47 protein-coding genes, 9 tRNA genes and 2 pseudogenes (1 of these 58 cut by a window edge) are annotated in these 56,383 nt (G+C 72.6%); 33 read left to right on the forward strand and 25 right to left on the reverse strand.

What is annotated here, in order from left to right; genetic code table 11:
* From ACWF9Z_RS31345 to ACWF9Z_RS31365, 5 genes and pseudogenes are all read left to right on the forward strand, one after another.
* A pseudogene (locus ACWF9Z_RS31345) lies at positions 1–698 on the forward strand (DNA polymerase III subunit gamma and tau); the annotation flags it as partial.
* Positions 699–758: 60 nt separating this feature from the next.
* Complete coding sequence (gene purD / locus ACWF9Z_RS31350) at positions 759–2,012, forward strand: phosphoribosylamine--glycine ligase (RefSeq protein WP_453607794.1); 1,254 nt, start codon at positions 759–761, stop codon at positions 2,010–2,012.
* Positions 2,013–2,321: 309 nt separating this feature from the next.
* Entirely contained in the window at positions 2,322–4,037 is a 1,716-nt protein-coding gene (locus ACWF9Z_RS31355) for a hypothetical protein (RefSeq protein WP_453607797.1), read from the forward strand.
* Positions 4,038–4,197: 160 nt separating this feature from the next.
* Positions 4,198–5,676 (forward strand): N,N-dimethylformamidase beta subunit family domain-containing protein, encoded by a 1,479-nt coding sequence (locus tag ACWF9Z_RS31360; protein WP_453607800.1) that lies wholly within the window; start codon positions 4,198–4,200, stop codon positions 5,674–5,676.
* A 145-nt stretch (positions 5,677–5,821) separates the two neighbouring features.
* Complete coding sequence (locus ACWF9Z_RS31365; protein WP_453607803.1) at positions 5,822–6,724, forward strand: phosphoribosylaminoimidazolesuccinocarboxamide synthase; 903 nt, start codon at positions 5,822–5,824, stop codon at positions 6,722–6,724.
* A gap of 175 nt (positions 6,725–6,899) precedes the next feature.
* Here the strand turns inward: ACWF9Z_RS31365 and ACWF9Z_RS31370 are convergent.
* The 6 genes from ACWF9Z_RS31370 to ACWF9Z_RS31395 all read right to left on the reverse strand — a co-directional run bounded on the left by ACWF9Z_RS31370 (position 6,900) and on the right by ACWF9Z_RS31395 (position 9,678).
* Positions 6,900–6,972, reverse strand: a tRNA-Gly gene (locus ACWF9Z_RS31370).
* Positions 6,973–6,994: 22 nt separating this feature from the next.
* Positions 6,995–7,606 carry a response regulator transcription factor gene (locus ACWF9Z_RS31375; protein WP_330297270.1) on the reverse strand — a complete coding sequence of 204 codons (612 nt, stop codon included), beginning with the start codon at positions 7,604–7,606 and terminating at the stop codon, positions 6,995–6,997.
* Positions 7,603–8,850 (reverse strand): sensor histidine kinase, encoded by a 1,248-nt coding sequence (locus tag ACWF9Z_RS31380; protein ID WP_453607805.1) that lies wholly within the window; start codon positions 8,848–8,850, stop codon positions 7,603–7,605. Before ACWF9Z_RS31380 ends, ACWF9Z_RS31375 begins: the two co-directional genes overlap by 4 nt.
* 201 nt (positions 8,851–9,051) lie before the next feature.
* Positions 9,052–9,124 (reverse strand) — tRNA-Gly (locus tag ACWF9Z_RS31385).
* A gap of 79 nt (positions 9,125–9,203) precedes the next feature.
* Positions 9,204–9,275: transfer RNA gene (locus ACWF9Z_RS31390), tRNA-Gly, on the reverse strand.
* 85 nt (positions 9,276–9,360) lie between these two features.
* Positions 9,361–9,678, reverse strand: coding sequence for a histone-like nucleoid-structuring protein Lsr2 (locus ACWF9Z_RS31395; RefSeq protein WP_453607808.1), 318 nt, complete (start codon positions 9,676–9,678; stop codon positions 9,361–9,363).
* 354 nt (positions 9,679–10,032) lie between these two features.
* On the opposite strand from ACWF9Z_RS31395, the gene purS reads away from it, so the two are divergent.
* The 6 genes from purS to ACWF9Z_RS31425 all read left to right on the forward strand — a co-directional run bounded on the left by purS (position 10,033) and on the right by ACWF9Z_RS31425 (position 15,589).
* Entirely contained in the window at positions 10,033–10,284 is a 252-nt protein-coding gene (purS, locus tag ACWF9Z_RS31400; RefSeq protein WP_008740952.1) for a phosphoribosylformylglycinamidine synthase subunit PurS, read from the forward strand.
* Positions 10,285–10,286: 2 nt separating this feature from the next.
* A complete protein-coding gene (gene purQ, locus ACWF9Z_RS31405) occupies positions 10,287–10,967 on the forward strand; it encodes a phosphoribosylformylglycinamidine synthase subunit PurQ (RefSeq protein ID WP_453607811.1) in 681 nt (226 codons plus the stop codon).
* Positions 10,964–13,213: a phosphoribosylformylglycinamidine synthase subunit PurL gene (gene purL, locus ACWF9Z_RS31410; protein ID WP_453607812.1), complete on the forward strand. Its 2,250-nt coding sequence runs from the start codon at positions 10,964–10,966 to the stop codon at positions 13,211–13,213. Before purQ ends, purL begins: the two co-directional genes overlap by 4 nt.
* A 122-nt stretch (positions 13,214–13,335) precedes the next feature.
* Positions 13,336–13,875, forward strand: coding sequence for a hypothetical protein (locus ACWF9Z_RS31415; RefSeq protein ID WP_453607813.1), 540 nt, complete (start codon positions 13,336–13,338; stop codon positions 13,873–13,875).
* Between the two features lie 43 nt (positions 13,876–13,918).
* Positions 13,919–14,710 (forward strand): sterol carrier family protein, encoded by a 792-nt coding sequence (locus ACWF9Z_RS31420; protein WP_453607816.1) that lies wholly within the window; start codon positions 13,919–13,921, stop codon positions 14,708–14,710.
* 48 nt (positions 14,711–14,758) lie between these two features.
* Entirely contained in the window at positions 14,759–15,589 is an 831-nt protein-coding gene (locus ACWF9Z_RS31425) for an META domain-containing protein (protein WP_453607817.1), read from the forward strand.
* 279 nt (positions 15,590–15,868) lie between these two features.
* On the opposite strand, the gene ACWF9Z_RS31430 is transcribed toward ACWF9Z_RS31425, so the two are convergent.
* Together ACWF9Z_RS31430 and ACWF9Z_RS31435 are read right to left on the reverse strand one after the other, a co-directional pair.
* Entirely contained in the window at positions 15,869–17,314 is a 1,446-nt protein-coding gene (locus ACWF9Z_RS31430) for a sulfatase-like hydrolase/transferase (protein WP_453607820.1), read from the reverse strand.
* A gap of 126 nt (positions 17,315–17,440) precedes the next feature.
* Positions 17,441–17,536, reverse strand: coding sequence for a putative leader peptide (locus ACWF9Z_RS31435; RefSeq protein ID WP_453607822.1), 96 nt, complete (start codon positions 17,534–17,536; stop codon positions 17,441–17,443).
* 159 nt (positions 17,537–17,695) lie between these two features.
* On the opposite strand from ACWF9Z_RS31435, the gene purF reads away from it, so the two are divergent.
* Entirely contained in the window at positions 17,696–19,213 is a 1,518-nt protein-coding gene (gene purF / locus ACWF9Z_RS31440; RefSeq protein ID WP_453607823.1) for an amidophosphoribosyltransferase, read from the forward strand.
* Positions 19,214–19,438: 225 nt separating this feature from the next.
* On the forward strand, positions 19,439–20,509 hold the full coding sequence (purM, locus tag ACWF9Z_RS31445) for a phosphoribosylformylglycinamidine cyclo-ligase (protein ID WP_453607826.1): 1,071 nt from the start codon (positions 19,439–19,441) through the stop codon (positions 20,507–20,509).
* A 101-nt stretch (positions 20,510–20,610) separates the two neighbouring features.
* On the opposite strand, the gene ACWF9Z_RS31450 is transcribed toward purM, so the two are convergent.
* Both ACWF9Z_RS31450 and ACWF9Z_RS31455 read right to left on the reverse strand, forming a co-directional pair.
* Positions 20,611–20,883 carry a DUF3073 domain-containing protein gene (locus tag ACWF9Z_RS31450; RefSeq protein WP_356651707.1) on the reverse strand — a complete coding sequence of 91 codons (273 nt, stop codon included), beginning with the start codon at positions 20,881–20,883 and terminating at the stop codon, positions 20,611–20,613.
* A gap of 299 nt (positions 20,884–21,182) precedes the next feature.
* Positions 21,183–22,292: a Leu/Phe/Val dehydrogenase gene (locus ACWF9Z_RS31455; RefSeq protein ID WP_453607829.1), complete on the reverse strand. Its 1,110-nt coding sequence runs from the start codon at positions 22,290–22,292 to the stop codon at positions 21,183–21,185.
* A gap of 206 nt (positions 22,293–22,498) precedes the next feature.
* On the opposite strand from ACWF9Z_RS31455, the gene ACWF9Z_RS31460 reads away from it, so the two are divergent.
* Both ACWF9Z_RS31460 and bldC read left to right on the forward strand, forming a co-directional pair.
* On the forward strand, positions 22,499–23,353 hold the full coding sequence (locus ACWF9Z_RS31460; protein ID WP_453607832.1) for a hypothetical protein: 855 nt from the start codon (positions 22,499–22,501) through the stop codon (positions 23,351–23,353).
* Positions 23,354–23,928: 575 nt separating this feature from the next.
* On the forward strand, positions 23,929–24,135 hold the full coding sequence (gene bldC, locus ACWF9Z_RS31465) for a developmental transcriptional regulator BldC (RefSeq protein WP_003949541.1): 207 nt from the start codon (positions 23,929–23,931) through the stop codon (positions 24,133–24,135).
* Between the two features lie 681 nt (positions 24,136–24,816).
* Here bldC and ACWF9Z_RS31470 read toward each other — a convergent pair.
* Positions 24,817–24,890, reverse strand: a tRNA-Asp gene (locus ACWF9Z_RS31470).
* A 69-nt stretch (positions 24,891–24,959) separates the two neighbouring features.
* Positions 24,960–28,910: an ATP-dependent RNA helicase HrpA gene (gene hrpA / locus ACWF9Z_RS31475; protein WP_453607835.1), complete on the reverse strand. Its 3,951-nt coding sequence runs from the start codon at positions 28,908–28,910 to the stop codon at positions 24,960–24,962.
* 131 nt (positions 28,911–29,041) lie between these two features.
* On the opposite strand from hrpA, the gene ACWF9Z_RS31480 reads away from it, so the two are divergent.
* The 3 genes from ACWF9Z_RS31480 to ACWF9Z_RS31490 all read left to right on the forward strand — a co-directional run bounded on the left by ACWF9Z_RS31480 (position 29,042) and on the right by ACWF9Z_RS31490 (position 31,150).
* Positions 29,042–29,509 carry a hypothetical protein gene (locus ACWF9Z_RS31480; protein ID WP_453607837.1) on the forward strand — a complete coding sequence of 156 codons (468 nt, stop codon included), beginning with the start codon at positions 29,042–29,044 and terminating at the stop codon, positions 29,507–29,509.
* A gap of 61 nt (positions 29,510–29,570) precedes the next feature.
* Entirely contained in the window at positions 29,571–30,311 is a 741-nt protein-coding gene (locus ACWF9Z_RS31485; protein ID WP_453607839.1) for a DsbA family protein, read from the forward strand.
* Complete coding sequence (locus tag ACWF9Z_RS31490; protein ID WP_453607842.1) at positions 30,308–31,150, forward strand: cytochrome c biogenesis CcdA family protein; 843 nt, start codon at positions 30,308–30,310, stop codon at positions 31,148–31,150. The genes ACWF9Z_RS31485 and ACWF9Z_RS31490 overlap by 4 nt, the downstream gene beginning before the upstream one ends.
* A 42-nt stretch (positions 31,151–31,192) precedes the next feature.
* On the opposite strand, the gene ACWF9Z_RS31495 is transcribed toward ACWF9Z_RS31490, so the two are convergent.
* The 4 genes from ACWF9Z_RS31495 to ACWF9Z_RS31510 all read right to left on the reverse strand — a co-directional run bounded on the left by ACWF9Z_RS31495 (position 31,193) and on the right by ACWF9Z_RS31510 (position 31,995).
* A tRNA-Phe gene (locus ACWF9Z_RS31495) sits at positions 31,193–31,266 on the reverse strand.
* Between the two features lie 22 nt (positions 31,267–31,288).
* A tRNA-Asp gene (locus ACWF9Z_RS31500) sits at positions 31,289–31,362 on the reverse strand.
* 39 nt (positions 31,363–31,401) lie between these two features.
* Positions 31,402–31,474: transfer RNA gene (locus ACWF9Z_RS31505), tRNA-Glu, on the reverse strand.
* A 170-nt stretch (positions 31,475–31,644) separates the two neighbouring features.
* Positions 31,645–31,995, reverse strand: coding sequence for a metallopeptidase family protein (locus ACWF9Z_RS31510; RefSeq protein ID WP_449482872.1), 351 nt, complete (start codon positions 31,993–31,995; stop codon positions 31,645–31,647).
* Between the two features lie 92 nt (positions 31,996–32,087).
* On the opposite strand from ACWF9Z_RS31510, the gene ACWF9Z_RS31515 reads away from it, so the two are divergent.
* From ACWF9Z_RS31515 to ACWF9Z_RS31535, 5 genes are all read left to right on the forward strand, one after another.
* The gene (locus ACWF9Z_RS31515) at positions 32,088–32,591 is read left to right on the forward strand and encodes a FluC/FEX family fluoride channel (RefSeq protein ID WP_453607894.1); all 504 of its coding nucleotides are present in this window, start codon (positions 32,088–32,090) and stop codon (positions 32,589–32,591) included.
* Entirely contained in the window at positions 32,588–32,962 is a 375-nt protein-coding gene (gene crcB / locus ACWF9Z_RS31520; protein WP_453607845.1) for a fluoride efflux transporter CrcB, read from the forward strand. Before ACWF9Z_RS31515 ends, crcB begins: the two co-directional genes overlap by 4 nt.
* A gap of 130 nt (positions 32,963–33,092) precedes the next feature.
* Positions 33,093–33,668 (forward strand): hypothetical protein, encoded by a 576-nt coding sequence (locus ACWF9Z_RS31525; RefSeq protein ID WP_453607848.1) that lies wholly within the window; start codon positions 33,093–33,095, stop codon positions 33,666–33,668.
* Positions 33,669–33,979: 311 nt separating this feature from the next.
* On the forward strand, positions 33,980–36,307 hold the full coding sequence (locus ACWF9Z_RS31530) for a DEAD/DEAH box helicase (protein WP_453607850.1): 2,328 nt from the start codon (positions 33,980–33,982) through the stop codon (positions 36,305–36,307).
* A 173-nt stretch (positions 36,308–36,480) separates the two neighbouring features.
* Positions 36,481–36,553: transfer RNA gene (locus ACWF9Z_RS31535), tRNA-Lys, on the forward strand.
* A 132-nt stretch (positions 36,554–36,685) separates the two neighbouring features.
* Here ACWF9Z_RS31535 and ACWF9Z_RS31540 read toward each other — a convergent pair.
* Positions 36,686–37,023 (reverse strand): annotated as a pseudogene (locus ACWF9Z_RS31540) (site-specific integrase); the annotation flags it as partial.
* Between the two features lie 333 nt (positions 37,024–37,356).
* Here ACWF9Z_RS31540 and ACWF9Z_RS31545 point away from each other — a divergent pair.
* On the forward strand, positions 37,357–37,557 hold the full coding sequence (locus tag ACWF9Z_RS31545; RefSeq protein ID WP_453607852.1) for a hypothetical protein: 201 nt from the start codon (positions 37,357–37,359) through the stop codon (positions 37,555–37,557).
* Positions 37,558–37,943: 386 nt separating this feature from the next.
* Here the strand turns inward: ACWF9Z_RS31545 and ACWF9Z_RS31550 are convergent, their stop codons facing one another.
* On the reverse strand, positions 37,944–38,462 hold the full coding sequence (locus tag ACWF9Z_RS31550) for a DUF5994 family protein (RefSeq protein WP_453607855.1): 519 nt from the start codon (positions 38,460–38,462) through the stop codon (positions 37,944–37,946).
* A 309-nt stretch (positions 38,463–38,771) separates the two neighbouring features.
* Between ACWF9Z_RS31550 and ACWF9Z_RS31555 the strand changes: the two genes are divergently transcribed.
* From ACWF9Z_RS31555 to ACWF9Z_RS31570, 4 genes are all read left to right on the forward strand, one after another.
* The gene (locus ACWF9Z_RS31555) at positions 38,772–39,347 is read left to right on the forward strand and encodes a DUF5994 family protein (protein ID WP_453607858.1); all 576 of its coding nucleotides are present in this window, start codon (positions 38,772–38,774) and stop codon (positions 39,345–39,347) included.
* A gap of 5 nt (positions 39,348–39,352) precedes the next feature.
* The gene (locus ACWF9Z_RS31560; RefSeq protein WP_453607860.1) at positions 39,353–39,541 is read left to right on the forward strand and encodes a hypothetical protein; all 189 of its coding nucleotides are present in this window, start codon (positions 39,353–39,355) and stop codon (positions 39,539–39,541) included.
* Between the two features lie 92 nt (positions 39,542–39,633).
* Complete coding sequence (locus ACWF9Z_RS31565; RefSeq protein WP_453607862.1) at positions 39,634–39,900, forward strand: hypothetical protein; 267 nt, start codon at positions 39,634–39,636, stop codon at positions 39,898–39,900.
* A 47-nt stretch (positions 39,901–39,947) separates the two neighbouring features.
* Positions 39,948–40,220, forward strand: a complete 273-nt coding sequence (locus ACWF9Z_RS31570; protein ID WP_453607865.1) for a hypothetical protein — start codon at positions 39,948–39,950, stop codon at positions 40,218–40,220.
* Between the two features lie 99 nt (positions 40,221–40,319).
* Here ACWF9Z_RS31570 and ACWF9Z_RS31575 read toward each other — a convergent pair whose 3' ends face one another.
* The gene (locus tag ACWF9Z_RS31575) at positions 40,320–41,102 is read right to left on the reverse strand and encodes a hypothetical protein (protein ID WP_453607868.1); all 783 of its coding nucleotides are present in this window, start codon (positions 41,100–41,102) and stop codon (positions 40,320–40,322) included.
* Between the two features lie 597 nt (positions 41,103–41,699).
* Here ACWF9Z_RS31575 and ACWF9Z_RS31580 point away from each other — a divergent pair.
* From ACWF9Z_RS31580 to ACWF9Z_RS31590, 3 genes are all read left to right on the forward strand, one after another.
* Positions 41,700–41,773, forward strand: a tRNA-Met gene (locus tag ACWF9Z_RS31580).
* A gap of 193 nt (positions 41,774–41,966) precedes the next feature.
* Positions 41,967–43,178, forward strand: a complete 1,212-nt coding sequence (locus ACWF9Z_RS31585) for a PP2C family protein-serine/threonine phosphatase (RefSeq protein WP_453607870.1) — start codon at positions 41,967–41,969, stop codon at positions 43,176–43,178.
* A 282-nt stretch (positions 43,179–43,460) separates the two neighbouring features.
* Positions 43,461–44,501 (forward strand): M23 family metallopeptidase, encoded by a 1,041-nt coding sequence (locus tag ACWF9Z_RS31590; protein WP_453607873.1) that lies wholly within the window; start codon positions 43,461–43,463, stop codon positions 44,499–44,501.
* Here the strand turns inward: ACWF9Z_RS31590 and ACWF9Z_RS31595 are convergent.
* From ACWF9Z_RS31595 to ACWF9Z_RS31610, 4 genes are all read right to left on the reverse strand, one after another.
* Positions 44,452–45,783: a PrsW family intramembrane metalloprotease gene (locus ACWF9Z_RS31595; protein WP_453607897.1), complete on the reverse strand. Its 1,332-nt coding sequence runs from the start codon at positions 45,781–45,783 to the stop codon at positions 44,452–44,454. The genes ACWF9Z_RS31590 and ACWF9Z_RS31595 overlap by 50 nt on opposite strands.
* Positions 45,784–45,880: 97 nt before the next feature.
* Positions 45,881–46,699, reverse strand: coding sequence for a tRNA (guanosine(46)-N7)-methyltransferase TrmB (gene trmB / locus ACWF9Z_RS31600; protein ID WP_453607875.1), 819 nt, complete (start codon positions 46,697–46,699; stop codon positions 45,881–45,883).
* 92 nt (positions 46,700–46,791) lie between these two features.
* Positions 46,792–47,991 (reverse strand): L-2-hydroxyglutarate oxidase, encoded by a 1,200-nt coding sequence (gene lhgO / locus ACWF9Z_RS31605; RefSeq protein ID WP_453607878.1) that lies wholly within the window; start codon positions 47,989–47,991, stop codon positions 46,792–46,794.
* A gap of 78 nt (positions 47,992–48,069) precedes the next feature.
* On the reverse strand, positions 48,070–49,779 hold the full coding sequence (locus tag ACWF9Z_RS31610; protein WP_453607881.1) for a sporulation protein: 1,710 nt from the start codon (positions 49,777–49,779) through the stop codon (positions 48,070–48,072).
* 645 nt (positions 49,780–50,424) lie between these two features.
* Here ACWF9Z_RS31610 and ACWF9Z_RS31615 point away from each other — a divergent pair.
* Positions 50,425–52,686 carry an asparagine synthase-related protein gene (locus ACWF9Z_RS31615; RefSeq protein WP_453607883.1) on the forward strand — a complete coding sequence of 754 codons (2,262 nt, stop codon included), beginning with the start codon at positions 50,425–50,427 and terminating at the stop codon, positions 52,684–52,686.
* Between the two features lie 118 nt (positions 52,687–52,804).
* Here ACWF9Z_RS31615 and ACWF9Z_RS31620 read toward each other — a convergent pair whose 3' ends face one another.
* Both ACWF9Z_RS31620 and ACWF9Z_RS31625 read right to left on the reverse strand, forming a co-directional pair.
* Positions 52,805–54,763, reverse strand: a complete 1,959-nt coding sequence (locus tag ACWF9Z_RS31620; protein ID WP_453607885.1) for a sigma-70 family RNA polymerase sigma factor — start codon at positions 54,761–54,763, stop codon at positions 52,805–52,807.
* A 286-nt stretch (positions 54,764–55,049) separates the two neighbouring features.
* Positions 55,050–55,832 (reverse strand): TetR/AcrR family transcriptional regulator, encoded by a 783-nt coding sequence (locus ACWF9Z_RS31625; protein ID WP_453607886.1) that lies wholly within the window; start codon positions 55,830–55,832, stop codon positions 55,050–55,052.
* A gap of 342 nt (positions 55,833–56,174) precedes the next feature.
* Between ACWF9Z_RS31625 and ACWF9Z_RS31630 the strand changes: the two genes are divergently transcribed.
* A protein-coding gene (locus ACWF9Z_RS31630; protein ID WP_453607888.1) for an NAD(P)/FAD-dependent oxidoreductase crosses the window boundary here: on the forward strand, positions 56,175–56,383 show its 5' portion. The gene runs 1,186 nt beyond the window's last position; only the first 209 of its 1,395 coding nucleotides appear in the window; its start codon is at positions 56,175–56,177; its stop codon lies off the right edge, out of view.

The following is a 56,383-nucleotide window of genomic DNA, read 5'->3' on the forward strand; positions in this document are numbered from 1 at the left end:
CACCTGCGGCCCCCGCCGCCGGCGCCTGGCCCAGCGCCGCCGCCCCCGGTTCCGCGGCGGCCGCCCCGGCGCCCCAGGCCCCCGCCCGCGCGGCGGCGCCCGCCCCGGCCGCCTCCGGCCCGACGCCCGGCATGGCCGCCGGCGCCGGGCAGATCCAGGCGATGTGGCCGTCCGTCCTGGAAGCCGTCAAGAACCGCCGCCGCTTCACCTGGATCCTGCTCAGCCAGAACGCCCAGGTCGCCGGCTTCGACGGCGCCACCCTCCAGCTCGGCTTCCCCAACGCCGGCGCCCGCGACAACTTCGCGAGCAGCGGCAGCGAGGACGTGCTCAAGGCGGTCCTCGCCGAGCAGTTCCAGGTCAACTGGAAGATCGAGGCCGTCGTCGGTGGCGGCGGCCAGCCCGTCGGACCGGTCTCCGCCGCGTCCTACGGGGCTCCGCCCGCGCCCGCCTACAACCCGCCGCCGGTCCAGCAGGCCCCGGCCGCCCCCCAGCAGGCGCAGCCCCCGCAGCAGCAGGCCGCGTACCAGCAGCCCGCGCCGCAGCAGCCCCCCGTGCGGCAGGGGCCCCCGCCCGTCGCGCCCGAGGACGACGTACCGGAGGACGACGACCCCGACCTCGTCGACTCCGCGCTGACCGGACACGACCTCATCGTGCGCGAGCTCGGAGCCACGGTTGTAGAGGAATACACGAACGAATAAGGCGTCCGACTTGGCGGCCCGCACGAAAGGGAATCCGGAGCGCGGGCTACCCTTCATGCCGTGAAGGTCCTCGTCATCGGCGGCGGCGCCCGCGAACATGCCCTGTGCCGCTCTCTGTCCCTCGATCCCGACGTCAACGCGCTGTACTGCGCACCAGGCAACGCCGGCATCGCCGAGGTGGCCGAGCTCCGCCCGGTCGACGCCCTCGACGGTGAAGCCGTCGCCCGCCTCGCCACCGAGCTCGGCGCCGACCTGGTCGTCGTCGGCCCGGAGGCCCCGCTCGTCGCCGGCGTCGCCGACGTCGTCCGCGCGGCCGGCATCCCCGTCTTCGGCCCCTCCGGCGAAGCGGCGCGGCTGGAGGGCTCCAAGGCCTTCGCCAAGGACGTGATGGCCGCGGCCGGCGTCCCGACGGCCCGCAGCCACGTCTGCACCACCCCGGAAGAGGTGGACGCGGCCCTCGACGCCTTCGGCGCCCCGTACGTGGTCAAGGACGACGGCCTCGCCGCCGGCAAGGGCGTCGTGGTCACCGACGACCTGGCCGCCGCCCGCGCCCACGCGCTGCGCTGCGACCGCGTCGTCATCGAGGAGTTCCTCGACGGCCCCGAGGTCTCCCTCTTCGCCATCACCGACGGCGTCACCGTGCTGCCGCTCCAGCCCGCGCAGGACTTCAAGCGCGCGCTCGACGGCGACGAGGGCCCGAACACCGGCGGCATGGGTGCGTACTCCCCGCTCCCCTGGGCCGACCCGAAGCTCGTCGACGAGGTCATGGGATCCGTCCTGCAGCCGACCGTGGACGAACTGCGCCGCCGCGGCACCCCCTTCTCCGGGCTGCTCTACGCGGGCCTCGCGATCACCTCGCGCGGCGTGCGGGTCATCGAGTTCAACGCCCGCTTCGGCGACCCCGAGACCCAGGTGGTCCTGGCCCGGCTGCGCACGCCGCTCGCGAGCGTGCTGCTGAACTCCGCCAACGGAACCCTGCACACCGAGCCCCCGCTCAGCTGGCGCGACGACGCGGCCGTCACCGTCGTCATCGCGTCCCACAACTACCCGGAGACCCCGCGCACCGGGGACCCCATCGAGGGCCTCGCCGAGGTGGCCGAGCACGACGCCCCCGACGCGTACGTGCTGCACGCCGGGACCCGGAGCGAGGGCGACGCGGTCGTCAGCGCGGGCGGCCGCGTGCTGTCGGTGACGGCAACCGGTTCCGACCTGGCACAGGCCCGGACCAGGGCGTATAAGGCCGTCGAGCGGATCAGGCTCGACGGCTCGCAGTACCGCACGGACATCGCGGCCAAGGCCGCCGAAGGCGTCTGAGCGCCGCTGAACAGCGGGATCCCACGGACGCGGGTCCGGTGCGCACCTGGTGCGGCCGGGCCCGCGGGCGTATCCGCGTGCGAGTGCACCCCGTCGTGTTCGAACGCACCCACCTTTACCCAAAGCCATTCCATCGGGTGATCGTCCCTCGGTCTGCCTGACGGCCGGGCCCGCCCCAACTATGGTGCGGCGCATGCGTTCCGGCTCTCGTTGGGGCACTTGGCCCACCGGCATTGCGATGTCAGAGGCGGGTGTCACAGTGGGGGAGTGAGCAACGCCACCGCAGGGCAAAGGGGGTGAGGTCCGGCCGTGTCCGGAACACGTTCGATCGCTGAAGCGGGCACACCGTCCGCACGTTCCCGCGCCTTGGCCGTGCTGCGCGTGCGCAGCAGGGCCCTGGCCGTCGGGCTGCTGCCCGCCGCCCTCGCGGTGGTCCTGGTGGCCGCCCGGATGACGGGCCGGCTCCTGGGCGACCCCTGGCCGGCGGTGACCCTCACCGTGTGCCTGGTCGCCGCGGCCGTCTTCCTCGTCGGCGGGACCTTCGCCGCCGTCGTCCTGCGGGCGAGCCCCGCCGTGACCCCGACCGTGCCGCTGTCGGAGGCCTCCGCCCCCGATCTCTACCGGCTCGTGCGGGACCTGGCGGACCGGATGGACGTTCCGGCGCCCTCCGCGATAGCCCTGACGCCCGACTGCGACAGCTGGCTGGAGGACCGCACCCACGCGGCCCACCGCCGTGCCCGCGGGCGCATATCGGGCGGGGCCGCCCGACCGGGCGGCACGATCGCACGGCCCGCTCCGGAATCGGAGCCCGGCGCCGCGCCGGTCCTGGTGATCGGCTCGCCGTTCCTGTGGTGGATGCGCGTCGCGGAGCTCCGCGCCGTCCTCGCCCCCGTCGTCGCCGGTACGGGACCGTCCGCGCACCCGGACATAGCCGATGCCCGCGGATTCGTCCGCGGCCTCGACGCCGCCGCGGACGTGGGCAACCATCGCTTCCTCGGCTGGATCGGGGCCCCGGCCCGGGTGCTGCTGCGGCTGTGCCGGGTCGACGCCGCCGAGATGGAGCGCGGGGTCGCCGCCGCCGCTTCCGAACGCGCACAGGGTGTGGACTACGGGCTGCGCATCGTCGCCCAGGAGCAGGTCGGGCTGGCGTACGCCGGCTGGGACCGGCTGCTGACCCGTGTCGCGCTGCCCGCCTGGCGGATGGGCCGCTGGCCCGCCCGCCTCGACGCGGGCGTGGTCTCCGCGCTGACCGAGCTGTCCCGGCGCGACCGGCTGGCCGACGGGTTCACCTCGCGGCTGGGCGAGCGCCCGGCGTGCGATCTGCTGGAGCAGCCGGGAGTGGTGGACGAGGCCGCCTCGCTGCTGGCCGCGCGGCTGTTCCACGGCGGCCCGGCCGAAGCCGGGCCGGACTGGTCCCCGGTGGACTGGGCGGCGTACCCGGAGGAGGTCGTCGACCGCAAGTGGCGTACGGAGGCGGCCCGGCTGCTGTCCGCGCTGGACGCCCTGTCCGCTCCCGCCGCCTCCACGGTGGAACGCGTGCTCGCCTACCTCTCGGCCCCGTCCGCGACCGCCGCCGGGACCTCGCACGGCGCCCGGGACGATGCCCCGGACGACGCCCAGGGCGCCGCTCCGGAAGGGGCCGTGGAGGCGCCGGCCGACACCGCGGCGAACGCCGACACACTGGCCGGGCGGCTGAGCGGCGACCTCGCGCGGGAGGCCGTACCGGCCGGTGCCGCGCGCGGCCCGCACGCGGTGCCGCTCTTCCCGCTGGAAGCTCCGCGCAGCGGCCGGGACCTGCTGGCGGACCACGTGCTGGCGCTGGTGTGCTGCGCGGCGGTGGACTCCGCCGGAGCCGCGCCCGGACTGGACTGGCTGGACGGTCCCGTGCTGCTGGTCGGAGGAGAGCGCCGGGCGGACCTCGCGCCGCGGGTGCTCTCGCTCGTCGAGGACGGCGACCCCGGGCCGCTGCGGGACTGGCTCGCCGAGACCGGCGTCCGCCCCGAGAAGCCGGTCCGGCTGGTCTAGGTCCCCCGGGGTTCCGTCAGGACGGCCGGCCCCGGACAGCGCTACGGGCGAAGTATGGCCCCCAGCTGAACTTTTAGCGACGAAGGGTGACGGGCTGCGTGCGTTATGTGATGTGCTGGGACCGGTCGCGGCGTTCGGGGGAGCGAGGGAGGGGAGCGGTATGGGTACGGAGCAGATCCGGCGTTGGGAGTCAGGTGCGCTCGCGCACGCGGTGACCGATCCCTTCGGGCAGGGACCCCTGCCGTGGCTCCGGGGCAGCGAGCTCTACTACGACGACCACGGCCAGGTCGTCCCCTGGTACGTGGACCCGGCCGTCGCCGCCGGACAGATCCCGCGGGCCCGGAGCAACGGAGGCCCCCGGACCGCCGACGACGTGCACCGGCAGATCAAGGGGTTCACCTCCACCGGAGCCGTCGCGCCGGGCGAGGCCATCGACTTCCACATCACCGTGGACCCGCCGCAGCAGTTCTCCGTCGACGTGTACCGCATCGGCCACTACGGCGGCGACGGCGCCTCCAAGATCACCACGAGCCCCCGGCTCTCCGGCATCGTCCAGCCCGCGCCCCTCACGGCGGACCGCACCGTCTCCTGTCACCACTGGTGGCAGTCCTGGCGGCTCCAGGTTCCGTCCTACTGGAGCGTCGGGGCGTACGTGGCCGTGCTGACGACCGCCGACGGATACCGCTCGCACATCCCGTTCACGGTGCGCGACGACCACCCGGCGGACCTGCTGCTGCTGCTCCCGGACATCACCTGGCAGGCCTACAACCTCTATCCCGAGGACGGGCACACGGGGGCCAGCCTCTACCACGCCTGGGACGAGGAGGGCCGGCTGCTCGGCGAGCGCGACGCCGCGATCACCGTCTCCTTCGACCGGCCCTACGCCGGGGCCGGCCTGCCCCTGCACGTCGGCCATGCCTACGACTTCATCCGCTGGGCCGAGCGCTACGGCTACGACCTGGCCTACGCCGACGCCCGCGATCTGCACGCCGGCCGCGTCGACCCCACCCGCTACCGCGGCCTGGTCTTCCCCGGCCACGACGAGTACTGGTCCGCCCCCATGCGCCGCACCGTCGAACGGGCCCGGGACCACGGCACCTCGCTCGTCTTCCTCTCCGCCAACACCATGTACTGGCAGGTAGAGCTCTCCCCCTCGCCGTCCGGCGTCGACGACCGGCTCCTCACGTGCCGAAAACGCCGCGGCCCCGGCCGTCCCAGCCTCTGGCGGGAAGTCGACCGCCCGGAGCAGCAGTTGCTCGGCATCCAGTACGCGGGGCGGGTCCCGGAGCCCGCGCCCCTCGTCGTGCGCAACGCCACGCACTGGCTCTGGGACTCCACCGGCGCCTGCGAGACCGACGAACTCCCCGGCCTGGTCGCGGGCGAGGCGGACCGGTACTTCCCGCGCACGCAGCTCCCCGAGCACCAGAGCCGGATCCTGCTCGCCCACTCCCCGTACGAGGACGGCGAAGGCCACCGCCGCCACCAGGAGACCTCGCTCTACCGGGCTCCCAGCGGCGCGCTCGTCTTCGCCTCCGGCACCTTCGCCTGGTCCCCGGCCCTCGACCGCCCCGGCCACGTGGACGAGCGGGTCCAGCGGGCCACGGCCAATCTCCTCGACCGGATCTGCAAGCGGGACTGACCGGGGACGGCCCGGACCGACCAGCCGGCCGGGGGTCCGGGACCGGCCGGGGGTCCGGCGGAGGGCTGCCCGGACCCGTTGTCCCCGCTCGCGGTCAGGTGCGGGAGAATGGGGGCGCGCTCGTACAGAACCACAGGGAGACTCCGTGCCCGGATTCGTCGAAAAGCCCGAGCCGGTCCAGGTGCCCGGCCTCGTCCACCTCCACACCGGCAAGGTCCGCGACCTCTACCGCGACGAGGACGGCAACCTCGTCATGGTCGCCAGCGACCGCATCTCCGCCGCCGACTGGGTGCTGCCCACCGAGATCCCGGACAAGGGCCGGATCCTGACCCAGCTCTCCCTGTGGTGGTTCGACCAGCTCGCGGACCTCGTCCCGAACCACGTCGTCAGCACCGAGCTGCCCGCCGGCGCCCCCGCCGACTGGGCGGGCCGCGCCCTGGTCTGCCAGAACCTCACCATGGTCCCCGTCGAGTGCGTGGCCCGCGGCTACCTCACCGGGTCCGGCCTCGCCGAGTACCGGCAGACCCGTACGGTGTGCGGCCTGGCCCTGCCCGAGGGCCTCGTCGACGGCTCCGAGCTGCCCACCGCGATCTTCACCCCGGCCGCCAAGGCCGAGGTCGGCGAGCACGACGAGAACGTCTCCTACGAGGAGGTCGCGCGCACCGAGGGCGCCGAGACGGCGGCGCTGCTGCGCCGGACCACCCTCGCCGTGTACTCCCGGGCCCGGGACATCGCCCGCGACCGCGGGATCATCCTGGCGGACACGAAGTTCGAGTTCGGTTTCGACCAGGACGGCACCCTGGTCGCCGCCGACGAGGTGCTGACCCCGGACTCCTCGCGCTTCTGGCCCGCCGACCTGTGGGAGCCGGGCCGGAGCCAGCCGTCCTTCGACAAGCAGTACGTCCGCGACTGGCTGTCCTCCCCGGCCTCCGGCTGGGACGCCAAGGGTGAACTCCCGCCGCCGCCCCTCCCGCTGGAGGTCGTGGAGCGGACGCGGGCCAAGTACGTCGAGGCCTACGAGAGGCTCACCGGCCTGAACTGGGCCTAAGGCCGAGCGGTGACGTGGGGGGGGGGGCGGCGCGGGGGGGCCCCCCCGGGCCCCCCCCCGCCCCCCCCCGGGGCCGGGGGCCCGGCGCGCCGGAGCCGCCCCGCCCCCGCCCGGGGCCCCCCCCGCACCCCCTCACCCCCCCCGCGCGGCGCCCGGGGGGGCTTCTTCACTACAGAGCGGACAACGCGACTCGAACGCGCGACATCCACCTTGGCAAGGTGGTGCTCTACCAACTGAGCTATGTCCGCATGCGCTGTAGCGCGAGAACTACTATACCCAACCTCTCGCCCGTGCGAGACGCACTGCCGTGTGGCGGTTCTCGGCGCCGAGCTTCGACGCCGCCGAGGACAGGTAGTTCCGTACCGTTCCCGGCGACAGCGAGGCCCGCTCGGCTATCTCCGCGATGGGCGCCCCGTCCCCCGCCAGCTCCAGCACCTCCGCCTCCCGGGCGGTCAGCGGCGAGTCCCCCGCGCTGATCGCGTCGGCCGCCAACTCCGGGTCCACGTAACGGCCTCCGGCGTGCACGGTCCGGATCAGCTCGGCCAGCCGCTGAGCCGACACCGTCTTCGGCGCGAAGGCCCGTACGCCCGCCGCGAGGGCCCGCTTCAGGTGTCCCGGGCGCCCGTGACTGGTCACGATCATGGTCTTGCAGTCGGGAAGTTCGGTGCGCAGGGACGTGGCGACGCTCACACCGTCCGCCCCCGGCATCTGGAGGTCCAGGACCGCGACGTCCGGCCGGTGGGCCCGCGCCATCGCGAGGGCCTCCGGCCCCGAGGCCGCCTCCGCGACGACCAGCAGGTCGTCCTCCAGTCCCAGCAGCGCGGCCAGCGCGCCCCGGATCAGGTGCTCGTCGTCGGCCAGCAGTACCCGTACGGGACTCATGCGCGCGTCTCCAGTCCTCGGATGGGCCCGGCCCCCGCCGGGCCGGGGATCTCGGCCCGCAGCCGGAAGCGGCCGCCGTCGACCGGGCCGGCCTCCAGCGTGCCGTCGAGCACCGCGAGCCGTTCGCGCAGGCCGGCGAGGCCCGAGCCCGGCGGCCCGGCCGGGGTCTTGGGGGCCCCGTCGTTCTCCACCACCAGCGTCAGCGTGCCCGAGGGCGCCGCCGTGAGCCGGATCACGCAGGTGCGGGCGTCGCCGTGCCGCAGCACGTTCGTCGTGGCCTCGCGCACCACCCAGCCGAGCGCCGACTGGGCTTCGGCGGGCAGCTCGCGGCCCTGCTCGAACTCGACCTCGCAGTCCATCCCCGCCGCGTGCAGGACCCCGCGGGCACCCTCCAGCTCCACCGCGAGGTCCGCCTCCCGGTAGCCGCGGACCACGTCGCGGACCTCCTTCTGGGATTCCCGGGCGATCCGCTGCACCTCGACCATCTGGTCCACGGCTTCCGGGCGTTCGCGCCGGGCCAGCTGGACCGCCAGCTCGCTCTTGAGGGCGATCACCGCGAGGTTGCGGCCCATCACGTCGTGCAGGTCCCGGCCGAAGCGCAGCCGCTCCTCGGCCACCGCGAGCCGTGCCTGCAGCTCGCGGGCGCGGTCCAGCTCGTACACGGTGGTGAGCAGCCATCCGGAGAATCCGCAGGCCGCGCAGAGGAAGAGGCCGGACAGCAGGACCGCGACCGCGGTGCCGGCGGACTCGCCGGCCGACGTCCCGAAGGCGAGCGCGGCCAGCCCGACGAAGGCCGCGGCGGCCGGTGCCAGGTAGCGCATGTGCCGGACCTGGCGCAGGCACAGGGTGAGCGTGCCGCCGGTGAAGGCGGTCATCCCCGTGACGAGGGTCGTGGGCCCCGACGGGTCGCCGGCGTGGCCGCTCGCGCGCACGGCGAGGACGGCGATCACCGCGGCGGCGGTCAGGGTGGTGGTGACGACCGCGAGCCGTACGGGGCGCTCGCGCCGGCCCACGATCCAGTCCAGGGCACGGGAGGAGAGGAAGCCGACGAGCACGGAGTGCGCGCACACGGTGACGAAGAGGGTGAGCCCGACCACCGGGGAGGTCTTTTCGGCCATGGAGGCCAGGGCGACCAGCCCGATCGAGAAGATCTCGATGACCACGAAGAAGTGGAACGACCAGCGCGTGTACAGCTCGACCTTCCCCGCGCTGCTGCGGTTCTTCCACCACCCGCTGAGTTTCATGGTCACAGTCTCGCGGCCGTACGGCCGGATGGGCCATGACACATGTCATCGGCTGCCGTGAACCGGGACATCCGGGGCAGCGGGACATCCGAAGGCGGGACATCCGGGTATCCGGCTATCCGGGCGGCCGGGCATACCGCCGGACATACGACCGGACATACGACAAAGGCCCCGATCAATGATCGGGGCCTTCATACTCTGAGCGGACGACGCGACTCGAACGCGCGACATCCACCTTGGCAAGGTGGTGCTCTACCAACTGAGCTACGTCCGCACACGCGACACAACAAACTGCCGTGCGATGCGTGCATCACTCTACCTGATCCACGACCGTGGTCCGTAAAGCGATGCAGAGCGGGTGACAGGGATCGCACACTGCGCCTTCCCCCTGGAAGGGGGATGTTCTACTACTGAACTACACCCGCACGACCTTCGGGTTCGGCTTGCGGCCGCGCCCTTGGCGTGATCCACACACTAGCGGACCGGTGGGGGTGGATGGCAAATCGGCTCTCAGTGAGCCGCGTTGTACTCCTCGTAGACCTTCTTGGGGATCCGGCCCCGCGGCGGGACGTCGAGCTGGTGTGACCGGGCCCAGGCCCGGACGACCGCGGGGTCGGGGGCGATGGCCGTGTGCTTGAAGGCCTTCCCGGAACGCGCCTGGCGGCGGCCGGCCGCCACGAACGGGGCGAGGCTCTTCCGCAGTTTCTTTGCGTTGGCCACATTGAGGTCGATCTCGTACGACTTACCGTCCAGCCCGAAGACGACCGTTTCCGATGCTTCTCCGCCATCGATGTCGTCGGAGATCGTGACTACTACGCGCTGTGCCACGGATATCGGTCCCTTCGCGCGACCCCGGTCCCCGCTGACGTGCTGCGATGGAGCGGTGGTGTCGCCTGTGTGGATGTTTCGGAGCAATGCAGATTTCTGCCTCCGCCGCGCAGCAGAAAATGCCGCGACATCGGAGGAATCCTTTGTACCCCGATTCTCATTGCATTGCGAAGCCCAGTTAATTCTCTCCGCGTGTCCCGACGCAATCCCGGGCACGTGGTTTTCCGGTGGATTTTGCGAAGCGTTGGTGAAGCCGAATCCGCTCGGCGATCACGCGGGAAGGATATCTACCCGCGTAGAAATTTTGGCCGGGTACGCTGAGGGAACCGCCTTCGCACCAACCACCACACGGGAGTGCCAGTGGCACGCGTCGTAGTCGACGTCATGCTCAAGCCGGAGATCCTCGACCCTCAGGGCCAGGCGGTGCAGCGTGCACTGCCGCGCCTGGGGTTCGAAGGAATCGCCGACGTCCGCCAGGGGAAGCGCTTCGAACTGGAGGTGGAGGGACCGGTCGACCAGGCCGCCCTCGACCGCATCCACAAGATGGCCGAAACCTTCCTCGCCAACACCGTCATCGAAGACTTCACCGTGAAGGTCGAGGCCTGACGGTGACCACTCGCATCGGAGTCGTCACGTTCCCCGGAACGCTCGACGACCGTGACTCGCTGCGCGCCGTCCGCCTCGCGGGCGCCGAGCCGGTCTCGCTCTGGCACCGCGACAAGGACCTGCACCAGGTCGACGCGGTCGTCCTCGCGGGCGGCTTCTCCTACGGGGACTACCTGCGCGCCGGGGCCATCTCCCGCTTCTCGCCGGTGATGGAGACCGTCATCGAGCAGGCCAAGGGCGGCATGCCCGTCCTCGGCATCTGCAACGGCTTCCAGATCCTCACCGAGGCCCACCTGCTGCCGGGGGCGATGCTCCGGAACAACGACCTGCACTTCGTCTGCCGCGAGCAGAAGCTGCGGGTCGAGAACGCGGAGACCGCGTGGACCGGCGACTACACCGCCGGCCAGGAGATCTCCGTACCGCTCAAGAACATGGACGGCCGCTACGTGGCCGACGAGCGGGTGCTGGACGAACTGGAGGCCGAGGGCCGCGTGGCCTTCCGTTACCTGGACGTCAACCCGAACGGCTCGCTGCGCGACATCGCCGGCATCACCAACGCCGCGGGCAACGTCGTCGGCCTCATGCCGCACCCCGAGCACGCGGTCGAGCCGTTGATCGGGACGGGCCGCACCGACGGCCTCCCGTTCTTCACCTCGGTCCTGAAGAAGCTGGTCAGCGCATGAGCCTCGACACCGTCAAGAACGCCACCGAAACCCCGGACGCCTCCCAGCCCTGGAAGGAACTCGGCCTCAAGGAGGACGAGTACGCCCGGATCCGGGAGATCCTCGGCCGCCGCCCCACGGGCGCCGAGCTCGCCATGTACTCCGTCATGTGGTCCGAGCACTGCTCGTACAAGAGCAGCAAGGTCCACCTGAAGCAGTTCGGCGAGAAGGTCCCGCCGAACGACGCCATGCTCGTCGGCATCGGCGAGAACGCGGGCGTCGTCGACGTCGGCCAGGGCTACGCGGTCACCTTCAAGGTCGAGTCGCACAACCACCCCTCATACATCGAGCCCTACCAGGGCGCGGCCACCGGCATCGGCGGCATCGTCCGCGACATCCTCGCCATGGGCGCCCGCCCCGTCGCCGTCGTGGACCCGCTGCGCTTCGGCGCGGCCGACCACCCCGACACCAAGCGCGTCCTGCCGGGCGTCGTCGCCGGCATCGGCGGCTACGGCAACTGCCTCGGCCTGCCCAACATCGGCGGCGAGGTCGTCTTCGACGCCTGCTACCAGGGCAACCCGCTCGTCAACGCCGGCTGCATCGGCGTCATGAAGCACGAGGACATCCACCTCGCCAAGGCCTCCGGCCCCGGCAACAAGGTCATCCTCTACGGCGCCCGGACCGGCGGCGACGGCATCGGCGGCGTCTCGGTCCTCGCGTCCGAGACCTTCGACGACACCAAGCCCACCAAGCGCCCCGCCGTCCAGGTCGGAGACCCCTTCCAGGAGAAGCTCCTCATCGAGTGCACCCTGGAGATCTTCAAGGAGAAGCTGGTCGCCGGCATCCAGGACCTCGGCGGCGCCGGGCTCTCCTGCGCCACGAGCGAGCTGGCCTCCGCCGGTTCCGGCGGCATGCGCGTCGAGCTGGACACCGTCCCGCTGCGCGACGCCACGCTCTCGCCCGAGGAAATCCTCATGAGCGAGTCGCAGGAGCGCATGTGCGCGATCGTCGAGCCGCAGCACGTCGACCGCTTCATGGAGATCTGCGAGAAGTGGGACGTCATCGCCACCGTCATCGGTGAGGTGACCGAGGGCGAGCAGCTCGAGATCTACTGGCACGGCGAGCTGATCGTGGACGTGCCCCCGGGCACCGTCGCCCACGAGGGCCCGACCTACCACCGTCCCTTCGCGCGGCCCTCCTGGCAGGACGCCCTCCAGGCCGACGACGCGGGCAAGCTGCCGCGTCCGCAGACCTCCGAGGAACTGCGTGCGCAGGTCCTGGCCCTGGTCTCGTCGCCGAACCAGGCGTCGAAGTCCTGGATCACCGACCAGTACGACCGCTTCGTGCAGGGCAACACGGTGCTCTCGCAGCCCGAGGACGCCGGCATGGTCCGCATCGACGAGGAGACCAACCTCGGCGTCGCCATGGCCACCGACGGCAACGGCCGCTTCGCGAAGCTCGACCCCTACACGGGTGCGCAGCTGGCGCTGGCCGAGGCCTACCGCAACGTCGCCGCGACCGGCGCGAAGCCCCTCGCGATCTCCGACTGCCTGAACTTCGGCTCCCCCGAGGACCCGGACGTCATGTGGCAGTTCGCCGAGGCCACCCGTGGTCTCGCCGACGGCTGCTTCGAGCTGGGCACCCCGGTGACCGGCGGCAACGTCTCCCTCTACAACCAGACCGGTGAGACCGCGATCCACCCGACCCCGGTCGTGGCGGTCCTCGGCGTGATCGACGACGTCAACCGCCGTACGCCGATGGCGTTCGCGGAGGTCGGCCAGCTGCTGTACCTGCTCGGAGACACCTCCGAGGAGTTCGGCGGCTCCGCCTGGTCCGAGGTCGTCCACCAGCACCTGGGCGGCATGCCGCCCAAGGTGGACCTGGGCCGCGAGAAGCTGCTCGGCGAGATCCTGATCTCGGCCTCGCGCGACGGCATGGTCGACGCCGCGCACGACCTGTCCGACGGCGGCGTGATCCAGGCGCTCACCGAGTCCTGCCTGCGCGGCGGCAACGGTGCGCGGATCGTGGTGCCCGAGGCGCTGGACGCGTTCACCTTCCTGTTCTCCGAGTCCGCGGGCCGGGCCATCGTGGCCGTCCCGCGCAGCGAGGAGCTCCGCTTCACCGACATGTGCGACGCGCGGGGCCTGCCGGCCGCCCGGATCGGCGTGGTGGACGGTGACGCGATCGAGGTCCAGGGCGAGTTCACCCTCCCCCTGACCGAACTCCGCACCGCCCACGAGGGAACGATCCCGGCGCTGCTCGCCTGATCAGCCGCCGCTCTTGGTGAGCCGAGCCCCCGTCCGGAACCATTCCGGGCGGGGGCTCGTCCGTTCCGGCAAGGAGCCCGCGCCGACGGCGGTGGCGGGTCCGGCGGGGGAACGGGGCGCGGATGGCGCAGAGCCGGGGCCGGTGGCTCCTCGGGGTCGGGATGCCGTTGATCGTCGCCGCTGTGGGGGTGGGCGGCTGGTTCGTCTACGACAACTCCGGCGACCGCGCGCGGAGCCGGTCGGAGATCATCGACAACTGTCAGGGACTGGTCGATCCGGACGCGGTGATGGGCTTCGGCATGTCCAGGGTGGAGGCGGGCGCCACGGCGGAGTGGGAGTGCGTGCTGTCGCACGAGGTGACGTTCGAGGGCCAGGGGGAGATGCGCGAGTTCGCGTCCCTCAAGGTGGAGGCCTCCAAGGACGCCGAACCGGGTGAGAGCCGGTTCGTTCACCACACCCGCGGCGTCGTGGCGATCGCGCGGTGCGCCGGCCCCGCCGGATCCGGCGGAGTGACCGCCCTGCGGGCGACCGCCGCCACCGTGGGCGACGGCCCGGGCCGCGGGAAGCCCGGCTTCCTGTCGGGGCTGGCCCGCGAGGCGGCCCTGCGGGCGGCGGCGAAGGTGGGCTGCGAGACCAGCCTGCCCGAGGCCCCGAAGGTCTGACGGCGCGCGGCCCGGCCGGCCACGGGCCGCGTAAGGTCGGCCCATGCCGCCTGCCAAGAAGAAGCCGCGCACCTACGACCACGCGAAGACCACCGCTGCCGTCCTCGCACAGTTCGGGCATGTCCGGGACGCCGTAAGTGAGTTGGGCCCCGATCAGCTCGACCGGCCGAGCGGGCTCGGGGACTGGTCCGTCGCCGAACTCGCCGCGCACATCGCGTGGATCGCCGACTCGCTGGCCGGCAGCCTGGCCCGGCCGCCCGCCGCAGTCGCCGAACTGCCTGCCGCGGAGTGGCCGTTCGCCACCTCCTCCCTCGCCGGGAAGATCTCCGAGGCGGCCAAGGAGACCCTGGAGGGCGCCCCGCTGCCCGAGCTCTTCGACCGGACCGCCGCCCGCATGGCCGAGGCCCTCGAAGCGAACCCGGGCAGCCGCGTACTGGACCTGTGGATCGGGACCATGACCCTGGCCGACTTCCTGGTCACCCGTTGCGTGGAGCTCGTCGTCCACACCGACGACCTGAACCGGGCCGCCGGACTGGACATCCCGGTCGACCGGCAGGCCCTGGCGGCCTGCACCCGGCTGCTGGCCGACGCCCTCGCGGTCAAGGCTCCGGGCGGGGCGGTGGAGTTCCGCGTCCCGCCGTTCGCGGTGGTGCAGTGCGTCGAGGGGCCCCGGCACACCCGAGGCACCCCGCCGAACGTGGTGGAGACCGACCCGCTGACCTGGATCCGGCTCGCGACGGGCCGTACGAGCTGGGCCGAGGCACTCGACGAAGCCCAGGTCAGGGCCAGCGGCGAGCGCGCCGACCTCTCCGCGCTGCTCCCCCTGATGAGCTGATCGGGCGAACCCGCGGAACCGCCCGGGCGCAGCCCGCGTCCCACCGGCATGCGCACGCTCCCGCTCCTCCCCGCAGCCCTGGTCGCCGTACTCGCGCTGTCCGCCACCGCCACCGCCTGCGGTGACGAAGGCGCGGCCCGGGGCACGCGGCCCGACCGGGGCTTCACCGGCACCTGGTCCGTGGTGAGCCTGACCGAGGGCGGGCGGACGCTGACCGCGCCCGACGCCGCCGGGCTGACCCTGCGGCCCGGCAAGGGGGGCCACGAAGCCGAGGTCACGGGCAACTACGGATGCAACGGTTTCACGGCCCGGGTCGTTTTCGACTCCGGGACCACCATGACGGTGCGGCCCGGCTCCTCCACCGACATGGCCTGCGAGAACATGCGGTTCGAGACGGCCTTCGCCAGGCTGTTCCAGGGCCGGCTGACCGTCCGGGAGCAGCCGGACGCCGTCACCCTGAAGACGCCCGAGGGGAACGAGATCAGCCTGACCACGAAGCCCCGTACCCCCGCCGCGCCGCTCCTCGCCACCGTGTGGATCGTGGACTCCCTCCTCGACGGGGACACCGCGAGCTCCTTGCCGGCCGAGGCGGCCGGCAAGGCCCGCTTCACCGTCGCCGCCGACGGATCCGCGAGCGGCGGCCTCGGCTGCAACCGGTTCGACGCGAAGGCCACCGTCGAAGGCGGCTCGCTCACCTTCGGACCGCTCGCCACCACCCGGATGGCCTGTACAGGCCCTCAGGGCCAGGTGGAACAGGCACTGACCGCCCTGTTCGCCGCCGGCCGACTCGGCTGGCACATCCAGGACGACACCCTGCACCTCACGACGGCGGACGCCACCAAGGGCCTGACCGCGAAGGCGTCCTCGGCCGCCGAGTGATCACCGGTCTCGGACGTGTGCGGTTCCGCCGTCGCCGATCTTGCTGACGTGCACGCGGCCGATCCCTCCCCGTTGCGGGGCGGCTCGGGCAGGACGGGCTCGTCCAGGGGCGTGACCCGGAGGTCTCCCGTGAAGGGGACGGTGTCCCACATCGGGATGCCCTCGGACGAGAAGGGGATCTGCTCGCCGATCGGCAACCGACGTACGTGCTCGCTGGGTTCAGGTATCGCGTCCGTCGTGATCGGCGGCCTTCCACAGGCTGTGGATCACGTCACGGGATCAGCCCGGGTACGGCAGGAGACCCGCGTCCGTCTTCTCCCAGGCCGACCGCAGTTCGGCCAGCCGGGCCGGCTCCAGTGCCGCCTTGTCGGCCTGTTCGCGCAGGTCACCGGCCAGGTTGAAGAGTTGGTCGCGGCCCGTCTTGCCGCGGTAGTACTTCCAGTCCCCGCGGCGCAGTGCCCGCTCCCCGCGCACCCGCCAGAAGATGTTCCGTTCGGCGACCTTCTCGCCGCGCAGCAGGTACCCGGCCAGGCTGACCCCGTCCAGCGGGTGCGCCGGGTCGGGGCGGGTGCCCGCCAGTTCCAGCAGGGTGGCCGTCCAGTCCGGGGTGAAGACCGGGACGTGGCTGACCTGGCCGCCGTCCAGCCGGGCGGGCCAGCGCACGATGTTGGGGACCCGGATCCCGCCCTCCTGGAGGGAGGCCTTGTTGCCGGAGAGCGGCCAGTTGTAGGAGAAGCGCTCGCCGCCGTTGTCGCTGGAGAAGAACACCAGCGTGTCCTCCTCCTGGCCGGAGCGCTTCAGCGCCTTCAGCACCTCGCCGACCGAGCGGTCGAGGTCCTCCACCATCTGCTGGTACTTCCCGACCGAGCCGCCGTCCTGATGCCACAGGGCCCGCCCGTCGCCGGCCTTGATCCGCCGCTCGACCTCGGCGCTCTCCGCGGTGTCCCCGTCGGCGATCCACGGCCAGTGCGGGGTGGTGAAGTTGAGGTTCAGCAGCCACGGCTTGTCCCCGTGGTCGCGGGAGACGTACTCGGCCGCGCGCTCGGTCAGGATCCGCGTGTAGTAGCGCAGGTCCTTGTACTCGGCGTCGCCCTCGTAGAGGTCGTACTCCCCGCCGAGACCGAGCTTGGAGTAGTACTCCAGCGCCCCGCCGAAGTTGCCGAAGAACTCGTCCCAGCCGGACTTGGTCGGGCTGTAGTCGGGCAGGTAGCCGCAGTGCCACTTGCCTATCAGTGCCGTCGCGTAGCCGGAGCCGCGCAGCAGCGAGGCCAGCGTCGGGTGGGTCGGCTCCAGGCCCGCCGACTTGTCGGCGATGGGCTCGGCGAGGCCGCCCTTGACGCGGCCCGGGTAGCGGCCGGTGTACAGGCTGAAGCGGGTCGGGGAGCAGGTCGCGGAGCCCGAGTAGGCGTCGGTGAAGCGGACGCCCTGGCGGGCGAGGCGGTCCAGGTTCGGGGTCTTGATGTTCGGGGAGCCGTAGGAGGACAGGTCGGCCCAGCCGAGGTCGTCCCCGAGGATGAACAGGATGTTCGGGCGGCGGGAGCGGCGCCCGCGGTCGGCGCGGAACTCCCGCTCGCCGGCGGCCGGAGCGGACTCCGGGCGGTGGGCTTCGGCGGGCGCGGCCTGGGCCGGGGCGGCGGCCCCCAGCCCTACCGCGGCGGCCGCGGCGCTCGCGCCGACCGCTCCGCCGAAGGCGCGTCGGGACAGATTGGGTTCGTACGAGGTCACGGGTGCTCCAGAGCACGGCCCGACGGCCTGCTCCGGGCGGCGCGGAAGGGCGCAGGGCACGGCGGAGCGGGCTGGGACGGGACGCAGGAAGGAAATCAGAAAAGGAAAGGGAGATGCGGCGTGTGACTACGCAGAACAGCGACAGATGGCGCTGGCGACACGGACGAGGTCCACGTGTCGGCGCGCGACGAGGGTGACGGTGCCGTCACCGAGAGGCTGCATGGGCCGGAGCTTGTACGAAACGACAGGCGACTGTCAACCAGGGCAATCCGGATGTTGAGACGGCCGGGTTCCGAACAGGTTCCGTCACCCTGCGTGCTGTGACATTTCCCGGGCGTCCCCAATTCGGACCAGTGGTCGATCTCGCCTACACTCGGAGGCGTGCCTCGTGGTGATGGACGACTCAACCACGACCTGCTCCCCGGCGAAAAAGGCCCCCAGGACGCTTGCGGCGTCTTCGGTGTCTGGGCTCCGGGTGAAGAGGTCGCCAAGCTCACCTACTTCGGACTGTATGCGCTACAGCACCGCGGACAAGAGTCCGCGGGCATCGCTGTGAGCAACGGTTCCCAGATCCTCGTCTTCAAGGACATGGGACTCGTTTCCCAAGTCTTCGACGAAACCTCTCTCGGCTCGCTCCAGGGTCATATCGCGGTCGGTCACGCCCGCTATTCGACCACCGGAGCCTCCGTCTGGGAGAACGCTCAGCCCACCTTCCGTGCGACCGCCCACGGCTCCATTGCCCTGGGTCACAACGGCAACTTGGTGAACACCGCCGAGCTCGCCGAGATGGTCGCCGACCTTCCGCGTCAGGACGGCCGTGCCACCCAGGTGGCGGCCACCAACGACACCGACCTGGTCACCGCCCTGCTGGCCGGCCAGACGGACGACGACGGCAAGCCCCTGACCATCGAGGAGTCGGCCACCAAGGTCCTCCCGCAGGTGAAGGGCGCCTTCTCGCTCGTCTTCATGGACGAGGGAACGCTCTACACCGCCCGGGACCCGCAGGGCATCCGCCCGCTGGTCCTCGGCCGCCTCGAGCGCGGCTGGGTGGTCGCGAGCGAGACCGCGGCCCTCGACATCTGCGGCGCCAGCTTCGTCCGCGAGGTCGAGCCGGGCGAGCTCATCGCGATCGACGAGAACGGTCTGCGGACCTCTCGCTTCGCGGAAGCGAAGCCCAAGGGATGTGTCTTCGAGTACGTCTACCTGGCGCGCCCGGACACCGACATCGCCGGCCGGAACGTCTACCTCTCGCGCGTCGAGATGGGCCGGCGCCTGGCCAAGGAAGCCCCGGTCGACGCCGACCTGGTGATACCGACGCCGGAGTCCGGTACTCCCGCCGCCGTCGGTTACGCCGAGGCCAGCGGAATCCCGTACGGCTCCGGCCTGGTCAAGAACGCCTACGTGGGCCGGACCTTCATCCAGCCCTCGCAGACGATCCGCCAGCTCGGCATCCGCCTCAAGCTCAACCCCCTCAAGGAAGTCATCCGGGGCAAGCGCCTGGTGGTCGTCGACGACTCGATCGTCCGCGGCAACACCCAGCGCGCCCTGGTCAAGATGCTCCGCGAGGCCGGCGCGGCGGAGGTCCACATCCGGATCTCCTCGCCGCCGGTGAAGTGGCCGTGCTTCTTCGGCATCGACTTCGCCACCCGGGCCGAGCTGATCGCCAACGGCATGACGGTCGACGAGATCGCCACCTCCATGGGTGCGGACTCGCTCTCCTACATCTCGCTCGACTCGATGATCGAGGCGACCACCATCCAGAAGCCCAACCTCTGCCGGGCCTGCTTCGACGGCGAGTACCCCATGGAGCTGCCCGACCCGCAGCTCCTGGGCAAGCAGCTCCTGGAAACCGAGCTGGCCGGCGGTACCGACGCCGCCGACGCGCTCCGGCGCCCGTAGCCGTACCCCTCCGCGGGGCCGCGACCCCGGGGACCGCAACCCCGAAGGCGCGCGGCTCCGCGGGGGGCCCGCAGCATCGTGGGGCTCCCGGCCCCGTGGGGCACGACGCCCCGTAGGGCCGACGAGCCCCGACCACCCTGCTCCACCTGCGCGGGGTCCTGCCTTTGAAGCTTCTCCCAGGGCCCCGCACCACACGCAGCAACGACACGAAAGCTCTCTCCTGTCATGACAGAGAAGACCACCGGTGCCAGCTACGCAGCCGCGGGCGTCGACATCGACGCCGGAGACCGCGCCGTAGAGCTGATGAAGGAGTGGGTGAAGAAGACGCAGCGCCCCGAGGTCCTCGGCGGCCTCGGCGGGTTCGCCGGCCTCTTCGACGCCTCCGCCCTCAAGCGCTACGAGCGCCCCCTGCTCGCCTCCGCCACCGACGGCGTCGGCACCAAGGTGGACATCGCCCGCCGCATGGGCGTCTACGACACCATCGGCCACGACCTGGTCGCGATGGTCATGGACGACATCGTCGTCTGCGGCGCCGAACCGCTCTTCATGACCGACTACATCTGCGTCGGCAAAGTGCACCCCGAGCGGGTCGCGGCCATCGTCAAGGGCATCGCCGAGGGCTGTGTCCTGGCCGGCTGCGCCCTGGTGGGCGGCGAGACCGCCGAGCACCCGGGCCTGCTGGGTCCGGACGACTTCGACGTGGCGGGCGCCGGCACCGGCGTCGTCGAGTTCGACCGTCTGCTGGGCGCCGATCGCATCCGTACGGGCGACGCCGTGATCGCGATGGCGTCCTCCGGTCTTCACTCGAACGGGTACTCGCTGGTCCGCCACGTCCTCTTCGACCGGGCCGGGATGTCCCTCGAGGGCCACGTCGAGGAGCTCGGCCGGACCCTCGGCGAGGAGCTGCTGGAGCCCACCAAGATCTACTCGCTGGACTGCATGGCCCTCACCCGCACCGCCGAGGTCCACGCCTACTCCCACATCACCGGCGGCGGCCTCGCGGCCAACCTCGCCCGCGTGATCCCGGACCACCTGCACGCCACGGTCGACCGCTCGACCTGGGCCCCCGGTGCCATCTTCGACCTGGTCGGAAAGGCCGGGCAGGTGGAGCGCCTGGAGCTGGAGAAGACCCTGAACATGGGCGTCGGCATGATGGCCGTGGTCCCGCAGGAGTCGGTGGACGTGGCCCTGACCGCCCTGGCCGACCGGGGCGTCGACGCCTGGGTCGCGGGAGAGATCCTCGACCGCGGCGACCACGCCGAGGGCGCGACCATGACCGGCGACTACGCGAGCTGATCAGCGGAGCCGCGTGCGAGCAGCACGGAAACCCGGCCCGGGGCGATGCCCTGGACCGGGTTCCGGTGTTTTAGACCTGGCGTGCAGACACCGTGAAAGCGTCAAGCGCCGCGACGATGCGCAGAGGAACCGGACTCTTCGTCCTCGTCCTCGTCGTCATCGTCGTTGTAGAGAGCCGCGTACTTGGCGTACGGGTCGTCGTCATCTTGATCGTCATCGTCATCGACTTCGACCGGCACGCTGACAGGCAGCGGCGGATCAGTCGGCGATGCGCCCAGCTCATTGGCCAGACGCGACAAGTCAGTCCCGCCGCTGCTGTACTTCAGCTGGCGGGCGACCTTCGTCTGCTTGGCCTTTGCCCGGCCGCGCCCCATGGCTCGACCCCCTCGGTGACGGGGCTCGACGGCCCCAGAGTCTGACACGCGTTCATGGTTCGGAGCGGGCTCTCCGTGGAGAGACCGTCCGTAGGGGTTTAACGGTACCTGCTTCCGCGGCCATACGGTACGCCGCCCGCATGACGCGCCCCGGTGCAGTACCAACAAGGCGCCCCGTCCTCGCTGGTCAGCTGCGATTTTAGCTCTTTCCTGGCGGGCGACCCGCCGAAGCGCAGTGAGTTCCGTCTCGCCGCGCCCCGGCGGACCCGCCCGCGGGCCCCCTGAGGGGCCCGCGGGGATCAGACCGTGCCCACCGGGCGGGCGTCGGCCATGCGCTGCTCGGCGATCCGGTCGGCGGCGGCGGCCGGGGGAATCCCGTCAGCCTTCGCACGTGTGAAGATCTCCAGCGTGGTGTCGAAGATCTTCGCGGCCTTCGCCTTGCAGCGGTCGAAGTCGAAGCCGCGCAGCTCGTCGGCGACCTGGATGACGCCGCCCGCGTTGACCACGTAGTCCGGCGCGTAGAGGATCCCGCGGTCCGCGAGGTCCTTCTCGACGCCCGGGTGGGCGAGCTGGTTGTTCGCCGCGCCGCAGACGACCTTCGCGGTCAGGGCCGGGACCGAGGCGTCGTTCAGGGCCCCGCCCAGCGCGCAGGGGGCGTAGATGTCCAGGCCCGTGACGCGGATCAGCGCCTCGGTGTCGGCGACGGCCGTCACCCTGCCCGCGTACTTGCCCTCGCCGTGCTGCTCGAGGACGCGCCGCACGGACTCCTCGCGGACGTCCGTGATCACGACCTCCGCGCCGTCCTCCAGCAGGTGCTGGACCAGGTGGTGGCCCACCTTGCCGACGCCCGCCACGGCGACCTTGCGGCCGCGCAGGGTCGGGTCGCCCCACAGGTGCTGGGCGCTGGCGCGCATGCCCTGGAAGACGCCGAAGGCGGTGAGGACCGAGGAGTCGCCGGCGCCGCCGTTCTCGGGGGAGCGGCCGGTCGCCCAGCGCGTCTCGCGGGCCACGACGTCCATGTCCGCCACGTAGGTGCCGACGTCGCAGGCGGTCACGTAGCGGCCGCCGAGGGACTCGACGAACCGGCCGTATGCCAGCAGCAGTTCCTCGGACTTCAGGACGTCCGGGTCGCCGATGATGACGGCCTTGCCGCCGCCGAGGTCGAGCCCGGCGAGCGCGTTCTTGTACGACATGCCCCGCGCGAGGTTCAGCGCGTCGAGGACGGCCTCGCCGTCCGAGGCGTACGCGTGGAAGCGGGTGCCGCCGAGGGCCGGGCCCAGGGCGGTGGAGTGGATCGCGATGACGGCCTTGAGGCCGGTGGCTCGGTCCTGGCACAGCACGACTTGCTCGTGGCCGCCCTGTTCCGTACGGAACAGGGTGTGCAGGACGCCGTCGTTCATTTCGGTCACGGTGGTGACTCCCATAAGAGATGCGGCGGGAAAGACGCCCGCCCTGCGGGTGGGGGAGGGCGTGCTGGGAGCAGCGTAAGACCTGCGGAGCCCGGCCATCCTCCCGGTCCGGGGATCGGAACACTTCCGGGGTACGGGCGGGTCCGGCGCCCGGTCCGCACGCCCGCGCCGGAGTACCGGCGCGCGCCGCGGGGGAGTACGAGAGCGTGAGCGAATCCCCCGATCCCCGGCTGCCCTCCGCCCGCTCGGCGTCCGCCGTCCCGTACGCCTCGTACCTGCGCGTCTACGAGCCGCTGACGGCCTTCCCCGAGCCCGAGCGGACCCACTGGGCCGACTACGCCCGGCGCGGCTGCGGCGTGACCGCCCAGGACGAACTGCGTCGGTCGCTGGTGGACTTGGTCCGGGTGCCGGTGGTGGGGGTCCCGGCGCACGAGAGCGCGGACGCGTTCACCGCCGAGGTGGACGGGATGCTGCTGGTCTGCCCGTGGCGGACGCGGCTGCGCGGCTGGATGGCGCTCCAGGAGCTGTCGGCGGAGTTCCCGCCGGCGGTGCTCGACGCCGTCCTGCCCGCGGCGACCCGCCGTCGGGCCGCCGAGGACTACGAGGCCTGGCGCGGGCACCATCCCGACGCGCGGCCGTGGATCCGCACCGGGGTGTGGCAGGTGCCGCTGCGCTGGTTCGTGCTGGTGGCCGACGAGGAGCGCGAGTACGTCCCCGGCGAGCGGCTGCGCTACCGGACGCCGATGGTGCAGGCCCGGCGCCGCCTCGCGCGGGGCCTGCGGACCCTGCGCGAGGCGGAGGGGTACGGAATGCTCGTCGAGGGCCTGGTGGAGGTCGGGAGCTGGCTGGAGGAGTTCCACCCGCGCTCGATGGTGGAGCTGGACTACGGCGGGCTGCCGCACGCGCTCCCGGCGGAGGGGCTGGCCGCCGACCACTCGGCCCGGGACCTGGCGGCGGGGATCGCGGCCCTGCGGGCCGGGGACATGGACGGGGCGGCGCAGACGTACGCGGTCCTGGCGGAGCGGTGGCGGGCCGTCCGGGAGCGGCTCTTCGCGAATTAGCGGGACGGGCGCGACCGGCGGATCCGGACGGGTAGCGGCCGGGGGCCCCGGTGTCCATCCGTCGATCGGCCGACCCCGGAGGAGTACGGGCAGGTCAGGGTCGGGATGCCCTCTTTTGGGTCTTTGTTCCGGGACCTACGTCCCGATACGGGCCATTGGCCCAAGCGTGACGGACCGCACTATCTACACCCTTGCGCCCTTCCCCTACCCTCGTGCCAAAATAGGACAAGGAGTCCGGGGAGGGTTCCTTCCGTCCAACTAAGGGCGGATTGCTCGGCATTGCGCTCTACGGGGGGTCTGATGACTCCTGATCGCTCTGTGACTGATCGTCACAGTGGGGTGACTGTCCGTTATGGGACGGTCCATCGGCTTCCGCCGCTGATGAACACCTCGGAGGGCAATTCCATCGGTTTGGCCGTCGAGGCTGGACGGATGGTGTAGTTGTAGTGCCGAGGACAAGCCGTTCGTCCTATAACCGACTCGGCCCGCGTATGTCCATTTCGGGCAACGTGGGCCAAGGTGCAGAATTTAGAGGAAAGAACCGAGATGGTTCGGTTCTCCCGAGGAGGCCGCTCATGACCGCTCGCACCCCTGATGCCGAGCCGCTGCTGACCCCGGCTGAGGTTGCCACGATGTTCCGCGTGGACCCGAAGACGGTCACCCGCTGGGCCAAGGCTGGCAAGCTCACGTCCATCCGCACCCTGGGTGGACACCGCCGTTACCGCGAGGCTGAGGTTCGCGCACTGCTTGCGGGAATTCCGCAGCAGCGCAGCGAGGCCTGAGGTTCCGCAGCACTACGTATTACCGGACGTTTATCGGGTCCCCCAATCCGATGAGCCCCACAAGGCTTCACGCGACCGGACCTGCCCCAACAGGTTCGACAGTCGTCGATCGCGCTGGACTCCGCCGGGTCCAGCGCGATCTTTTTTATGCCCTGGTCAGGGTCATATCGAACGGGCGCGCGGGACTCTCGGGGGAGGTGCAATGGCACATATAAAATCGAGCAGGCGTAGGGGTGCGATAAAAGGGTGCGTCTCAAAAACACATGAGGTGACTCCCGTCACAGTTGATCACTCTTGTACATCGGGCCATCTGCCCCGTAAAGGGACGTCCCGCGCGGCGCGCCTCGTGCGAACGGCGGATCCGCGGGCCCCCCGGACCGCGGCCGGGGTCACGAGGCCCCGGTGGCCCCGGGCCGGCGCCGGGCGGGCCTTCCGTGGCCCGTGACGGCGCCCAGGGGCCCTGTGGGGGGCGTGTTGGGGCCGTGGAGGGGCGGGGAGGGGCGGGAGGAGCCCGAGGTGGGCCGGGGAGGGTCCGGGGAGGCCGCGACGGGCGCGAGGTGGCACGGGGGCGGCCCACGGGGCGGGAAGCCCGCGGGGACGGAGCGGCAGCCGATCCCCCCGCCGGCCCCGGGAAACGCAGCAGGGCCCGCATCCCTGGGGATGCGGGCCCTGCTGGTGTTGCGAACCTGACGGGACTTGAACCCGCGACCTCCACCTTGACAGGGTGGCGAGCTAACCAACTGCTCCACAGGTCCTTGATTTGCGGCCGCTGGGCGGCTACGAATCAGACTGTACCGCAGCTCAGGGGGTGCAGTAAAACCCGGTCACCGGGCAGGCCCCGGAGCCGCCGCGTCCACGGCCTTCACGATGCGTTTGTCGGAGACCGGGTACGCCGTTCCGAGGGCGTGGGCGAAGTAGCTGACCCGCAGCTCCTCCAGCATCCAGCGGATCTCGGTGACGGCCTCCGGGACGGGCCGGCCCTTCGGCAACTGCTCCAGCAGCCACAGGTACTCGTCCCGCATCTCGTGGACCTTCTCCATGCGCGTGGTGTCGCGCTGGACCCCCGTGGGCATCTGCTGGAGCCGCCGGTCCGCCGCCACCAGGTAGCGCATCAGGTCCGGCAGCCGGCGCAGTCCGGCCAGGGTGACGAAGCCGGCCGGCACGAGGGCCGCCAGCTGCGTCTTCACGTCCTGGACGTTCGCCATGACGGCCAGGCTGTTCGTGGCCTTCAGGCGGCGCTCGCAGGCCTGCCAGGCCGCCAGGACCTGCTGCACCTGCGTGATCGTCCGTACGGTCGTGTCCACCAGGTCGGCGCGCACGGCCTCGTAGAGCCGGCGGAAGCCCGCCTCGTCCCAGGCGGGGCCGCCGTGGTCCGCCATCAGCTTGTCGGTCGCCGCGGTCGCGCAGTCGTCGAACAGCGCCTGGATGGAGCCGTGCGGATTGCGCGACAGGGCCAGCTTCTGCTGGTTGCTGAGGTGGTCCGAGGCGAACTTCGCCGGGTTCACCGGGATGTTGAGCGAGATCAGCCGACGGGTGCCGAGCCACATCGCCTGCTGCTGCTCGGCCTCGGTGTCGAAGAGGCGGACGGACACGCTCGCGCCCTCGTCCACCAGCGCCGGGTACGCCTTCACCGGCTGGCCGGCCCGCCGGGTCTCGAAGACCTTGGCCAGCGTGCCGATCGTCCAGTCCGTCAGACCGGTTTTCTCCACCGACTCCCCGCCCGCCCGCTCGGCGGTGGCCGCGGCCGCCTGGGAGAGGGCCTGGCGGGCCCTGGGCTTGAGCCGCAGCCGCAGGGCCTCCAGGTCCTTGGCCTCCGCGAGGTTCTTGCGGCGCTCGTCGACGATCCGGAAGGTGATCTTCAGGTGATCGGGGATCCGGGTGAGGTCGAAGTCCTCGGCCGTGACCGGCACCCCGACCATCCGGTGCAGCTCGCGGGCCAGCGTCACGTGCAGGGGTTCACCCAGCGGGTGCGCCGTGGCCAGGAAGCGGGTCGCGAAGTTCGGCGCGGGCACGTAGTGCCGGCGGATCGGCTTCGGCAGCGAGCGGATCAGCTCGGTGACGACCTCCTCCCGCAGGCCCGGGATCTGCCAGTCGAAGCCCTCCTCCGTGACCTGGTTCAGCACGTGGAGCGGGATGTGGACGGTCACGCCGTCCGCGTCCGCGCCCGGCTCGAACTGGTAGGTCACCCGGAACTTCAGCTGCCCCTGGTGCCAGGAGTCCGGATAGTCGGCCTTGGTGACCCCGGCCGCCTTCTCCGTCAGCAGCATCTCGCGCTCGAAGTCGAGCAGCTCGGGCTCGTCCCGCTTCTTGTGCTTCCACCAGGAGTCGAAGTGCGCCCCCGAAACCACGTGTTCGGGGATCCGCTGGTCGTAGAAGTCGAAGAGCGTCTCGTCGTCGACCACGATGTCGCGGCGCCGGGCCCGGTTCTCCAGCTCCTCCACCTCGGTGAGGAGCTTGCGGTTGTCGGCGTAGAACTTGTGGTGGGTCCGCCAGTCACCCTCGACGAGGGCGTTGCGGATGAACAGATCGCGGGAGACCTCGGCGTCGATCCGGCCGTAGTTGATCTTCCGCTGCGCGACGATCGGCACGCCGTAGAGCGTGACCTTCTCGAAGGCCATGACGGCCGCCTGGTCCTTCTCCCAGTGCGGCTCGCTGTACGTGCGCTTGATCAGGTGCTGGGCGAGCGGCTCCACCCACTCCGGCTCCACCTTGGCGTTGACCCGGGCCCACAGCCGCGAGGTCTCCACCAGTTCCGCGGACATCAGGAACTTCGGCTGCTTCTTGAAGAGCGCCGAACCGGGGAAGACCGCGAACTTGGCGGACCGGGCCCCCAGGTACTCGTTCTTGTCCGTGTCCTTGAGCCCGATGTGCGACAGCAGGCCGGCCAGCAGCGAGATGTGCACGCTCGTCTCGGGGGCGTCGGCCTCGTTGACGTGGATGCCCATGGTCTTGGCGACCGTACGCAATTGCGAATAGATGTCCTGCCACTCGCGGATGCGCAGGAAGTTCAGGTACTCCTGCTTGCACATCCGGCGGAAGGACGAGGAGCCGCGCTCCTTCTGCTGCTCGCGGACGTAGCGCCACATGTTCAGGAACGAGAGGAAGTCGCTCGTCTCGTCCTTGAACCGGGCGTGGTTCTGGTCGGCCTGGGTCTGCTTGTCCGAGGGCCGCTCGCGCGGATCCTGGATGGACAGGGCCGCCGCGATCACCATGACCTCGCGGACACAGTTGTTCTTGTCCGCCTCCACCACCATGCGGGCCAGCCGCGGGTCCACCGGGAGCTGGGAGAGCTGGCGGCCCATCGGCGTGAGCCGGTTCTTGCCGCCTTCCCCGGACGCGGTCTTCCCGGCGGGCTCGAGCGCACCGAGCTCCTGGAGGAGCTGCACGCCGTCACGGATGTTGCGGTGGTCCGGCGGGTCGATGAAGGGGAACTTCTCGATCTCGCCGAGGCCGGCCGCCGTCATCTGGAGGATCACGGAGGCGAGGTTCGTGCGCAGGATCTCGGCATCCGTGAACTCCGGACGGCTGTCGAAGTCGTCCTCGGAGTAGAGGCGGATGCAGATGCCGTCCGAGGTGCGCCCGCAGCGGCCCTTGCGCTGGTTGGCACTGGCCTGCGAGATCCGCTCGATCGGCAGGCGCTGGACCTTGGTGCGGTGGCTGTAGCGGGAGATGCGGGCCGTGCCGGGATCGATCACGTACTTGATGCCCGGCACGGTCAGCGAGGTCTCGGCGACGTTCGTGGCCAGGACGATCCGGCGTCCGCTGTGCTGCTGGAAGACGCGGTGCTGCTCGGCGTGCGAGAGGCGCGCGTAGAGGGGGAGCACCTCGGTGGAGCGCAGGTTCCGTTTGATCAGCGCGTCCGCCGTGTCGCGGATCTCGCGCTCGCCGGAGAGGAAGACCAGGATGTCCCCCGGCCCCTCCGACTGCAGCTCGTCCACGGCCTCGCAGATCGCCGTGATCTGGTCGCGGTCGCTGTCCTCGGAGTCCTCCTCGAGGAGTGGCCGGTAGCGCAGCTCGACCGGATACGTACGGCCGCTGACCTCGACGACCGGGGCCTCGCCGAAGTGCCGGGAGAAGCGCTGGGGGTCGATCGTCGCCGAGGTGATGATCACCTTGAGGTCGGGGCGCTTGGGCAGCAGCGTGGCCAGGTACCCGAGCAGGAAGTCGATGTTCAGGGACCGCTCGTGGGCCTCGTCGATGATGATCGTGTCGTACGCGCGCAGCTCGCGGTCCGTCTGGATCTCCGCGAGCAGGATGCCGTCCGTCATCAGCTTCACGAAGGTGGCGTCCTGGTTCACCTGGTCGGTGAACCGGACCTTCCAGCCGACGGTCTCGCCGATCTCGGACTTCAGCTCCTCCGCGATGCGCTCCGCGACGGTGCGGGCCGCGATCCGGCGGGGCTGGGTGTGCCCGATCATGCCCCGGACGCCACGGCCCAGCTCCATGCAGATCTTGGGGATCTGCGTGGTCTTGCCGGATCCGGTCTCGCCCGCGACGATCACGACCTGGTGGTCGCGTATCGCCTCGGCGATCTCGTCCTTCTTCTGGCTGACGGGAAGGTTCTCGGGATACGTGACCTCCGGCATCCGCGAGGCGCGCCCGGCCAGTCGCGCGGCGGCCTTTTCGGCCTCCGCGGCGATCTCGTCGAGCACGGCCTGCTTGGCCTCGGGCTTGCGGATGCGGCGGGCGCCTTCGAGGCGGCGGCCGAGGCGGTGCGCGTCACGGAGGGAGATCTCACCGAGAAGCGTCTGCAGGGCGGCGAAGGAAGTAGACATACCTGGTCGAGGATCTCACCCGTAGGTGCCGGGTGGCGAACGCATTTGTGGGGTGGACCCGTACCATTTCGGGACGACTCCTCCTGAGTCCCCCCGACTCCCCCGCGTGTACGAGTGAGAGGCTGCCCACGATGTCCCGCCCCCGGCGCCTGCGGTGCGTGTTCGCGGTGCTGCTGGGCTGGGCACTGCTGGCCGGGACCTTGGCGGCCGGGTCCGCTTCCGCGACGGCCGCCTCCGTGACGGCCGCCTCTATGACGCCCGCTTCCGCGACGCCCGCTTCCGCGACGGCCACCACGCCCGCGGCCACGACGCCCGTCCCGGCCGCGGATCCGGGACGGCCCGCGGCCGCCGTGGAGCCGCACCCCGTGGCCTTCGCGTCCGACGGGTCCCCCGGGCCCGCCTGTGCGCCCGGGTCCCCGGGCCGTGACGGCGTCCCGTCCCTGCCCGCGCGGTCCGGGCCCGACCAGGCGCAGGTCCCGCCCGCGGGGTCGCCGCCCGCCGTGCCGGTCCGGCCGCGCGTGATACCCGTACGGAGCCTGACGCACGGGCCCGGCCAGTCGGCGCCCTCCTCGCTGGAGCTGTCCGTGATGCGGGTCTAGGAGGACCGGTCGCATCCGCCCGGTCCGCCCGTCCCGCCCCGCACAGCTCTGGAGCACCCCCATGCCCGTTTCCCCGTCCCGTTCCTCCCGCAAGCCCCTGCTGATCTGCGCCGGTGTCGCCCTCGCCGCCGTCACCCTCGGCATCGTCTCCTGGCAGGCCACCGCGCCCGAGGACTCCTCCGGCCGGATCTCCGCCGCGTCCGCGCCCGAGACCGAGTCCGCCGCCGGCCCCGCCGCGCAGCTCAGGGCGCTGGCCCGCCGCGAGTCCGGCGACAAGCTCGCCGTCGGACGCGCCGACGCCCCCGTCGTCCTGATCGAGTACTCCGACTTCAAGTGCGGCTACTGCGGCAAGTTCGCCCGCGACACCGAGCCCGAGCTGGTGAAGAAGTACGTGGAGGACGGCACCCTGCGCATCGAGTGGCGCAACTTCCCGATCTTCGGCGCCGACTCCGAGACCGCCGCCAAGGCGGCCTGGGCCGCCGGGCAGCAGGACCGCTTCGCGCAGTTCCACGCGGCCGCCTACGCCGAGGGCTCGAAGGAGAAGGGCTTCGGCGGGGACCGTCTCGTCGAGCTGGCGCAGCAGGCCGGGGTCCCGGACCTGGAGCGCTTCAAGAAGGACATGGCCGGGGAGCAGGCCGGCGCCGCCCTGCGCAAGGACCAGGAGGAGGGCTACCGCATCGGTGTCACCTCCACCCCGTCCTTCCTGGTCAACGGGCAGCCCATCGCCGGCGCCCAGCCCCTCGAGGCCTTCTCCGACGCCATCGCCCGGGCGAAGACGCAGGCGCAGGCGGCCGCGAAGTGACCGACATCGGCTATCTGGCCGCCCTGCTGGGCGGCCTCCTCGCGCTGCTCAGCCCGTGCAGCGCCCTGCTCCTGCCCGCCTTCTTCGCCTACTCCATCGACTCCTCCTCACGCCTCCTGGCGCGCACCGGGATCTTCTACGCGGGCCTCGCGAGCACCCTCGTACCGCTGGGCGCGGCCGGTTCGTACGCCGGGCGGTTCTTCCACGGCAACCGCGACGGGCTCGTGCTCTTCGGCGGCTGGCTGATCATCGCGCTCGGGCTGGCCCAGATCCTGGGCCTCGGCTTCGCCTCGAAGCGGATCTCGGAGCTGTCGGGCCGGATCCGGCCGACCACCGCCTTGTCGGTGTACGCGCTGGGCGCGGTCTACGGGCTGGCCGGCTTCTGCGCCGGGCCCATCCTCGGCAGCGTCCTGACCGTGGCGGCGGTCAGCGGCAGCCCCGTCTACGGGGGCCTGCTGCTGGCGGTGTACGCGCTGGGCATGGCGGTGCCGCTGTTCGTGCTGGCACTGCTCTGGGAGCGCTTCGACCTGGGCCGCCGGCGCTGGCTGCGCGGCCGGGCCTTCTCGGTCGGCCGCTTCGAACTGCACACGACCTCGCTCGCCTCGGGCCTGTTCTTCATCGTGCTCGGCGCGCTGTTCCTGATCTACGACGGGGCGAGCGCGCTGCCCGGGCTGCTGGACGTGGACGACTCGTTCGCCGTGGAGCAGCGGGTCCGGACCGTGGCGGACGCGGTCCCCGACGGGGTGCTCCTCGGGCTGGTCGCCGTGGTCGCGACGGGCGTGGGCCTGGTGCAGTGGCGCCGCCGGGCGCGCGCGGCGGCCGGCAGCGAAGGGGAGTGACGCGAGAAGGCCCCGTCCGGGGGACGGGGCCTTCTCGATCTGTGGCTGGGGCCGGGGTCGAACCGGCGACCTATCGCTTTTCAGGCGATCGCTCGTACCAACTGAGCTACCCAGCCACGAAACCGTTTCCGGTTTCAGCGAACCTGACGGGACTTGAACCCGCGACCTCCACCTTGACAGGGTGGCGAGCTAACCAACTGCTCCACAGGTCCTTGCAATGTGCGAGCACAAGTCTCGCACAAGGTAATGCGTACCCCCAACGGGATTCGAACCCGTGCTACCGCCTTGAAAGGGCGGCGTCCTGGGCCACTAGACGATGAGGGCTAAAGGCCCGCCGGGCACTTTCCAGCGCGTCGGGGACGTGAGAAGCATATGGGATGGCGGCGGCGATCGCCAAAACGGTTTCCCCGGGCGGGTCCGCAGGTCCGGGAGGGGGCGGGCCGGACCCGGCGCGGCCCGGCACCGGCCGCCGTAGTCCGCCGTGGCCGAGCGGGTCAGCCCCAGCCGAGCGCGTGCAGCCGCTCGTCGTCGATGCCGAAGTGGTGGGCGATCTCGTGGACCACCGTCACGGCGACCTCGTGGACCACCTCCTCCGGGCTCCCGCACATCCGCAGGGTCGGACCCATGTAGATCGAGATCCGGTCGGGCAGCACCCCGGCGTACCACTCGCCCCGCTCCGTGAGCGGGGTCCCCTCGTAGAGGCCGAGCAGGTCCGGGTCGTCGGAGGCGGGCTCGTCCTCCACGAACACGGCCACGTTGTCCATGACCCGGGTCAGGTCCTCGGGGATCGAATCCAGGGCTTCGGCCACCAGCTCTTCGAACGCGTCACGCGTCATCTCCAGCACCCCGCCATTCTCCCGTGTCCGCGGCCGATCGCGGCGGGCCGGGACGCGGCGCGCGAGAATGGCCGGGTGGCGACATGTGCAGCGGGGCGCGGATGACCCGGCCGGTGGAGGGTGGCGAGGCCATCGACCCGGACGTCGACCTCCACGTCCCGGCGCAGCGCGCCGAACCGCGGCGCCGGGTGCTCGCGGCCGTGGCGGCCGGAGGCGCCGTGGGAGCCTCGGCGCGGTACGGGGTCGCCCTGCTGTGGCCGGCCGCGCCCGGGGCCTTCCCGTGGGGGACCTTCTGGGTGAACGTGTCGGGCTGCGCGCTCATCGGCGTGCTCATGGTGCTGATCAGCGAGGGCGGCCGTCGTGCCCGTCCCCTCGTACGGGCCTTCGTGGGGGTCGGGGTGCTCGGCGGGTTCACCACCTTCTCCACCTACGCCGTGGACTTCGCGCGCCTGCTCGACGCCGGCGAGGCCGGGACGGCCCTGGCGTACGCCGGGCTCACGGTGGCCGGCGCGCTGGGCGCGGTGTGGGCGGCGGCGGCGGTGACCCGGCGCGCGGTGGGCGACGGCGGGACCGGGGTGCGGGGCGCGGCCCCGGTGGGCCGGTGAACTGGCTGGTGGTGATCCTGGGCGCCGCCGTGGGGGCGCCGCTGCGCTACCTGGGCGACCGGGCGGTGCAGGCCCGGCACGATTCGGTCTTCCCGTGGGGGACCTTCGTGGTGAACGCGACCGCCTGTCTGCTGCTGGGTGCGCTGACGGGCGCGGTACTGGACGGCGCGGCCTCCTCGCGGCTGAGCCTGCTGCTCGGGACGGGCCTGTGCGGGGCGCTGAGCACGTACTCGACGTTCTCCTACGAGACGCTCCGACTGGCCGAGCGGGGCTGGACGTTCCTCGCGGTGGCGAACGCGGCGGGGTCGGTGCTGGTCGGGCTGGGCGGGGTCACGCTCGGCTTCCAGGTGGCGCGCCAGCTGTTCGCCTGAGGGCGCGGCGTCCGTCCGCCGGGCGCCCGGTGCCCTCCTCCCCGTTGGAGCGTGTCTCTTACGGGGCAAAGGGAGTTGGGCACATTGACCCGCTCACCGCGGACTCTTGCCTGTGTTCCGGAGGTGCCCCATGCGCCAGTTGACCGCTTCCCTCCGACTCCGCCGCCCGCCGCGCCCCCTCGGGCTGGCCCTCGCCGCGCTGGCGGTGGCGGCGACGGCGGGCTGCATGAGCGTCGGCGAGGACGGCGCGCGGCCCGGACCCTCCTCCCCGGCGGGCCTCCAGGGCGGCAAGTCCGGCGGCGGTTCCTCGTCCGGCAAGGGCTCCGGGACGCACGGCGGCGTCCACGGCGCGAAGGACGGCACGGTCAGCCAGGACGGCAAGACCGGGGAGCCCGGGAAGGCCTCCGGCGCGACCGGGGCCTCTCCCAGCCCGGGGGCGCCGGCCGGCGTGCCCGGGGCTCCCTCGCCTTCGGCGGGGCCGGGCGGCGGCGCGGGCGGCCAGGGCGGCCAGCAGCCCCCGGGCGGCTCCGGTTCGGGTGCCGGCGGTGCGGGCGGGGCGGGCGGCTCCGGCGGCGGACAGCAGGCCTCCCCGACCGCACAGCCGCCGACCCCGCAGCCGCCCGTCTCGCCGCCGCCCGTGACGGAAACCACACCGAGTCCCGCGCCCTCGCAGCCGGACCCGAGCGGCGCCCCGGGCTCCCAGTAGAGGCCCCGGATGGCGGCGGCGCCGGGGTGAAGGCCCTGGAGCGTCCGACCTCTCCACCGGTGTTTGTGCTGGTCAGAGCCCTTCTTGGGGGAGCGACTTGCCAGACCCCGGGGAGGGTGCGTATGGTTATAGATCGTTTGATCCCATTGCCCGGCGCCGAATCCGAAGAGCGCCGCGTGGCGCGTACTCTCCCTAGCCGTGGCTGACCGCATTGAGGCGGTCGATTTGCGATTCACGGAGTTTGGGCGCGTGCCGAGACTCCGGAAGGTTTCGCATTTCGCATGTCCATTTCCAGTTCTGACCGTTCCGTCATGCCCGAGAACGACTCCAACGAGATCGTCGACGCCGAGACCCTCGCGGTCACCGAGGCCCTCGAGGCCGTAGTCGCCGACGAGATCATCGAGGCCCTCGAGGCCGACGTGACGACCGGCGGGTCCTTCGAGGACTCCACCACCGACTTCGACGAGGACGCGGCCGACGACGCCGACGCCGAGCCCACCCTGACCTTCGGCGACCTCGGTCTGCCGGACGGCATCGTGCGCAAGCTCGCGCAGAACGGCGTCACCGCGCCCTTCCCGATCCAGGCCGCGACCATCCCGGACGCCCTGGCCGGCAAGGACATCCTCGGCCGTGGCCGCACCGGCTCCGGCAAGACCCTCTCCTTCGGTCTGCCGACCCTGGCCCTGCTGGCCGGCGGCCACACCGAGAAGAAGAAGCCCCGCGCGATCATCCTGACGCCGACGCGTGAGCTCGCGATGCAGGTCGCGGACGCCCTCCAGCCCTACGGCGACGTGCTCGGCCTCAAGATGAAGGTCGTCTGCGGCGGTACCTCCATGAGCAACCAGATCTTCGCTCTGGAGCGCGGTGTCGACGTCCTCGTCGCCACCCCGGGCCGTCTGCGCGACATCATCAACCGCGGCGCCTGCTCCCTGGGCAACGTCGAGGTCGCGGTCCTCGACGAGGCCGACCAGATGGCGGACCTGGGCTTCCTGCCCGAGGTCACCGAGCTGCTCGACCAGATCCCCGGCGGCGGCCAGCGCATGCTCTTCTCCGCCACCATGGAGAACGAGATCGGCACGCTGGTCAAGCGCTACCTGACCAACCCCGTCACGCACGAGGTCGACAGCGCGCAGGGCAACGTCACGACCATGACGCACCACGTCCTCGTCGTGAAGCCGAAGGACAAGGCGCCCGTCACGGCCGCCATCGCCGCCCGCAAGGGCCGCACGATCATCTTCGTCCGCACCCAGCTGGGCGCCGACCGCATCGCCGAGCAGCTCATCGAGTCCGGCGTGAAGGCCGACGCGCTGCACGGCGGCATGACGCAGGGTGCCCGTACCCGCGTCCTCGCCGACTTCAAGGACGGCTACGTCAACGCGCTCGTCGCGACCGACGTCGCCGCCCGCGGCATCCACGTCGACGGCATCGACCTGGTCCTGAACGTGGACCCGGCCGGCGACCACAAGGACTACCTGCACCGCTCGGGCCGCACCGCCCGCGCCGGCAAGTCGGGCGTGGTCGTCTCCCTCGCCCTGCCGCACCAGCGCCGCCAGATCTTCCGTCTGATGGAGGACGCGGGCGTGGACGCCTCGCGCCACATCGTCCAGGGCGTCGGCGCGTTCGACCCCGAGGTCGCCGAGATCACCGGCGCCCGCTCGCTGACGCAGGTTCAGGCCGACTCCGCGAACAACGCCGCGAAGCAGGCCGAGCGCGAGGTCGCCGACCTCACCAAGCAGCTGGAGCGCCTGTCGCGCCGTGCCGTGGAACTGCGCGAGGAGGCCGACCGCCTGGTCGCCCGCTCCGCGCGTGAGCGCGGCGAGGACGCCGACGGCGTGGCGGCCGCTGTCGCCGAGGTCGCGGCAGAGGCCGAGGCCGAGGTCGCGGCTGCCGTGGCGGCCGTGCCGGCCGTCGAGGAGCGCCCCGCGTTCCAGAGCCGTGACGACCGTGGCAACTACGAGCGCCGTGACAACCGTCGCGACGACCGTGGTGGCGACCGTGGTGGCGACCGCGGCGGTGACCGTGGCGGCTTCCGTCGCGACGACAACCGTGGTGGCGGCTTCCGTTCCGGTGGCGACCGTCCGTCCGGTGGCGGCTTCCGTCGTGACGACCGTCCGTCGGGCGGCTTCAACCGTGACGACCGCGGTGGCGACCGTGGTGGCTTCCGCTCGGGTGGTGACCGTCCGTCCGGTGGTGGCTTCCGCTCGGGTGGTGACCGTCCGTCCGGTGGTGGCTTCCGTTCCGGTGGCGACCGTCCCTCCGGTGGCGGCTTCCGTCGCGACGACCGTCCGTCGGGCGGCTTCAACCGCGATGACCGCGGTGGCGACCGTGGTGGCTTCCGTTCCGGTGGTGACCGTCCGTCCGGTGGTGGCTTCCGCTCGGGTGGTGACCGTCCGTCCGGTGGTGGCTTCCGTTCCGGTGGTGACCGTCCCTCCGGTGGCGGCTTCCGTCGCGACGACCGTCCGTCCAGCACGTACAACCGCGACGACCGTCCGTCGGGCACCTACAACCGTGACGACCGCGGTGGCGACCGTGGCGGCTTCCGCTCCGGTGGCGACCACCGTCCGTCGGGCTCCGGCTCGACCGGCTCCTCCTTCGGCGGCCGTCGTGACGACAAGCCGCGCTGGAAGCGCAACGGCTGATCCGAGGCTCTGAGCCGACCGATCCACGGCAGGGCCCCTACGACACCTCGTCGTAGGGGCCCTGTTCGCGTCCGGACCAGCGCGCGGCCCGCACCGACATCCCGGGCCCGGAGAGCCGATATGCGATCGGCGCTCCGGCGGTCTGCGGCTATGCTCTGGGGTGAGCACGTCGAGGGCCATTAGCTCAATTGGCAGAGCAGCGGACTTTTAATCCGTTGGTTGTCGGTTCGAGTCCGACATGGCCTACTGCTCCCGGGCTGAGGGAAACCCTCTGACCTGGCACTGAGCGCCCCACCTGGTTTCGGCCAGGGGGGGCGCTCAGTCGTTTCCGGGCCCGTGCGTGAGCGATGCGTGAGCGGACGGCCCGTCATGCCCTGGTCAGGAGTCGGACGAGCGGGCACGAGGCACCGGTTGGGCCGCTGCTTCTGCGGCTGCCTGGTCGACCTCGGGAAGCAGGCTCGTGTACGTGTCCGAGGTCAGGGTGATCGTGGAGTGGCGGAGCGTCTCCTTGACGTGGCGTAGATCACGAAGGGTGATCGGCGGCAGGTCGGTGCGGGCCAGGATCTGCCGGAAGGTCTCCGGGGCGGTCTCGGGGTGGAGCCAGGCCCCGTTCTCCTGAGTGAAGACCTTGCCGGTGTCCTGCCGGGCTTTCCCCGCTTCTTCCGCTCCTTCAACTGGCGGGCCAAGTGGGCGACGTTCGGACGGTCGAGGCGGAGATGCCCGATCCGGGGCCGGAGGCCGGTCGTTGAAGTCGCCCACCACGCTGACCGGGCCGGGCGGGGGTGTCGGCGGGCAGGACGAAGGTGACCTCCGCGCGGTCCTTGCGCAGCGAGCGCTCCAGCCTGGGACGGACTCCTGACAGCTGACCGGGTGGGGACCGCGCCCATCCTCCGCACAGAAGGGACGGCCCGCCTCCCGGTGCCGCCACACCGGGGACGGGCGTCATCCGTGTGCCTCGCTCCGTCGTCGAAATGATGCAGACCGTCACGGTGCGTGTCAGCGTGATGCGAGAAGAATCCGTACCCCACGCATCAAGAGGAGTCGCCGTCATGGACGGTAGGCAGGACAAGCGTCAGGAGCCGGGCAAGGGCCGCGAGGCGCAGGAGCACCATCGCCCCGGAGATCCCGCCCACCCCCAGCCGGGCAAGCTGTCCCGCGAGCAGGGACAGAAGCCCGGCCAGAAGGAGACCTCGCGCCGCCGCGAGGACGACCTGCTGCGCGAAGAGGACCTGCACGACGAGACGTTCTGACCAGAGCACCACGCGCCGCCACGCCCAGAGCCCGGCCGGTCCACAGTCACCCCGGCCGGGCTCTGTCACGTCCCGCCCGACGTCGGCCTCGAGGGGTCGGGGCCGGCTTCGAGGCGGTCGAGGTGACCCAGTACCCGGGCGGGGTCGAGGTCCAGTTCGGCCAGGAGGAAGAACAGCCGTCGGCGACGGCGCCGATGACCTCCAGCATTCCGATTCCGATCCTGTGCCCGTCGGCGTTCACCACATCGTGGGTACGCCACTCACGGATATCCGCTGGCTGGATCATCCTGAGTCCCTTCGGCCTGTACAGACCTGCTGGCTGCCGCACTCCCAGCCGGCCCCGGCCGCCGGTCGACACCAGCCCAGGGACGTCGCCCTTCCTTGCCTCAGTCCGCCTTCGGACGGCCGTCGCCGTCAGCCCTGGGCTGAGCGTCTGCCGGCGTGCTCGTGGTGGCGATGAGTATCTGGGCGGCCTGGGTGACGTTGTCGGCCCGGACCGCACGAGCCATCGCCTCGCGGGCGGCATCGGCGGGGGTGTCCGGGGGAACCACCAGCAGCGCGAAGTGGTCGTTGTGGCCGCGGGTGATGAGGACGGTGTCGTCGCCGACCGGGTCGGAGTCGAGGTGCACGACCTGGTCGTCGATGACCAGGCGGGTCGGGATGTCCTGCCAGGCGGTGGCGTCCAGGCCGACCCGTGTGACGGGCCCGAGGTGCCCGGTCAGTGCCGTGATCAGGGCGGGCAGCTCGGTCGTGACGTTCCTTGAGCGCGGCCACCAGGCGCCGTCGAGGACCCCTTGGCGGGACTGCGTGGTCTCCAGCCGAAGCAGGGCGGTGCCGGGCTCGACCGCCTGGTGGATCGCGTCCGGGAGGAACTTCAGAGGGACGGGGATGTCGGATGCGGCCATGGTGGTTCGCCTGTCTCGCGGTACGGCGGCCCCCGGCCGACGGCCGACGGCCGACAGCGGCGTCGGAAGGCTGTTGAACGGGGAAATGCCTCCGTCTTTCCACGGTACTCCGTCCGCCCCCGCGGTGAAGCACTCTCCAACCGAACCGTCGCTGCCGGAAATTACCTGGTCAGAACCTGCTTCCGGGGCCTTCAACCGGAGTACGGTGGAGAGACCGGGAGCATTTCGCACACCCGCTCCGCGCGGACGTCGTTTCCGGCGATCACTGCACCGGGCCGTTCGCGAACGGCCCGGGGACGGGTCCGCGACATGACTACGACCCTTGGCCGCGCCGAATCCCCCGTGGGTGCTCCCGTGGTTACGGCACGCCTGTCCCTCACGCCGAAGACCGCTCTCGCAAGCCAGTTGGACGGTGCCTGGTGGCCCCGTTCCCGTGACCTCGAAACCGAGCTCCCCGCGCTGGCCGCCGCCCTGGAAGAGCCCTGGGGGCGCGTCACCCGCGTCACCGTGAACCCCACCCGCTGGCCCGTCATCCCGCACACGATTCCCGTGGCCGGGCATACGCTGCACGTGGGCTGGTTCACCGAACAGGACCCCGACAAGCTGATCCTGCTCTCTTACACCGTCGGCCGCTGGGACCTGCTGGTGATCCCGCCCGAGACCGAGCCCGCTGCCGCGGCCCGGCTGATGGCCGCCGCCGCGATCCCCGGCAGCTTCCTCACCGCCAGCGTCCTGATGGCCAACGAAGCCGCCATCGGGCGCGGCATACGCGACACCCAGCGCCAGGAAGCCGGCTGGGAAGGCGAAGGCGGAGCCTGCATGTCCCCCTTCGGGAATCCGATCGACCGACGCACTCTCCCACTGCCCGGGAACGGCTGGAGGTGAGCGCCATGGAGACCATCGTCCTCATTGCGGTGATCATCCTCGCGACCGGTATCGGAATGCGCCTGATCCACCTGCTCAATGCCCAGCACGACGCGCGGATCGCGGCCCACCACTTCAGCGAGCCCCTGCCGAGACCTCCCGGTCTGCCGGACGACACCAGTCGTCGAGCCCACCGCACGGATGTCGGCCGGTGAGGAACACGTTTTCCTCCTGACCGGGGCCGGCGGGCGGGCGCCCCGCGCCCGCCCGGCGCATGCCCTGCCCACTACGAAGGGAACACGCCCACGTGAAGTACATCGAGACCCAGACACTGCCGTCGATCGGAAGCGCCGACGTCCGGATCATCGCCCACACCCCCGAAGCCGCCCGAGCGGTCGCGGAGGCACTTCGCCACTGCTTCGCCGGCGCGGAACAACGCAGCTACCCCGGTCTCGACGGCGACACCCGCCTCCACCTCACCGTGGACACGGCAACACCCGCCGGACCCACCCGCTCCTGGCTGGCCGCCAGCAGAACCCGCGTCGGCACCGGCGCCCACTTCGACGAGACCTGAGAACCCCGGGCTCGAAGCCCCCGCCCCGCACACGAGAGGCCGCGGTCATGGCCACCCTGCACGAACGCAAGACCTACCGCGAACAGGTGCTCCGGGTTCTGTACGAAGCCATCGAAGGCAACCGCCTCCTCGGCATCACCGGAGCACAGCTACGCCGCGACCTCCACGTACCGGAACAGGACCTGGCCGCAGCCTGCACCTACCTGGCAGGCGAAGGCCTGATCACCGTCGACTGGGAACCCGGCAACACCCCCGAGATGGTCACCCTCACCCACGAAGGAATCCGCCGCATGGAAGCCGAGGAGGAAGAACACGGCTGAGCGGTCCTTCGCCCTTCAGCCCCGGCGGTCGGCCGCGCACGGCCGACGACCAGGCGGACATGGTGCCGCAGGACGACCAGGCGCCGGAGGTGCCCGGAGTCATGGCGTCGCTTGGTGCTGGTGGCCGACCTCGCGTACGAGGTCCAGCCCGAGGACGCGGTCGAGGAAGGCGAACGTCTCGAACTTGGCGCCGGCCGGCACCTCGGCGCGTGCCGCGACGCCGGCCAGCATGTCCAGGACGGCGGGGACGCCGAGATCGTCGGCGAGCACGGCCTGAGCCTGCCGCAGCTCGTCGGCAGGAATCGGCCTGGACGGCTGCTCCGCCCATTCGGCCACGTGCTGCCGCCAGTGCGTCAGCGTCCGCCGGGCCGTGGCAAGCGCGGAGCTGTCGACCTTGACGGGCATGCCGTAGGCACGGCCGAGCAACAGCATCCTCACAGCCAGCGGATCGGTCCCCGCCGGGGCGAATCCGTCCGGGGGCGGCGCGCTGACCTCGCCCACCTCGATCCGGACTCCGCCGGCCGCGTCCGGCAGAACCGCGCCGTACGCGAGGACGTGCACGTCGGCGGCCGCGCAGAACGTGTCGGTCAGCTGGTGAACACCGATGGTGGCGGGCGGGTGGATGCCGAGAGCAGCCATGGCTCGATCGAGCGCCTGGCTTTGCTCATGCGGGAGGTCCGACGTGGTGAGAGCCGTAAGGGCCTGCAGGCCGTGCAGCTCCGCGGCGCGCGCCAGTACGTCGCCGACCAGCGGGGCCCGCAGCTGCGCCATACCGATCCCCGTGCCGATGACCGGCAGGTGGACGCAGATGCGCAGCAGGTGGCGGTGTGCGGAAGGAATCTCCACGAGCCGGCCGGTTCGGGTGTCGGCGATACGCAGCATGATGCGGAGGCTAGTCCCGGAAACCTCCGGTACCGGGGAGGACCTGCCAGGACGCCATGGATCAGCAGATGGACCAGGTCCGCCGGCAGCGATTCCTTCGGCGCGGGCGGTGCGGTGTGCGCCCCAGCGCTGCCGAATGCGTGAGCGAGGCGTGAGCGATGCGTGAGCGGACGTGCCGGCATGGCCGGTCTGGCCGGTCTGGCCGGTCTGGCCGGTCTGGCACGGATCAACGGCACGGTGCAGCTCTCTGACCGGGCATCGCCGGACCTCGGCGGGCCGAGCGGGAGGGCCCGGCATGATCGTGCCGAGACTTTCAATCCGTTGGTTGTCGGTTCGAGTCCGACATGGCCTCCTGCTCCCGGTGCCCCGTCCGGTCCGACGGCCGGGGCACCGTGTGGTTCAGGGGAGGCTCCGGGGCGATCGACGGGGCGGGAGAGGCCTATCCGGTGCGGCGCCAGATGTGGCCGGACAGCACCCAGTTGGCCTCCTCCGGCCGGGATATGGCCGTCTGACCTGCGGCGATGCCCGTTTCTGGGGTGGCGTGGACAACAATTGGCGCAGGCCTCCCCCCGGATGGCGTAGAGTTGGGTTTACCGACGCGGGGTGGAGCAGCTCGGTAGCTCGCTGGGCTCATAACCCAGAGGTCGTAGGTTCAAATCCTGCCCCCGCTACTCCGTACGAAGGCCCGGTTCCCCTTGGGGAACCGGGCCTTCGTCGTACCCGGAGTCGCTCCTTCACGGTGCGACCGGCCGTACCCGGGCCCGTGGTCCGCGTCCCGCCTCACCCGAACGGTCCCGCCCGGGTCGCCGAACCGGCCTTCCTGCGGCGAGTCTTGGGGGCGAGGCGGCGGTGGGCCCGCACCTGATGCGAGGGACCGGGCGGCAGGAGAGCAGCGTGGCGGGGCTGGGCCGGCAGGGCAGGAGCGAGCGCGCGTTCGGCGCGGTCGCCGGCAGCGCCGCGGTCCGTCGGATCGTCACGATGCTCCCGGCCGCCCTGATCGCCCTGGGCTTCCTCTTCGACGTCCTCACCCCGCCCAGCTTCACGGGCTCCCCCTTCTTCTCCGCCGCCCCGCTGATCGCCGCTCCCCTCTTCACGCTCCGGGCCACTGTCCTGACCGGGATCGCGGCCACGCTCGCCGTGATCGTGCTGCACCTCTACAACGGCACCACCTGGAAGGTGGAGGCCTTGACCGAGCTGGTCACCGTCCTGACCGTCTCCGGGCTGGCCACGCTCATTAACCTGGTCGTGCGGCGCGGTACGGAGCGGCTCGCCTCGGCGCGCGAGATCGCCGAGGCGGCACAGCGCGCCGTCCTGCCGACGCCCGCCGAACGGATCGCGGGCCTGCGCGTCGCCGCTTCGTACGAGGCCGCGGTGGCGGACGCCTTCATCGGCGGGGACCTGTACGCCGTCCAGGACACCCCGTACGGGGTCCGGCTGGTGGTGGGCGACGTACGAGGGAAGGGGCTGGGGGCGGTCGAGGCCGTCGCCGTGGTGCTCGGGGCGTTCCGGGAGGCGGCGGAGAGCGAGCCGTCGCTGGAGGCGGTGGCGCAGCGGCTGGAGCGGGCGCTGGCCCGCGAGGGCAACCGGCGCGACAGCCTGGACGCGGTGGAGGGGTTCACCACGTGCGTGCTCGGGGAGATCCCGCCGGGCGCGGGCCTGCTGCGGCTCGTCAACCGGGGCCACCCGGAACCGTTGCTGCTGTTCGCGGACGGGGGGCTCGAGGTGCTGGCCCCGGCGGAGCCGGCGCTGCCGCTGGGCATGGGGGACCTGGGCGGCTGGCCGGACCGGGCGCAGGAGTGGCGGTTTCCGGCGGGGGCCACGCTGCTCCTGTACACGGACGGGCTGACGGAGGCCCGGGACGCCTCCGGGGCCTTCTACGATCCGGCGGCCCGGCTGCTCGGCCGGGTCTTCCCCGGGCCCGGCGCGCTGTTGAGCGCGCTCGGCAGCGATGTCCGCCGGCACACGGGCGGCGGGGCCACGGACGACATGGCGCTGCTGGCGGTGGAGCGGCCGGGCGAGCGGCGGCCCGACCGGCGGCGGAGGGTGCGGGTGGTACCGAAAGACAACCGAGCGTAGCCGAAAGGGTGCGTTCGGCAAGATTTTTGACGGGGTGTCAATGTGAAGATGTGGCGCGAGAGGTGGGGGAGAGGCTTGATTTTTGCCCGAGTTGATCCTTTATTGCTCGCAAAAGTACTGGCCAGGGCCATGCGGCGCGTGGCTGATTGTCGTTAACGATCAATCGCAACTGCTTGGAATCACTCCCCTTCTTCTATTACCGTTCGATAACGCAGCGCGGTCGTCCCAGCCGTCGCAAGAGACGGCGCCGTGCGTGTGCACGTCCATGAGGAGTGTGCCCAGGTGGCCTCCAACTCGCCTGCCCCTGAAGGCACCGACGTCCAGGAGCCGCCCACCGCCGGCGCCTGGGGCGAGTGGAACCCCACGGAGGACTCGGTCCGGCCGCTGCGTGGCAAGCACCGTGTGCTCAAGCAGCGCGGGGGACTCGCCCGCTCCTCCACGGTGCTCGGAGTCGGCGTCATCGCGGCGGTCGGCGCGGGCGGCATCGCCACCGCGCAGGACCGGCCCCAGGTCGCCATATCCCTGCCCTCCCTGCCTTCCCTGCCCGGCGTCCTGGGCGGCGACGACGACGCGGACACCGCGGGCAGCGGCACGGACGCCGACGGCGGGGCGCACGCGGAGGGGACCCGGACCGGGATCATCCCGCGGCAGGCCGGCCGGAGCGCCGACGCCGGCGAGCTCCTGCGCAGCCGGATCCTCCAGCAGGCCGAGTCCCAGCACGAGGCGGCCGCGGCCCAGGAGCGGGCCGAGACCGAGCGGGCCGCGCAGGAAGCCGCGGCCACGGAGGCCCGCGAGGCCCAGGAGACCGCGCGCAAGGCGGCCGAGGCGGCGGCCGCCGAACAGGTCGCGAAGGAGGCGCGCGAAGCCCAGGAGGCCAAGGCGGCGGCCGAGGCCAAGGCCGAGGAGGAGCGGCTCGCCAAGTCAGCGGGCAGCTACGCCCTCCCCACCTCCGCCTACACCCTCACCTCGCACTACGGCGACTCCGGCTCCATGTGGTCCTCCGGGCACCACACCGGCCTCGACTTCGCGGCCCCGACCGGCACCCCGGTCAAGGCCGTCGGCGGCGGCAAGATCACCTCGGCCGGCTGGTCCGGCGCGTACGGCTACCGGATCGTGCTGGAACTCCCCGATGGCACGGAGGTCTGGTACTGCCACCTGTCCTCCATGTCGGTCACCGGCGGCTCGGTCGCGGCGGGCGACACCATCGGCCGGGTCGGCGCGACCGGCAACGTCACCGGCCCGCACCTCCACCTCGAAGTACGCGTGGGCGGCTCTACGGTGGACCCGCTGGCATGGCTGACGGCCAGGGGGCTGAACGTCTAGCACGGCGCGGATCGCGCGGATCGCGCGGATCGCGCGGGTCGCGCGGGTCGCGCGGAGCCGGCACGCCGGCCAGCGCGGGGCGGATCGGATCGAAGGAGGGCGGCAGCAGGTCCTCCAGGACCGCCGCCCGGGACAGCGCCGGACCCGCCGTCGCCCGGCGCAGCCACAGGCGGTGCAGCAACTCCCGCTCCCGGCCCGCGAAATCCGGCTCGTGGGCCGGACCGCCGCCGCGCGCCCGGCGCCGCAGCAGGGCGAGGGTCACCGCGTCGGCCTCGTACAGGGCGACCGCGCGGGCCGCCGGACGGCCGCCCGTCCTGCGGGCCAGCGTGCGGGCCAGCGACCGTGCCGGCATCGACGCCAGCGCGGGCACCTCGGCCGGGCCCAGCCAGCCGGCGGCCGCGTACACCGCGAGCTCCCCGGCGACGGCCCTCAGCCGACGGCGCCGTAGCCCCACGGCCAGCCACACCAGCAGCCCGAACACCGGGACCATCACGGAGCCGTAGACCACGTAGAAACCGGACTCCCCGAGGTCCGACGAGCTGTTCCACAGCGCGTGCAGCCCCATCGCCGGGGCCAGGCCCAGCAGCGGCAGGCCGATCCGGCGCGCGCGGCCGGAGCCGAGCGCGGCGGCGCCGAAACCGAGGCCGGTGAACACCGTGAACAGCGGGTGCGCGAAGGGGGACATGACGATCCGGACGAAGAACGTCGCCGCCGTCACGGAGTCCAGCACGCCGGTGCCGCTGGCGGCGTCCTCGTCGAAGGCGTTGCCGAGATAGAGGATGTTCTCGGTGAAGGCGAAGCCGACGGCGGTGAAGCCGGCCACCACGAACCCGTCGGCGGGGCCGGTGAACTGCCGTCTGCGGAACAGGAACACCAGCAGCAGCGCGGCCGCCTTGGCGCTCTCCTCGACCACCGGCGCGATGGCCACCGAGCCGAGCTGATCGGCGTCGGAGGGATCGGCGGTGGCCGCGGCTATCCACTGGGTGGCGAAACTGTTGGCCAGTATGGCGATCAGCGCCGCGGCGCACGCACCCCAGCCGAAGCAGAACAGCAGCTGCGCCCACGGCTGCGGCGCGGGCCGGCCCAGCCAGCGGAACGCCGCCATGAGCGGCGCCACCGGCAGCAGGGCCAGGCCGATGCCGACGAAGAAGCCGGGCGTACCCGTCTGTTCCCGCACGAGCTCCAGGATCGCGACGCCCGAGGCGGCGAGCAGCGCGACGAGTGCGTACGTACGCGCTCGGGACGTTCGGAGCACGTGCGGCAACCGGCGTACGGGGCGTATGAGGCGGGCGGGGAGATCGCGGGGTGGTCGGGGCGGTCGGGTCGCTCGGGACACGTCATGACTCTACCGAGCCGCCCCGGTACGCGGAGTGACGTTGTCAGTTCTCCGCGTTACCCGTGCGGCGGAAGAGGAGATCGTGTACGACGTGCCCCTTGTCGAGGCCCTGACCCTCGAAGCGGGTGAGGGGGCGGAAGTCCGGCCGGGGCGCGTAGCCGCCGTCGGCCCGCGTGTTCTCGAACTCCGGCTGCGCCGTGAGCACGTCGAGCATCTGCTCGGCGTACGGCTCCCAGTCGGTCGCGCAGTGCAGGATCGCCCCGGGCGCCAGGCGGGTGGCGGCCAGCGCGAGGAACTCGGGCTGGATCAGCCGGCGCTTGTGGTGGCGGGCCTTGGGCCAGGGGTCGGGGAAGTACACGCGGAGCCCGGCCAGCGAATCCGGGGGCAGCATCTCGCGGAGCAGGATGATGGCGTCCCCGTTGGCGACGCGGACGTTGGTGAGTCCGCCGCGCTCCGCGAGGGCGAGCAGGTTGCCCTGCCCGGGGGTGTGCACGTCGGCGGCGAGGATCCCGGTCCCCGGGTCGGCGGCGGCCATCTGCGCGGTGGCCTCGCCCATGCCGAAGCCGATCTCCAGCACGACGGGAAGCCCGTCGAACATCCGCTTCAGGTCGATGACCCGGTGTCCGTCGATGTCGAGGCCCCAGGTACCCCAGAGCCGCTTGAGGGCTTCGCCCTGCCCGGTGGTGACCCGGCTGCGCCGGGGCTGGAAGCTCCGGATCCGCCGCTCGTGGTGCGAGCCCGCCGGGTCGGGAGCGGGCCCGTCGGGAAACCGGGGCTCGGTCCGCCACTTCGGGGGAGCGTAGGTGGATGCCTCCGGCGTCGGCTCGGGGGCGGGACTCGGGGGGGTACGGGACTCAGACACAATGGCGCCGATTCTACGCGGGGCCGCAGGAACCGGCCCCGCGGGCGTGTGGCGCGCGGGGCCGGGAGCGGAGCGAGAGGGCCGGCGCGGAACTACGCGGTGCGGAGCGCGGTGAGCGCCCGGGAGGCGATCTCCCGGCCGATCGGCAGCGAAGCGGTGGCCGCGGGGGACGGCGCGTTCAGGACGTGGACCGTCCTCGGCGCCTCGCGGATCAGGAAGTCGTCCACCAGCGTCCCGTCCCGCAGCACCGCCTGCGCCCGGACCCCGGCCGCCGCGGGCACCAGATCCGCCGCGGTGACCGCCGGCAGCAGGCGCCGTACGGCCTCGACGAACGCCGGCTTCGACACCGACCGCCGCACCTCGCCCGCCCCGTACCGCCAGTGCCGCGCGGCCATCCGCCAGGATCCCGGCCAGGCCAGCTCGTCCGCGAGGTCCCGCGGCCGGACCGTGCCCCACCCGTACCCCTCGCGCGCCAGCGCCGGCACGGCGTTCGGTCCGACGTGGACCCCGCCCCCGATGCCCCGCGTGAGGTGCACCCCGAGGAAGGGGAAGGCCGGATCCGGCACCGGGTAGACCAGCCCGCGCACGAGCTCGGTCCGGGTCAGGTCGTAGTACTCGCCCCGGAACGGCACGATGCGCATGCCCGGGTCGTCACCGGCCAGCCGCGCTATCCGGTCGCACTGCAGCCCCGCGCAGTTCACCAGGACCCGCGCGCGCACCACCAGGCCGGTGCTCGTCCGCACCGCCACCCCCGACGCGCGCCGCGAGATCAGGTCGACCGCGCCGCCGTAGACGATCTCCGCGCCCGAGGACTCCGCCAGCTGCTCCGCGACCCGCCCGTAGTCCACGATCCCGGTGGTCCCCACGTGGATCGCGGCGAGCCCGCGCACCTGCGGCTCGTACTCGGCGATCTGCGTCGGCCCCAGCTCGCGCACGGGGATGCCGTTCTCCCGGCCCCGCTGTACGAGCGCGTGCAGGCGCGGCAGCTCGTCCCGCTCGGTGGCGACGATGAGCTTGCCGGTCACCTCGTGCGCGATGCCGTGCTCCGCGCAGAACTTGACCATCTCGGCCGCCCCGCGCACCGCGAAGCGCGCCTTGAGGGAGCCGGGCTTGTAGTAGATGCCGCTGTGGATCACGCCGCTGTTGCGGCCCGTCTGGTGCCGGGCGGGGCCGTCCTCCTTCTCCAGGACGACCACGCGGGTCCCCGGAGCGAGCCTGGCGAGGGCATGCGCCGTCGACAGGCCGACGATTCCGCCGCCGATCACCAGCACGTCGCAGTCCACTCTGCCCATGCTGCCCAAGCCCCCCACGCTGACACCTCCCACCCCTGCATAGTGCACCCCGCCACCGACAGCGAGGCCACGCGGGGCCTATGCCGGGGTCACCAGCAGAGGCCTGGCCCGCTCGCGCAGCTCGGCGACGCGCGGTTCGTTCCCGTACGGTTCCAGCCGGTGCAGCAGGTCCCGTACGTACTCGTTCGTCCGCGCCGAGGAGATCCGGCCCGCCACCTCCACCGCCCGCGTACCGGCGGCGCAGGCCGCGTCGAGGTTCCCCGACTCCAGCTCGGCCACCGCGCTCACGACGAGCCGCAGCCCGTGCGAGCGTACGTACTCCTCCGTCGGCCGCGAAAGGGCCTGCTCCGTGAAGCGCCTTACCTGCCGGGGGAGTTTGAGGTCGCGGTAGCACTCGGCCGCGTCCGCCGCGAAGCGGTCGTAGGAGTAGAAGCCGAGCCAGGTCGGGTCCCCGTCGCCCTCCCGGGCCCGCTCCAGCCAGCCCTCGGCGGCCCGCAGCGCGGCCCCGGCGGCCGCCGAATCCCCCGCCTTCGCGTGCGCCCGCGCCTCGACCAGGCGGAAGAAGCTCATGGTGCGGGCGGTGGCCAGGCCCCGGTTGCGCTCCACGGCGGCCTGCGCCAGGTCCACGCCCTCGTCCGGGAAGTCCCGGTAGGTGGCCTGCAGCGACATGGACGCCAGCACGTACCCGCCGAGCGGTACGTCGGCTGCGGCGCGGGCCAGGCGCAGCGCCTGGATGTAGTAGCGCTGGGCGGCTTCCTGCTGGCCCGTGTCGAAGGCCATCCAGCCGGCCAGCCGGGTCAGCTCGGCGGTCGCGCCGAAGAGCGCCCGGCCGACCTCGTCGGTGTACGAGCCGAGCAGCAGGGGCGCCGCGTCCACCCGCAGGCATTCGGGGACCATCGACGAACGCCAGTCCCCGCCGCCGTACTTGGAGTCCCAGCGGCGGGCGTCCTCGGCGGCCTCGCGCAGCTTGGCCACGTCGCTGTGGCCCACGCGCAGCGGGCCGGCCTCGGCCGCGGAGGGCGCGGCGGGCGCTGAGGGCGCGGGCAGGGAGGCCGCGGGCTCGGGCGAGGAGGGTGCGGATGCGCCGGGTGCGGGCGCGGCGGGAGTTTCGCCCGGAGGCTGGGCGGGCACACCCCCGACGAGGGCGCCCGGCGGCGCCGGAAGGCCTTCCGGCGGGGCCGCACCCGGCACCGGTTCGCGCGCTGCCGCGGTCGCGTGGGACGGCGCTCCCCGGCGGTCCTGGGCCTGGGCCTGTGCCTCCGTCTGCGCCCGTGCCGGTACCGGCACGCTGACCTGGCCCTGGGTCTGACCCGGCTCGCGCGCCACGGAGCCGTCCGCGGGAGATATCAGCCAGCGCGAGGCCGGTGTCGCGTACGCCGAGACCGAGAAGGAACCGGCGAGCGACTGCCAGATCCCACCACCGCCGCGCCGACCGGCGAGGTCGAGCCGGTAGAGGTCGGTCGCCGAGCGCACGGCGGCTCCCACGTCGCGCGGGAACGCCAGCCCCACCTCGGGCGCCGGATCCGCGTCGGCGAGGCCGATCTCGTGCAGCGGCACGGGCCGGCCGAGCTTCGCGCCGATGGCGGCCGCGATCAGGTGCGGGGCGGCGCCCTGCGGCACCATCCCCTTCGACACCCACCGGGCCACCGACGTCTTGTCGTACCGAAGCGTCAGGCCGCGCTGCGCACCGAGGTCGTTGACCCGCCGGGCCAGCCCGGCGTTGCTGATGCCCGCGAGGGCGAGGACGGCGCCGAGCTTCTCATTGGGCTCGCGGAGCTCCCTGGACATGCGCCACCCCTCGTCACACGCGGAACGCATACGCCGCCGGGGCATAGGCGCCCGGCATTTCGTAAACCCAGCGTAGTTCCCCGCCTCCCAAGCGTTAAGGCCCCGAGTTCCGTATGGCGGGATTGTTGTCCGTATGCACAGTCGGTGAGGGGACCGGGCCCGGGGCGCACGTGTCAGCGCGTGCTCCGCCCGTGTGGCCGTGCGCCCGGCCGTGCGCTCTGGCCGCACCGGGGGCCCGGCGATTCGATGACCGGTGCGTGGGTCGGCCCGCTGGGTGGATCCGGCGGGCCGGGGGACGCCGCTGCCTCAATCCCCGCGGGTGGCGGAACGGTTCGGGGGGTGGATCCCGCCCTCCGGACCGCGCCCCGCACGGCGGGCGCCGCCGGCCTGCGCAGGGGCCCCGGGAGGGCCGCAGTACGGTCGAAGAATGGCCGAAACAGACCTATGGGGCAGGGGGAGCGGAACGCCAAATACCGTGTGGACGGCGCGTGTTCGTTTGCACGTGCGCCCCCCTTACCCACTCCCCCGCGCCTGTCTCGTGGCAGCATGGTCCCCGAGCCACCCGGGGTCCCGCCGGCCGCGCCCACGTGCGCCGTCCGCGCCGTCCGCACCCCGGTCGGATGCCCACGGGCTGGGGAGGCGGCGGTGCGCTGGTTGGTGGGGTGGAGCAGTATCGCCGCGAGCTTCGGCACGGCCGGACGCGTCGCCGGACACGCCGCCGCGCACAGCTCCGGTCAGGGCGGATACGGCTCCGGTCCGGAGCCCGCCCACGGATCGGCACCCGCCTACGGCTCCGGCCCCGACGCATGGGGCGACGGCCCCCTGCGCGGCGGCCTCGCCGACGCCGACCGTCCCGACGACCCGGGGGCCGCCGAGGCCGACCGCACCGTGGTCCCCGTGGGCGCCCAGCTCCTGTGGGGAGACCCCGACCCCCTGTGGGCCGTCGGCGACTGGCGCCCCGACGAGATCCGCACCCTCACCGCCGACCCCGCCGACCCCTTCATCCGGCTCGCGGTCCTCGGCTGCTGCGGCGCCAGCGACGAGGAACTGCGCCGAGGCCTCTCCGCCGCCCGCGGCGGCGCCCTGCGCCACCTCACCGAGTGGCCCGGCAGCTACACCGCCGTCATCCAGGCCGGCCGCCGCATCACCGTCGTCGGCGACCTCGCGGGCGCCCGCCCGGTCTTCTACACGCCCTGGGCGAGCGGGACCGCGTACGCCACCGCCGCCCTCCCGCTCGCCGACCTGATCGAGGCCCAGCTCGACATCGGCCACCTCGCCGCCCTGCTGGCCTGCCCCGACAGTCCGGAGGCGCTGGGCGACGGCACACCGTACGTCGGCGTCCGCCGCATCCCGCCCGGCCACGCGCTGATCCTGCGCGAGGGCTCGCGGGAGATCACCGGGTACGAACAGGTGGCCTCCCTCGCGGTGGCCGCCCCGGAATCCGACGCCGAGCGCGCGGTGGAGGGCGTACGGGAAGCTCTGGTCGACGCGGTGCGCGCCCGGCTCACGGCGCCCCGCCATGCTCCCGACACCCTGCCCCACGATCCCGGGCCGGTGCCCGGAATGGGACCCGCCGACCGGCGGGCGGCCCGCGGCGCCCCCGCGCCCGTCCCCGGAGTCGGCGCCGACCTCTCCGGCGGCAGCGCCTCCGCCACCCTCGCCCTGCTGGCGGCCGGCCTCCCCGGCGCGCCCGGCACGGTCCTCAGCCGCACCGGCGAGCGCCTCCTCGCCGTCACCTTCAACGACCTGGCCACCCCCCAGGGCCGCGGACCCGAACTGGAACGCGCCCACGCCATCGCCGCCAACCCCCGCCTGCACCACGTGGTCGTGGCCGCCGCCGAGGAAGCCCTTCCGTACGCGGACCTCGACGGACCGCTCACCGACGAGCCCGGCCCCTCCCTCGTCCTCGCCGCCCGCGAGCGCCGCCGCCTGGCCGCCGGGTCGGCGGACCACTTCACCGGCCACGGAGCCCGCCAGGTCCTCGACGCCCACCCCGCCCGGCTCGCCGACCTCCTGATGGACCGCCGCAGACGCCATCTGCTGCGCCCGGTCGCGGCCCTGGCCCGTTCGTCCCCCGGTGACTCCCTCCTCGTGCCGCTCACCGTCCCGCTCACCGTCTACTCCGCCGCCCGCCGCCTGGCCCGTACTCCGTACCGCGCCGGTATGGAAGCGGCCGCCGCCCGGCTGCGCGACGGTGGCGCCGGCCCTGGCCCCGTCTCCCCGGTGGACGCCTCGCTCGCGGCCCTGACCTGGTCCCGGCCCGGCCCGGCCGCGGCCTGGCTGACCGGCGAGGCCCTGGCAGAGGTATCGATCCGCCTGACCGCCGCGGCGGGCCGCCCGCCCCTCTCCCTGCGGCCCGGGGAAGCCCGGGCCCGCGCGGCCCTGGCCCGCCACGCCGCCGACCACCGGGTCTTCGAACAGGCCGTGGAGGTCCGCAGCCAGCGCCTGCACGCGCCCTTCCTGGACAACCAGGTCGTACGGGCCGCCCGCGCCCTCCCCGAATCCCTGCGCGTCCAGCCCGGGGCGCGGGCGGCGATCCTGCGCAGCGTCCTGTCCTCGGCCGGGGTCCGCGAACTGCCTCCCGGGTGGGGTGCCACCACCCACGCCCCGAACGAGTCCGCGACCCGCCTGGGCCTGCGCGCCGCCCTCCCCGCACTCCTGTCCCTCTTCGCGTCCCCCCTCCTGGCGGACGCGGGCCTGATCGAGGCCCGGGTCGTGCGCCAGGCCCTGCTCGACGCGGCGGACGGCCTCCCCGTCCCGCTGGACGGCCTGGCCGAGCTCGTCTCGATGGAACTGTGGCTGGGCCGCCTCCTCTCCCGCCGCGGCACCTGCTGGACGGGCACCTCCACCCCCCGCCGCCGAGCCGTCCCCAAGGGCGTCCCCCTCCGCCGCCCGGCCCTCTCCTGACCCTGCCCGCCTCACCCGTCACGGCGGCGGCCCCGTCGCGGCGGCGGCCCCGTCGCGGCGGCCCCCTCCGGGACCCCGGAGCGCCGGGAACCCCGGGGGGCACACGGCCGGGCGCCGCTCAGCGACAGCTGATCACCGCGTCGGCCCAACTCGCCAGCACCGGCAACTGCCCGCCTCCCACCCGCTCCACGACGAGCCGCACCTCCGTGTGCCCCGACAGCGGCACGGACACCCGCGCCGCCGGGTCCTCCCGGCCGAGCGCCGCGGACCGCCACAGCCGCTCCCCGTCCCCGTACACGGAGAACCGGACCTCGCCGTCCGTGTACAGCGACAGCCGGTCCACCCCGGCCCGCGCCGTGAAGTCCGTGCACTGCCGGTTGAGCGCGATCCGCACGGAGGACCGGGAGTCGACGGTGATGCCGTGGGCGAAGCGCTGCCCGGCGATCTGCACTCCCCAGCGCTGCCACACCCAGCTGCTCCGCCAGGTCTCGATCTCGGGACCGTCGTGGTCCCCGTACGCGGAGTGGCTCAGCCCGGCGACCCTGAACGCCCGCGCGGCCGGCGCCGGCGCTGGCGGCGTCACGTCCGGGCTCGGGCTCGGTCCGGGACCCGGGCTCTGGCCGCGGGCAGGACTCGCCGACGGCCGCTCCCGGGTCGGGGAAGGCGCCGGCGCGGCCGGAGCCCCGGCCACCGGCGGCGGCGTCACCCGCGCCGACGGTACGGACCCCCGTGCCGTCGGCGGCTGCGCCCGCGCCGGGCCCGGCTCCTGAACGGGCGCGGTGGAAGGCTTCGCCGCCGGCGCGAGCGGGGCCGCCACGCTCGGCGCGGGCTCCGCACGCACGGGCGGCTCGGGGTCGTCACCGGCCAGCGCGAACACCACGCCGACCGCGGCGGCGACCACGACTCCGGCGGCGAGGGCCGCCTTGGCCGGAAGCCCCAGCCCTTCCGAAGCCAGGGCCCCACCGGCCCCGCCCGTTCCAGCAGCCCCACCGGCCCCACCGGCCGAGGCACCCGCGGCCACGCCCCCGGCGGCACCCGCCCCCGCCGCCCCGGCGGCCGATCCGCCCGCGGCGGCCGCCGCGGCCCCGGCACCGCCCGCGGCGACGGCCCCGCCGGCCACGACTCCGGCCGCCTTGGCCGCGTACCCGGCGGCGAACCATCCGATGACGGCGACCGGCAGCAGCGCGGGAATGCCCGCGTTGACGTCCTTGAGCTCCCCGGCTGCGACCCGGCACCGGGCGCACTCCTCCAGGTGCTTGCGCAGTCCCCGCTCCGCCCGCATGCGCAGACCGCCGCGCGCGTACGCCCCGAGCCGGTCGGCGTACCGGGCGCACTCCCCGCCCGAGCTCAGCGCGGTGCTCACATGGGCCTGGAGATAGGCCTGCTTGAGCCCTTCCCGGGCCCGACCGGCCAGGACCGCGGTCGCGTTGGCGCTGAGCCCGAAGAGGGGCGCGATCGAGCTCGGCGACGCCTCCTCGACGGTGGTGTGCCACAGCACGGCCTGCCACCGCTCGGGCAGGCTCCGGAAGGCCTGCAGGGCGAGCGACTGCTCGGCCTCGTGCATCGCCCGCACGTCCGCGCCGAGTTCCAGGGTGTCGTCCCCGGTCAGCCCGCCCCCGCCGTCGCCCGCCCCGGAGGCCTGCTCCGCGAACAGCGCGAAGTCCTCGACCAGATGCTCCCGCTTGGCGGTCTTCGTCCAGGCCGCGGCGACCCGCCGCACGGTGGTCATGAGATAGGCCCGCACGGCTTGGTCCGGACCCGCTCCGCCCCGTACCGCCTGGAGGGTGCGCGCGAACACCTCGGCCGTCAGGTCGTCGGCCGTGTGCCCGTCGCGGCAGCACGTACGGGCATAGCGCCGTACGGCACCGGCGTGCCGGCGGAACAGCTCCTCGTACGCACCGTCGTCGCCCCCGCGCATCCGGGCGATCAAGTCCCCGTCGGACGGCGCCAGCTCCCCGCCGGCCCCGGCGGCGTGCCGCCCGCCCGGTTCGCGCTGGGCCGGCACCTGCTGCGCGGGCAGGCCGCCCGCGGCGACTTCGCCGCCACCGTGCGGCTCTTCCCGACCGTCAACGCTCATCGCGGAAGCCCCCGCGGGACACACTCAACCGGTACACCGATTCAGCGTGTCACACGGCGGACGCGCCCCGTGCCCGTCCGCGCCCCATCCACTCATCCGGGCAAGGTGCGACGGATCGCCGTACGCGGCCTCACCCGTTCGAGCAAGCCGTCGTCCGGCGGGCCGGGCGGACGCCCGCCAACCAGGCGAGCGTCCTCGCACCGTTCCTCCCCGGACCGTCGGCGCCGGCCGGTACCCACCGCACGGGCCCAGCCGGAGCCGGCCGGCCCGTGCGGTGCGGTCGGCGTCAGACCGTCCGGGACCGCAGTCCCTCGAGCAGGATGTCGAGCAGCCGGGCCGAAGCCGCGGCCTGCTGCGCCGCGTCCGGCAGGGCGGGAGCGGCCGTGGCTATCACCAGCAGCACATCGGCCACCGTGACGTCGCCCCGCAGCGCGCCGGCCTCCCGGGCCCGCTCGACCAGACGGCCGACGACCTCCAGCAGCTCGCCCGCGCCCGCGTCGTCCGAAGGCTCGTCCTCCAGGCCCCGCGAAGAGCCGACGACCCGCAGCTCGGGCGCCCCGACGCCGGCGACGACCTGACGCTGCTGCGGCACACGAGCGGCCTCGGCCTCCTCCTCGCCGGGACCGCCGACCCGCAGCACCTGCGGCGGCAGCAGCCGTCCGGCGCCGGAGGCCACGGAGGTCCGCAGGAAGCGCGACAGCGCCTGCCACGGCTCCTCCTCCTGGCCGAGCGCGGTCCGGGCCTGCTCGGTCAGCCGGGAGGTCTCCTCCTCGGCTATCCGCCGGACCAGGACGTCCTTGCTCGGGAACCGCCGGTACACGGTGCCGACGCCGACCCGCGCGCGACGCGCGACGTCCTCCATCGGAGCCCCGTAGCCGAGCTCCCCGAAGACCTCGCGGGCGGCTCGCAGTACGTGTTCGAGATTGCGCTGGGCGTCGACGCGCAGCGGCGTGGAACGACCCACGCCGTGCGTCGTTGCGCCGCCCGCCATCAGTCGGCCGCTGCTCTCGGAAGAGGCAGTGGCCGACGACAGAGCGGTCGCAGAAGCATGGAAATCGGAAATGTGCATATGTATCCCCCGGTAATCATTTGTCTCCCCCCGGAGACACTCCCCGCCTTCATGTCGAGGGGGGCCACGGTCATGAGGGCCCTGGTCCTACTCCTCGACGAGATACGAACATAGTTGAGCCAGAGTCAATTCAGAAGGGGCAGCCCCGGACGGACCACCGCCCGATCGGAGCATTCACCCCCACTTTTCCGTTCCAAGTCTCCGGAATCACCCCTTCCGCACGCCCTGACCTGCGCGGCTTCCCCTCTGTCCAGCCCCCTGAACGACCCGCTCCGGGGACCCCTTCCGGTCACACAATCTGTCGGGGCTGTGGACAAACTCCCGGCCACGTTGCGTCATGGGGTGGTGAAGGCTGCTAACTCCCGGGGCGAGTCCCCCGGTAACCCGCCCCGCACGCGGATCCTGATCGTCGGCGGCGGCTACGTAGGCATGTACACGGCACTCCGGCTCCAGCGAAAGCTGAGAACCGGCGAGGCCGAGGTCACGGTGGTCTCTCCCGAGCCGTACATGACGTACCAGCCCTTCCTCCCCGAGGCGGCCGCGGGCTCCAT

It is taken from the genome of Streptomyces sp. NPDC054961 (assembly GCF_053609145.1).

What these genes read in the sequence shown, in the direction of transcription:
- lhgO (WP_453607878.1), bottom strand. Translation starts at nt 47,991, where the DNA reads ATGGGCAGAGTGGACTGCGACGTGCTGGTGATCGGCGGCGGAATCGTC.
- ACWF9Z_RS31575 (WP_453607868.1), bottom strand. Translation starts at nt 41,102, where the DNA reads ATGCTGCGTATCGCCGACACCCGAACCGGCCGGCTCGTGGAGATTCCT.
- ACWF9Z_RS31515 (WP_453607894.1), top strand. Translation starts at nt 32,088, where the DNA reads ATGACCCGGCCGGTGGAGGGTGGCGAGGCCATCGACCCGGACGTCGAC.
- bldC (WP_003949541.1), top strand. Translation starts at nt 23,929, where the DNA reads ATGACCGCTCGCACCCCTGATGCCGAGCCGCTGCTGACCCCGGCTGAG.
- ACWF9Z_RS31555 (WP_453607858.1), top strand. Translation starts at nt 38,772, where the DNA reads ATGACTACGACCCTTGGCCGCGCCGAATCCCCCGTGGGTGCTCCCGTG.
- ACWF9Z_RS31425 (WP_453607817.1), top strand. Translation starts at nt 14,759, where the DNA reads ATGCGCACGCTCCCGCTCCTCCCCGCAGCCCTGGTCGCCGTACTCGCG.
- hrpA (WP_453607835.1), bottom strand. Translation starts at nt 28,910, where the DNA reads ATGTCTACTTCCTTCGCCGCCCTGCAGACGCTTCTCGGTGAGATCTCC.
- ACWF9Z_RS31380 (WP_453607805.1), bottom strand. Translation starts at nt 8,850, where the DNA reads ATGAAACTCAGCGGGTGGTGGAAGAACCGCAGCAGCGCGGGGAAGGTC.
- ACWF9Z_RS31485 (WP_453607839.1), top strand. Translation starts at nt 29,571, where the DNA reads ATGCCCGTTTCCCCGTCCCGTTCCTCCCGCAAGCCCCTGCTGATCTGC.
- ACWF9Z_RS31570 (WP_453607865.1), top strand. Translation starts at nt 39,948, where the DNA reads ATGGCCACCCTGCACGAACGCAAGACCTACCGCGAACAGGTGCTCCGG.
- ACWF9Z_RS31450 (WP_356651707.1), bottom strand. Translation starts at nt 20,883, where the DNA reads ATGGGGCGCGGCCGGGCAAAGGCCAAGCAGACGAAGGTCGCCCGCCAG.
- ACWF9Z_RS31585 (WP_453607870.1), top strand. Translation starts at nt 41,967, where the DNA reads ATGCGAGGGACCGGGCGGCAGGAGAGCAGCGTGGCGGGGCTGGGCCGG.
- ACWF9Z_RS31420 (WP_453607816.1), top strand. Translation starts at nt 13,919, where the DNA reads ATGCCGCCTGCCAAGAAGAAGCCGCGCACCTACGACCACGCGAAGACC.
- ACWF9Z_RS31375 (WP_330297270.1), bottom strand. Translation starts at nt 7,606, where the DNA reads ATGAGTCCCGTACGGGTACTGCTGGCCGACGACGAGCACCTGATCCGG.
- ACWF9Z_RS31620 (WP_453607885.1), bottom strand. Translation starts at nt 54,763, where the DNA reads ATGAGCGTTGACGGTCGGGAAGAGCCGCACGGTGGCGGCGAAGTCGCC.
- ACWF9Z_RS31435 (WP_453607822.1), bottom strand. Translation starts at nt 17,536, where the DNA reads ATGCAGCCTCTCGGTGACGGCACCGTCACCCTCGTCGCGCGCCGACAC.
- purL (WP_453607812.1), top strand. Translation starts at nt 10,964, where the DNA reads ATGAGCCTCGACACCGTCAAGAACGCCACCGAAACCCCGGACGCCTCC.
- purM (WP_453607826.1), top strand. Translation starts at nt 19,439, where the DNA reads ATGACAGAGAAGACCACCGGTGCCAGCTACGCAGCCGCGGGCGTCGAC.
- ACWF9Z_RS31610 (WP_453607881.1), bottom strand. Translation starts at nt 49,779, where the DNA reads ATGTCCAGGGAGCTCCGCGAGCCCAATGAGAAGCTCGGCGCCGTCCTC.
- ACWF9Z_RS31415 (WP_453607813.1), top strand. Translation starts at nt 13,336, where the DNA reads ATGGCGCAGAGCCGGGGCCGGTGGCTCCTCGGGGTCGGGATGCCGTTG.
- ACWF9Z_RS31360 (WP_453607800.1), top strand. Translation starts at nt 4,198, where the DNA reads ATGGGTACGGAGCAGATCCGGCGTTGGGAGTCAGGTGCGCTCGCGCAC.
- ACWF9Z_RS31545 (WP_453607852.1), top strand. Translation starts at nt 37,357, where the DNA reads ATGGACGGTAGGCAGGACAAGCGTCAGGAGCCGGGCAAGGGCCGCGAG.
- ACWF9Z_RS31530 (WP_453607850.1), top strand. Translation starts at nt 33,980, where the DNA reads ATGCCCGAGAACGACTCCAACGAGATCGTCGACGCCGAGACCCTCGCG.
- ACWF9Z_RS31550 (WP_453607855.1), bottom strand. Translation starts at nt 38,462, where the DNA reads ATGGCCGCATCCGACATCCCCGTCCCTCTGAAGTTCCTCCCGGACGCG.
- ACWF9Z_RS31560 (WP_453607860.1), top strand. Translation starts at nt 39,353, where the DNA reads ATGGAGACCATCGTCCTCATTGCGGTGATCATCCTCGCGACCGGTATC.
- ACWF9Z_RS31625 (WP_453607886.1), bottom strand. Translation starts at nt 55,832, where the DNA reads ATGCACATTTCCGATTTCCATGCTTCTGCGACCGCTCTGTCGTCGGCC.
- ACWF9Z_RS31525 (WP_453607848.1), top strand. Translation starts at nt 33,093, where the DNA reads ATGCGCCAGTTGACCGCTTCCCTCCGACTCCGCCGCCCGCCGCGCCCC.
- ACWF9Z_RS31480 (WP_453607837.1), top strand. Translation starts at nt 29,042, where the DNA reads ATGTCCCGCCCCCGGCGCCTGCGGTGCGTGTTCGCGGTGCTGCTGGGC.